This is a genomic window from Bacillus piscicola (assembly GCF_022458745.1).
Lineage (GTDB): Bacteria > Bacillota > Bacilli > Bacillales > Marinococcaceae > Alteribacillus_A > Alteribacillus_A piscicola.
Map to the genome: position 1 here is coordinate 1 of NZ_JAJJJF010000003.1, position 56,754 is coordinate 56,754.

The window sequence follows — 56,754 nt, forward strand, 5'->3', positions numbered from 1 at the left end:
AATCTTGCCGATTATCGGGTATTAGCCCCGGTTTCCCGGAGTTATCCCCGTCTCTAAGGCAGGTTGCCCACGTGTTACTCACCCGTCCGCCGCTCGTTCCACAGGCATCACCCCGAAGGGATCTGCCTGCTTCCCGCGCTCGACTTGCATGTATTAGGCACGCCGCCAGCGTTCGTCCTGAGCCAGGATCAAACTCTCCATGAAAGTTTGTGCTGCACTGTGTGCAAAATTCAGATCCGTCACTCACGTGACATACCGAATTCCTAACTCTAATTTGTTTCTATTAAAAGAAATTAACAGACGCTTGACTTTCATTCAATTTTCAAAGGACAACCCGTCGCTTGTTTTGGCGACTTTTACATTATATCGACTTCCGTCGAATAAGTCAATACTTTTTTAAAAATTATTTTCAAGTGTGTTTTTGCTTCGCTTGCCGCCGCGTTAACAGCGACAATGAATAATATATCACCAACAGAAATAAGAGTCAACACTTATTAATAAAATAATTTATATAGACAAGTATCTTCTATATATTATATACCATAATACTATTTGGATGGGGCAATACTTAACTAAACTTAACTCATTTAATATGTATGTCTAAACTCACGAGTGAAATGAGCATCAAACAGCGATCCCAGCGTGCGTCGGGTCAGATACGGAACTTCTGAATAAAAATGTGTACGTTCTGCGCGTGAGTTATTCGGCGCAAAATTAGTAAAGAAGCAAAAGTGAGAACGAGCGTAAATGAAGTTTCGAATTGATGTCACACTCGTGTCCCGTTTGTAAATGAGCCTGTCCGCCTATAGCGCTTGGAAGTGGTTGCAAATGATTTACAAAAATAGGCTAAAGTATAGATCTAGCGTTCATAACTATGTTGGGCGCATTCATTTAATATGGACAAGTATGATTTCAGCCGCTGCTATGCTATAATATTTTTCCAGGAGGTTATAGTATGGCAGCTAAAGCATCTAGTAAAATAAATCGTATCAGAACATTCGCTTTATCTCTTGTATTCATTGGTATCTTCATTATGTATATTGGCATCTTTTTTAAATCTTCACCTATTATAATGACCATATCCATGTTACTTGGTTTTATTTTTGTGATAGCAAGCAGTGTTGTTTATTTTTGGATCGGCATGGTTTCTACGAACACAGTACAGGTAGAATGCCCCACCTGCAAAAAAGTCACAAAAATTCTTGGCCGGGTAGACGTTTGTATGTACTGCAACGAACCACTCACTCTTGACCCGAAACTTGAAGGTAAAGAACTTGACCCCAAATACAATCGAAAAAACTTTAATCATTAAGATCAACGAAAAATAAAAAGACTGTCCTACCGCATCAGAACCGGGACAGTCTTTTTTTAAATTTCTCACCCAAAAACGTTAAGCCGTATTTTTAGTGTGGCATAGAACCATTGCACTCGGGACACGTACCGTATACTTCCATTCGGTGGCTGTTCACTTGAAAACCTGTAACATGCTTTGCTAAAGCTTCTACTTCATTTAACCCCGGGTAATGAAAATCCACGATTTTACCACATTCAGAACATATCACGTGATAATGATCTGTAGTTACACAATCAAATCGGCTCGATGCGTCTCCATAGGTAAGCTCTTTTACAATGCCAACCTCCTTGAACACACGAAGGTTATTATAAACCGTCGCAACGCTCATATTAGGGAATTTACCTTCTAAGGCCTTATATATTTCGTCTGCCGTCGGATGACTCATTGAATTATACAAGTATTCCAATATGGCATGACGTTGCGGAGTCATGCGAACCTTCGTGCTTTTCAAAGCATCAATTGCTTCCTGAAGTCGTTCGTTCGCCATCGTCATGCACCCCTCTCCTAGTAAAACAATTATTACATTGTAATTCTTACAATTAATTTTACTGGTAGTTACAAGGGTTGTCAACAAAAGTCACTGCCCTTATTTTGTCAGTTCGGAAAGGTATAGTGCTTCATGCATGTTTAAAACAAAAGCAGTGTAGCGGTTTGTTGTCTCAGCCCGTTTTCCTTTAACCTGTTCATAGGATATGCATGTTTCCTTCAAATCTTTCTTCAACTGGTCAATTTGCTCATCTTCAATTCCAAATAAAAATGTTGTATTTCCTCTTTTTAAAAACCCTCCGCTGCTTGATAATTCTGTCATTCGATATCCCTTGCTTTCCATCCGACTTTCTAATTCCGCTGTGTAAAAATTGTTTACGATACAGACCATTAACTTCATTTTTACTATCCTCCCACTTCCCTTTTACTATCTCTCACCCTTATTAGATACGAGAAAAATCTCAGAACAGCTGATTCATTATTTGATTCTCGCCTATTTTGTTATGATACACTCTTGTATATAATCACTGACTTCTCTTACGTGATTTGGTACTTTTACATTGCGCCACTCTTTTACAATCGTTCCATCCTTATCAATGATAAAAGTAGAGCGAACGATCCCCATGTATTCCTTACCAAAATTCTTCTTCAACTGCCATACACCATAAGCCTTGGCAACTTGTTTTTCTTCGTCAGCCAAAAGTAAAAAAGGAATGTCATGCTTCTCAATAAATTTCAGATGTTTTTCAATAGGATCGGGGCTGATACCTAATACTACTGTATTATTTTTCTCGAAGTTTTGGCTGTAGTCTCGAAAATCGCAAGCTTCTATTGTACACCCTGGCGTCATGTCTTTTGGGTAAAAATAAAGAACTACATTTTTTCCTTTATAATCCGACAGACTGATTTTCTCTCCATTGCTTGCCGGTAATGTGAAGTCTGGAGCTGTTTCTCCCTGATTTGCTGTCATAATAATCGTCCTCTCTATAAGACTTTAATCTATTGTTAGGGTACCTTTTTTCGTGAGTTTCAACAAACATCATGTTATTTAGCAACGGATGAAACGTACGTGATACAATAAACATTGGTGATTTTTTTGAAATGGAGGATGTCTTATGAAAACAACTCAATCTGAATACTTACATAAAGAAGCTTGCGAGCATATTGTAGGAGGTGTCAACAGCCCTTCACGCTCTTATAAAGGTGTGGGCGGCGGCATACCTGTATTTATGGAGAAAGGAGAAGGAGCCTACTTTTATGATGTAGATGGAAATCGTTATATCGATTATCTTGGTGCATACGGTCCTATCATCACAGGACACGCTCATCCTCATATCACTGCTGCGATTAAAAAGGCTGCAGAAAACGGGACTCTCTACGGAACACCAACAAAATTGGAAAACAAATTTGCGATGATGTTGAAAGATGCCGTTCCTTCACTAGAAAAAGTTCGATTTGTTAATTCAGGTACAGAAGCCGTTATGACAACCATTCGTGTAGCCAGAGCTTTTACCGGCCGCAACAAAATTATTAAATTTGCCGGCTGTTACCACGGCCATTCCGACCTCGTCCTCGTGGCGGCGGGCTCCGGTCCATCCACGCTAGGGTCACCTGATTCTGCCGGCGTTACCAAGAACATTGCGGAAGAGGTTATAACTGTTCCCTTTAATGATGCGGAGGCTTTTGAAAGGGCAATAGACAAATGGGGGGATGAGGTAGCTGCCGTACTAGTTGAGCCTATTGTCGGGAACTTTGGGATTGTTGAACCACAACCTGGATTCCTTGAAAAAGTGCATTCCCTTACTCACAATAAAGGCGCTTTGATCATTTATGATGAAGTAATAACCGCTTTTCGCTTCACGTATGGTAGTGCCCAACACTTGCTTGGGTTGACACCAGACATGACAGCAATGGGTAAAATCATCGGAGGCGGCCTTCCTATCGGGGCTTACGGAGGGCGTGCCGAAATCATGGAAAGTGTCGCCCCCCTCGGTCCAGCTTATTCAGCAGGAACGATGTCCGGAAATCCGGCATCTATTAGTGCCGGGATTGCTTGCTTAGAAGTTTTACAAGAAAAAGGCACTTATGAAAAACTAGATAATCTCGGTCAACAACTCGAAGATGGTTTACTAGAGTTAATTAATAATTATAGGATTCCCGCAACGGTGAATCGCTTAAAAGGTGCACTAACTTTGTTTTTTACGGAAAGAAAAGTTACAAACTATGAAGAAGCACAGGAGAGTGATGGTGAGTTATTTGCAACATTCTTCAAGAAAATGCTTCACAGAAAAATAAACCTTGCCCCTTCTAAATACGAAGCCTGGTTTATTACAACGGCCCACCAAGAGTCTGATATTGTTGACACTTTAACAGCCGCTGAACAATCGTTTAAAGAAATCCAAAAAGAGATATGATATAGGTGGGCGTTTAAGAAATAATGAATTGTCTTTAAATACCCTGTCGGCAATACCGATTGGAAAGAAAGGATTCGTCGCTTCCTATGAAATTAGGGGCTAGAATTTTAAAAACAGGATTAGCGATTGTGCTAGCAATGTATATCGCTTCTTGGACAGGTATTCAGCCGTCTTTTTATGCAGCCATTGCAGCGACATTTGCCATTCAGCCATCTATATTTAAATCTTTCCAGACTATCCTGGAACAAGCACAAGCCAATGTAATCGGAGCAGCGATCGCGATTTTGTTTGCAGTTACTTTTGGGCACGAGCCGTTTGTTATCGGCACAGCAGTCATGTTTGCGATTGCAGTTATTTTGAAATTAAAGCTTGAACAATCAGCCATTTCACTTGCTCTTGTCACGATCATCATTATTATGGGCAATCCACAGGACGGTTTCTTTCTATATGCTTTTGAAAGATTTTCACTAATTATGCTCGGAGTACTTGCTGCTTTCGTTGTCAACTTAGTTTTTCTTCCGCCAAAACATGAAACGAGATTATATTTCAAAACTGCCGGCTTGACGGAAGATGTCATTCGCTGGATACGCCTGCTCACAAGACATGAAGTGAATCAACAGTCCCTCAAACAAGAGATTCCGCTATTAAATGAAGCCCTAATTAAATTAGATAACTATTACCTTCTATATAAAGAGGAAAGAAATTATTTCCGACGAACGAAACTTGCAAAGGCTCGGAAGACCGTCTTATTTAAACAGATGATTCTAGTTCTGCGTAAAGCCTTTTTGATTTTAAAAACGTTGGATCGCTATGAAAATGAACTGCAGCTTATGCCAGACCAAATACAGAAACTAATACAACAGCAACTTCATCATTTAACTGATTACCACGATCGGATTTTACTTCGGTATATCGGCAAAGTAAATATCCAATTAACAGAGGATATGGCTGAAGAGGTCGATGAAGGGAGAGAGTCACTAACCGATTTATTTATGGATTTATACGACAACTATGAAATCAGTCGTGAGCAATGGTTACGTGTTCTTCCCATCATTTCCCACATCATTGAGTATAATGAACAGCTTGAGCACTTGGACTTGCTCGTGGAAAGCTTCTTTCGTTACCACAAAGATGATAATACCGTTGAGATTGAACCGGAAGCAAGAAACGAGTAGAGGCGTTCCCCCGTAATCGGGAACGCCTCTTTCTTTACATCCATTATACATATTGAACCTCAAACAGTTTCTTATAAGGTCCTTCCTTATTCATTAGTTCGTGATGGTTTCCTACTTCCGCGATCCTTCCATTTTCCACAACTACGATTCTATCCGCATGCGTGATGGTAGAAAGGCGATGAGCGACGATGAAAGTTGTTCTGTCCTCCGCTAATAGTTCCATCGCTTCCTGAATAAGATGCTCACTTTCTAAGTCGAGCGCTGACGTAGCTTCATCAAAAATCAGGATTGGAGGATTTTTAAGGAATACTCGCGCGATTGCAATCCGTTGCTTTTGTCCGCCGGATAGTTTTACCCCTCTCTCACCTACCGGAGTGTCGTACCCTTGGGGAAGTTCTTGTATAAAATGATCGGCATTGGCTGCTTTTGCCGCCTTCCTCACTTCCTCATCAGAAGCATATGGATTTCCCATTAATATGTTCATTTTAACGGAATCACTAAATAGTACATTGTCTTGCAGAACCATACCAATTTTATCCCGCAACGACCGCACTTGATATTCTTTAACATCCTTTCCGTCTAACTTTAAAACGCCAGAGGTCACATCGTAAAAGCGCGGAATAAGACTAACAAGTGTACTCTTCCCCCCGCCACTCATTCCTACAAGTGCAATCGTCTCTCCTGGCTTTACGGCTAAATCAATTCCTGCAAGAACTTCCGTACTATCTTCTTCATAAGAGAAACTAACGTTTTCAAAGTCAATGGCTCCTGATGTATGTTCGAGCTGTAACGCATTCTCTTTATCCTGAATGTCATATTTCTCATCAGCAAACTCAAAAACACGATCCATAGAGGCAATAGACTGCGTTAAAGTGGTCGAGGAATTGACCAACCTTCTAAGCGGGTTATACAAACGCTCCATGTAGGAAACAAATGCCACCATGGCCCCAATTTCCAGACCGGATGTTAATACAAAATAACCAGCTGTCAAGATAACGATCAACGGTGCAATATCTGTAATCGTATTAACAACGGCAAATGTTTTAGCATTCCACTTTGAATGGTCAATCGCTCTATCTAGAAAATGATGATTCCGTTTATCAAATTGCTGCTGTTCATAATCCTCCAAAGCAAAACTTCGGATCACGTTCATTCCTTGTACTCGTTCATGCAGATGACCTTGTACCTCAGCAAGTGCTTGAGACCGTACCGCAGTGAGGTGGCGAAGTCTGGAATAAAAATATTTAATAGAAAAGATGTATAAAGGAAACAGCGTTAACGCCACCACTGTGAGCCAGACATTCATACTTAACATGATACCAATAGCTATTAATATCGTTATCATGTCAAGCCATATATTCATTAAACCTGTAATGACAAAACTTTTTGTTTGTTCTACGTCATTTATTACCCGCGAGATGATTTCTCCCGCTTTCCGGTTCGAATAAAAACGCAGACTTAATTTCTGAATATGCGCAAACAAATTGTCACGAATATCGTACAGGATTTTGCTGGCGGTCCATTGAGCATAATACTGACGGTAATACTCTATTGGTGGTCGTAGAACGAGAAACAGAACAATAGCTCCTCCAACAATCCACAGCAAAGTATTTATTTTCTCTTGTTCTCCCATTCCCTCTGCCAAAATAATATCGTCAATGACATGAGCGAGAATTAAAGGGGTTAAAAGCGGAATACCGAACTTCAAAATACCGATACCAATCGTAAAAAATATTATCTTTTTATAAGGACTGACGAATTGGAGATACCTTTTAATACTTTCCATCTTTCACCTCTATCGTACAAAAAACAGTGTTACTCGGGCCAACAGAATGTTGGTCACAAAGGCGTTGCCACAGGACGTGGTGATCTTAGCCTTTGTTCCATCGTCTCGGTCCAGGATTTTCGGACTCGTGCTGTTCCCGTTGGCGTCGCCGCCTTCCGTTACGCATTTACAATTTTATACTAAACAAAAATTCTGTATGATCGTTCGTATTTATGATAATTAATCACTTATGAAATCGATTCAGTTATTAACGGAAAAACAAAAAACGTTCATACCACTTCTCAACAAAGTACGGAGAAAAAGGCCCTTTCCGTTGAAAAATCCAACTTTGAAGTTCTTGGACGGATTCTTTGATCTTATGATCAATTTCTCTCGGATAGTTCATTTCTTCCTTATGTTGCTCGTATTCATCTTCATCAAGCAGTTGATACGTCATATCGGGATATACTTTTATGTCAAGGTCATAATCAATATATTTTAAAGCTTCTTCATCCCAAACAAATGGTGTACCTAAATTGCAATAATAGTGAATGCCGTCTGCGCGAACCATGCCTATTACATTGAACCATTTATTTCTATTAAAATAACAGACAGCCGGCTCTCTTGTACGCCACGCACGGCCGTCCGATTCATGAACTAATATACGATCGTTTCCACAGATAATTTCCTTTGAAGTACCTTGTAAAATCAGGGTCTCCTCCCAGACACGGTGAAGGGTCCCATTATGTTTGTAACTATGAATTTCAATCTCTCTTCCATTCTCGGGGAAATCCATGCCCTTCTCCTTCCTATCTTCCTAATCTGTCTATTGATTTATTATACAGCTTGTATTCGGTAAAGAAAACTGACTCACCTTATTAAGTCAGTTTCTTAAAAGAAGGACACGTTATGTTTATTCTATGTAGGTCGTGGGAATCTGAACTGATAAATCAAGATTTAGAGGAGGACGATTTTATGCCAGGAAGAACTCCCGATCACGAATATGAAGAGCGGCATATTGACAAAAAGGAAGACAAATCTCATGTTGCCTCAACATTTATAAAATACTTGGCATATGTTATTATCTTTTTTGGATTTTTATGGTTTTTAGTGGAGTATGTATTTCCGAGGTTTTAAACATGCAGTATTCATCGAGCGTTAAAAAAGCTCTTTGAAAGGCGACCCCTTCCAAAGAGCTTTTTTTAATCCCGATTACTGCTGTGACTTTTTTTGTTGTGCTTTTTGGTTTTGTTTTCTTACTTCTTGCGCATCAGTTTCGCTGGCAAATTCCTCAGTTCCTTGTCCTTGCTCAGCTGCCTGGTTCTGCTGACGCACTTTCTTTACATTTGTTTTTGAAGCTTCGTTTTGTCCTTTAGCCATTATCATCACCTCCACATCCCTTAATCTCCCCTTGAAGAGAGAAAATATCCATGTGAAAGTAGAAAAAATTCGTTTACGTAAGCAGTGAAATACCGCCGTCTACCACAAGGGTCTGTCCTCGGATCATTGTTGCTTCTTCGGAGAGCAAGAACATAACAGCGTTCGCCAAGTCTTCTTTATCAACCATTCTCCCCGCCGGTGTCCTTTGTTTCGCCTCTTCTAAGAGCTGTTCACGATTAGGGAAATGAGTAAGTGCCGCTGTATCGACCGCTCCGCCCGAAACTGCATTTACGATAATGTTCCTATCCGCAAGCTCTACCGCTAAATATCTTGTCAGAGCCTCAACCGCCGCCTTGGAAACACCGACAGCCGTGTAGTTTGGTAAATATCGCTGTGAGCCGAGTGAACTAAGGCTGATTATTTTACCTTCATTATGTACCTCCATAAGTTTCACTGCTTCCTGTGCACAAAATAACAGAGCTTTACTGTTAATATCCATTGTCCAGTCCCAATGACTCTCTTCCAACTCCAAAGCCGGGCGTAATACTCCAGAAGCCGCGTTGTTAATTAAAACATCGAGACGGCCAAATTCTTCTCTTATAGCAGCAAACATTTCAGTTATTTTTTCTTTTTTTCCAACGTTTGCCTTTAAAACGAGCGCTTTTACTCCATATTCCTCAATAACGGATGCTGTCTCCAATGCAGCACTTTTGCTTCGAGCGTAGTTCACTGCAATATTGTACCCGTTTTTCGCTAACTTTATGGCAATCTCCCTGCCAATTCCCCTACTGCCACCTGTTACTAAAGCCACTTTGTTGTCCATTCGTTTTCCTCCTGTTCAAAATAAAGTTCGTGTAAATTTGCTTCGTTGCGGGTATATGTCTTTGAAATCTAAAAAAGGAGAGATCTCATTATGGAGAGAACTACTTATTACGTACAGCTGCACCCAACGTTGACGAGAATCTCTAGTGTGAAACCTGACGATAACACAATTCAGTATACGATCAAAGCAACGCCTGCTGAGAAATTAGAATTAGAAAAACGGCTGGATGCAGCTGAGCATGAGGATGTCACCCCTTCGCTTGTCTTAGAACGCGTGCATGATGAACCTAAAGAAGATCGTGCAAAATCAGAATTAAATGTGGAGACAAAAAAACTGTTCGAGAAAATATATGAACTCGGCACACCGGAAACAAAAAGATTTTTCCAGCAGCAAGGAATTATTTCCACCTAGTAAGCCGTCTCTCCCGAAGAGACGGCTTACTGTATAAAAAAGCTTCTCCTGCACACATTAACGGCATGAAGAGGAGGAGATTTTACTATGGAAAAAAAGAAGTATTATGTGAACTTACATCCAGTCAGCATGGATGATGTCAGCCCAGTACGAATTCCTGACAGCACAATTATTCAATATGAAATCGAAGTAACGCCTGATGAACTGTCAGAAATTCAAACACTTTTAAAAGAAGCTCGCGCTCATGACTTGGAAGCTCATAATTTGTTCACGTTCGAACACTTTGATGAGAATGAGACCATTGAAGATTTGAACGAATTCCAACACGGACTCGATAAAGTTTTTCAAAAGATTTATGAGTTCGGAACTCCTGTAACAAAAGAACAGCTCGAACAAATGAACAGAACATAGCACTTTTCCTTTACATGTTCATTTTTGCTTGTCCGCCGTCCACATTTATACAAGCCCCCGTTACCCAAGATGCCTTGTTAGACGCTAAAAATACGACAACATTCGCGACTTCCTCCACCTTGCCAAATCTACCGCCCGGGATCTCACGGCGGACAAATGCTTGAATTCGTTCCGGATCTTCTTCAAGACGTTTTTGCCAGTTACCTTCTGGATGTAATATTGCCCCGGGAGCAACTGAATTCACTCGTACCCCATCAGAAAAAGCTTCATTTGCGAGTGCCTTCGTAAAACTAATCATTGCAGCCTTCGCATTATTATATGTCGCTTTGCCTCCCGATTCGCGGCCGTAGATCGAAGAAATGTTCACAATACTCCCCGATTGTTGTTTCTTCATGAAAGGGAATGCCAATTTGCTAAAATGCACCGCGGAAAAATAATTAAGGTGCATCGCTTCTTCAAATTCTTGTAAGGACGTCTCAGATATCAACCCTCCATTACTGCCGCCAACGTTATTAATTAGTACATCAATCGATCCGGCTTTTTCTTGGTACGCTTGAAAAGCAGCTTCCCGATCAGCAGCATGTAAGAGATCCGCCTGTATCGTGTGTACTTGTTTTAATTCTTTTTTTGCTTCTTGGAGACTTTCTTTCGAACGAGCAATTACAGTGACTTCAGCTCCCTCTTCCAGAAAGGCGCTGGCAATGCCTTTTCCTATCCCGCGAGACCCTCCTGTGATTAGCACATTTTTATTTTGCAGCCCTAAATCCATACTTACCCCTCTCTCTGTATCTGTCTATGTAGAATTTTTTGATGAGAAACCGGAAAGGTGTGCCGCTCAGCTTCATGTAAATATAGCCATTCCCCTTTAGAGTGCAACTGTTCTTCTTCTAGAAGCCTCGCTTCATATACAGTAATATTCCATACTAAATGAGAAAATATATGTTCTACATGCTGCAGTGGTTTAATAATAGATGCTCTCAGGCCATAATCATGCTCTAAAAACGCTTCCAGCACTTCTTCACTTGTTTGACCGGCTGGTACTTCTAGATTTGGATATTCCCATAACCGCGCTAAAAGGCCAGTTTCTCCACGTTGATGAAACAGTGTTTGGCCATTGTTATTTTTCAAAATAACGGCAGCCATCTTTTTCACGGCCGGTGCTTTTTTTTTCGCCTTTACTGGCAAGTTCTCTTGCACCCCTTCTTCACGCGCCCGGCAATGCATTTGAACAGGACATAGCAGGCAGCCTGGAGACCTCGGTGTACAAATCAATGCTCCTAGTTCCATAACCGCCTGGTTAAACTCTGATGGCTGGACGCCCTCTAGAAATAAGGTTAATGTTTGCTCAAAGCTTTTACGTGTTTTCGGCTTGCTAATATCATCTGTGACAAGCAGAATACGCGAAAACACTCTCATCACATTACCGTCAACCGCCGGTTCGCGCTTTTCAAATGCAATACTCAAAACTGCACCTGCTGTATAGGGTCCCACCCCTTTTAAGGCAGCAAACTCCTTTTTAGAAGATGGAACCTTGCCACCATACCCAGCCGCTACTTCTTTCACCGCTGTGTGCAAATTACGCGCCCGCGAATAATATCCCAGTCCTTCCCAGGCTTTTAGTACTTTATCTTCATCAGCAGCAGCAAGTGCATGTAGAGTTGGAAACAGTTCCATAAAACGTTTATAATATGGTATCACTGTCTCTACTTTTGTTTGCTGCAACATGACCTCGGAGACCCACACGCGGTAGGGATCTTGGTTTTCCCTCCACGGCAGATCTCGTTTATTTTCGTTATACCATTGTATTAAGTTTTGTTGAAAGCCCGGAATATCAAGATGATTAACGTCTATATGCATCGTTACCAGCTCCGTCTGTCATAGTTATCAATGGAACGAGGATTGTTCCAAAATAATGAACAATTTCATACAACCCTTCTCCCCCCTTTTGATAGGCTATATAATCGGGTATAACTATATCAGTAGAAAGATAACCGGCAGGAAGGAGGACTTCATCATGGATACCGCCACCCATGTCGTAATGGGGATCGGTCTCGGAGGTTTAGCGATGCTGGATCCTGTCGTCTCTGAAAGCCCAGCGGCGATGCAGACCGTGATGGCTGCGGTAATAGTCGGCTCGCAAGCCCCAGATTTCGATACCATTCTAAAATTAAAAAACAATGCTGTCTATATACGATATCACCGCGGGCCTACTCATTCGATTCCGGCCGTCCTTATTTGGCCGCTTGTCGTAGCCTCTGGTATCTACTTTTTTTCTCCGAACATATCTTTTTTACACTTGTGGCTGTGGACTTTTTTGGCGGTATTTATACATGTGTTTGTGGATATCTTTAATGCGTACGGTACTCAAGCACTCTCTCCATTTACAAAGCGATGGATCGCATTTGGGGTAATTAATATATTTGATCCATTAATCTTTTTGGCTCATTTACTCGCCATCCTTGCATGGAGATACGGGGCTCCACCCGGGCAAACATTTCTTTTCTTGTACACCTGTTTGTTATTTTATTATATATGGAGATGCCGGGCACGTAATCGTGTCGTTAGAAATGCTGCTCGACTGCATCCGGGGGCAACCCACGTCTTTATATCACCAACCTATAATTGGGATAAATGGCACGTTGTCATTCGTACCCCAAAGCAGCTTCATGTAACGGAATCTCGAAATGAGAAAATCCGTTATTTTGAGAGTTATCCGTTTGAGCCGATCCCTGGAGATCGTATTATCCAGGCAGCTAAAAAAGATCGAAACTTAGCAGCTTTCCTTTCCTTCTCACCTACGTACCGCTGGCTCATTCACGAGCGCGATAGTGGGTACGAAGTGAAGTTCATCGATCTCCGTTACCGAAGCAAGGGGTATTATCCTTTTGTCGCAGTAGTGCGGCTAGATCAATCCCTCTCTATTACTACTTCATATACGGGCTGGATTTACAGTGACGAAACATTAGAAAAGAAGCTGAAGCAGGGAGAAAAACTATACAGAAAACAAACTTGATGTGTAGTTTTTCTCCAGTTATTTCCATTACTCTAACAGCGAAATTGGTATGGCTTCTTCTTCATTGGAACCCTCACGATACCCCCAAGCGAACACTCCGTTTATAAATTTAATAAAAAAGGTTCCCCCATCCCGCTTGATGTTATAGCGTTGGCCGGACATGAAATCATCAGGATCTAACATATACGCTTCTGCCATCACTCGTTTTCTTTCATACACAGCAAACTCACTAACCATTCCCATTTGCTCCGCCTTTTTTGCCTTTTCGTTCAAATGAGCGATCTCATTTCTTAATTCAAGCGCTGTCATTTGGCTATATCTTTTCTCCATTTTCATCTTGCTCCCTTTCACGTAAATAGTTTTCAATCAAGGATAGTGAGAACCCTTTTCGGTATAAAGTCTCTTTTACCTTTCTCTCTAACTGTGTACTGGTGTATTTTTTCTTCCATTTATTAAAAGCTTTTTCTCCTTGGGAAGCGACAGCCACTTTCTCTTCTTCCTCTGACACCTCTATTTCCGCTCTCGGCCAAGCTTCTTGTACGACATCATGAGAGTAACCTTTTCTGATTAATGTTTGTGTCAGACGGTTTTTAAACGCTATGTTTGATTCATTTTTTTTCTGTTTCCCCTTTTTTTGTAAAATAGCAACAGCTGCAGCTACTTGTTTGTCTAATGTAAACTGCGAAATGGCTTGGTCTATATAGGATGCTGGCACGCCTTTCTCCTCTAGTTCTTTTTGTATAACAACAGGCCCCTTATTTACTGCCGCTATTTTACTCCGTACAAAGGCATTGGCATACTCCTTGTCATCAAGGTAACCGTAAGATTTTGCCCGCTCCACAGCCGCTAAAACCGCCTCGTTGGTGTAATCTTTTTTGTGCAGATATTGTTTAATTTCATATTCTGTTTTCATTGTCTTCGTTATATATTGAATCGTGGCTTCCCAGGCTTTTCTTTCGTTATCTGCACGAAGAATGTGCTCGATATCACAGTCTGTCAATTCCATTCCTTTTTGCAGCTGCCATTCAACCAGAATACTTTCATCTACGCTAAAGGCGTATTCTTCTATATCTTTAACGTACGTATAGATATTATAGCGTCCGCTGCTTTTCTTCTGGGTAGTAATTTTAGATATGATCATTTTTTCACCTCATCAGGTTTACCCACCTATTCATAAAGGGTAATGAACAGGTGGGAGCTTTTTCAGGCAGCAAAGGAGTGGGTTAGGTGTGAACATAGCAATAACAGGGGGGACAGGCTTGGTTGGCTCTGCTCTCACAGGATATTTTACTGCAAAAGGACATCACCTTTTTATTTTAACAAGAAACACAGCGAACAAACAGGATAAGGAAAATATCACCTTTGTAGAATGGCTTCAGGATGAGAGCGTTCCTGAACAAAAGCTCACGAACATAGATGTTTTTATCAATCTGGCTGGTGCTTCTCTTAACAGCCGCTGGACAAAACGTCGCAAAAAACTGATCCTCGAAAGTCGAACCAACGCGACGCGAGAAGTGATTCGTATTATTGGTGAGCTATCTTATAAACCGAAAGTACTTATCAATGCATCTGCTGTCGGCTATTATGGTGTGTCTAAACGAGCTGTGTTCACTGAAAGCTCTCCGTCGGAGAATAAAGATTTTCTGCAATCGGTATGTGAAGCTTGGGAAACCGAGGCAGCTGCTGCTGAGTCAGCAGGTGTTCGAACTGTCTACGCACGTTTTGGTTTAATCCTTGATAACAAAGAGGGGGCTCTGCCGTCGATACTGCTCCCTTACAAACTGTTTGCCGGCGGCCGGATCGGTTCAGGCGAACAATGGTATTCTTGGGTTCACTTACGGGATGTGGTTGAATTGATTAATTTTGCAATCTTTTGTGACCAAGTAAAAGGAGCACTTAATGTAACAGCACCTTGTCCAGAAAAAATGAAGAACTTTGGAAAAACACTGGCAAAAACAATAAACCGGCCGCACTGGCTGCCGGTGCCGGCATATTTCGTTCATCGATTGTTCGGAGAAATGAGCACTCTGATCACGGAAGGTCAAAAAGTTATTCCAAGAAAGGCATTATCGTTAGGATACCACTTTTCCTACCCGGAGCTTGATGAAGCTTTCGCTGATTTACTGGAAAACACCGACGATACAGCATAATCAAACAATGCGAACGACTCTCTGATCACAGTTTTTTTCCAGAAAACGGTGCATAGCGTATTATACGTCAGCATTCTATAAGCGCGGCAAGCATCACCGGGGGCTATCCTAACTAAACCTAATTAATCACAAATAATCCTCATCAAGCGCATTTGAACTTTTTTACCGCACCCCCTATTATTAATAACATGACTGACAGAAAAAATTGTAACTACCGAATTTTTAAAAATGTGTGAGGAGGAATACACAATTAAGGTCCCTACTAATCAAAGCGAAGGTGATAAAAATATGAGTACGAAAGACAATAAGGCTGCAAGTGTGAAAACACCATCTCTGACATTCGAGAAGCCAACTGCAGAAGATGGAGCTGCAATGTGGGAACTTGTTAAAAATTCCACTTTGGATTTAAATTCATCGTATAAATATATTATGATGTGTGAATTCTTTGCAGAAACTTGCGTAGCTGCCAAAGAAGATGGAGAGCTTGTCGGCTTCGTAACAGGCTTTATCCTTCCTGAAAAACAAGATACAGTGTTCGTTTGGCAAGTAGGGGTTGACCCGTCACAGCGTGGCAAAGGCATGGGGTCCAAACTTCTGAATGCCTTAGTGGAACGAACTGCCAGTGCCGATGTGAGATATTTGGAAGCTACTGTCACACCTTCCAATGCAGCTTCTCAGGCTCTTTTTAAGAAGCTCGCCCGCACGTATGAAACCAATTGTGAGGTTTCCGAATGTTTCGCAGAAGACTTGTTTCCAGGAGAAGGTCACGAAGCTGAATTGACCTTCCGTATCGGACCTTTTAAAAAATAATTTTATTAGATAGTCATCATCCGTCTAACTATTACAAGGAGGCTTTTTTGATATATATGACTCAAAATAACCTGAACGTTTTTGAAGAGCATGAATCAGAGGTACGCAGTTATGTCCGCGGTTTTCCTACTGTATTTCATAAAGCAAAAGGCTATAAGATGTGGGATTTGGATAACAAAGAATATATTGACTTCTTTTCTGGCGCTGGGGCGCTTAACTACGGACATAACGATGAAAACATGAAAAAGAAACTCCTTGAATACATTCAAGAAGATGGGATCACTCACTCCCTTGATATGGCCTCCAAAGCCAAAGGAGAGTTTTTAGAGAAATTTCACGAGATTATTTTAAAACCTCGAAACCTTGATTATAAAGTGATGTTTCCTGGACCGACAGGGGCGAACTCCGTAGAAAGCGCCTTGAAGATTGCTCGTAAAGTTACAGGACGCACAAACGTGGTCAGCTTCACTAAAGGGTTCCATGGCATGACAATTGGTGCTCTCTCCGTGACTGGTAATGCATTCAAACGTGCCGGGGCCGGTGTTCCATTAAACAACGCAACCCCTATGCCCTACGATAATTTTATGGAAGACACTGACCAAAGCATTAAATATATTGAACGAATGCTTGATGACAGCGGCAGTGGGATGGATAAGCCGGCAGCCTTTATTCTCGAGACGGTACAGGGCGAAGGCGGTCTAAATGTGGCTCGTATGGAGTGGCTCCAGGAGATTGAGAAGATCTGCCGTAAGCACGACATTCTTTTAATCGTGGATGACATTCAGGCAGGTGTTGGTCGCACCGGTACATTCTTCAGTTTTGAACCAGCAGGCATCACTCCAGATATTGTATGCTTGTCCAAATCGATTGGCGGAAACGGCTCTCCACTTGCGTTAACGCTAATCCGTCCGGACTATGACCGTTTCGCACCTGGAGAGCATAACGGTACTTTCCGTGGTAACAACTTTGCATTCGTTGCTGCTGCCGAAGCATTAAATTATTGGAAAGATGATCGCTTAGAAAAAAATGTCCAGGATAAATCCAAACGCATCCAAGAGTTTTTAGATGACTTGATTGAAAAGCATCCGAATATGAAAGGCACCCATCGCGGCAGAGGATTTATGCAAGGTATTGCAAGTGAAGTTGAAGGTTTTTCTGACCGTGTCACAGACAGATGCTTCACCCACGGACTGATTATGGAAACGGCTGGACCAAGTGATGAGGTTTTCAAGCTTTTCCCACCGATAACCATTGATGATGAAGGGCTGGAGAAAGGACTAGCAATTATTGAAAAAGCAGTTACGGAAGTAGTGCGTGAAAAAGACCTCGTCACTACCTAGTTCCAGCGCTCACTATAAAGGTATACGGGTCCTGGAGTTTTAAACTTTTCTACCCTCCAGGACCTTTTACTTTGCACTAACTCAAATAAAAAATGCAGGAGGTTTCACAATGAAAGTAGTAAAACTCGAAGACGTAATTAACTCAGAACAAAATGTAGACAATGGGAACTGGGTCAGCCGCCGCTTGATTTTGAAAAAAGACAATATGGGGTATTCTGTCAACGACACCATTATCCGCGCAGGCACAGAAACACACATTTGGTACCAAAACCACTTGGAGACTGTGTATTGTATTGAAGGCGAAGGCGAAGTGGAAACACTTAGTGACAACAAAGTGTACCCAATCACAGCAGATACTCTGTACGCTTTAGATAAGCATGACGAGCATTTGTTGCGTGCTAAGACAGACATGCGAATGGTGTGCGTTTTTAATCCACCGCTCAGTGGCCGTGAAGTTCACGATGAGAACGGTGTTTACCCAGTGGATGATGAATAATATAATAGGGATACAGCCTTCAGTTTAAAGCTGAAGGCCTTTTTCATGATAAGGGGGAAACATGGAAGCATTATTATTAATACCTATTGTTCTTTTCTTTGTTGTCGGCCTTTTTTTATTAAATATCGTCACTAGCATTTGGGCATACCGTGATGCGGTTAAGAAAGGCAACAGTAAAGAATTCGCACTCATCGTTTTAATCGGCACTCTATTCTTCCCGATTCTCGGCTTGATTATTTATTTGTTCATCCGTAACAATTGACTGAAATATTTCCTAAACTTGCTAGACCTATAGGTTAACTGCTTTTGTTACAATAGATATAGATTGAGTGAAGAGGGGGATACTATTGTCTATTGCAACTGATATAGCTTCCATCCGTGTACTTTCTTCTATTTACCGTAACCAGGCTCTTGCAGAATCTTGTACAGAAACCGTACGGACTCTTTGCGAGAAAGTAGAGTACATAGACTGGGCAGGTATTTATTTTTACGATGGTGAGGAAAAAGTGTTGAGCGCACACGCATCTTCTCTTCCTGATAAAAAGGAAACGATGCAAAGCCAGCTGGCCTTTCCAATTAAAAACAAGGATCGAGAATTTGGCACCCTTGTGGTTAAGAGCCGCCAGTGGATTGTATTTGATGTGACAGATGTTTCTACACTTGAGAAAGTAGCAGCTGCATTAGGAGCTGCTGCATCTTGATGCAGTCAGAAGGGGTAAATCCCCTTCTGATTTTCAACATCTACACCATTTCTTCTCCGACTGACATCCAGTTTTCAAAAATTAGCTCGTCTAGACTTTTGAACGTGTATCCCTGTTTTCTACATTCCTCAATAACCTTTCCTAACACCTCTGCATTATCCTTCGATACGGAGTGCAAAAGCATGACAGCTCCCGGATGGATCCGTCCCATAATCGCCTCGTATGCTGCTTTTTCACCCATCTGCTTATCCGTATCCCAATCCATATAAGCAAAAGACCAAAACACATTAACGTAACCTAAATCCTGTGTTTTTGCGAGCGAATGTTCACTGAATTTCCCTTGAGGCGGACGTAAATAAAACATATCTTCCTCGCCGGTCAATTGTTTAAATTCATTCTTTACTTTTGCCAGCTCTTCTTCCAGTCTTTCATCAGAAATTTCCGGCAAACTAGGATGATGCCAGGAATGATTACCGACAATATGACCATCATGCACCATTCTCTTCACTAATTTTGGTGCTGACTTTAAATAATGACCTGTTACAAAAAAAGCTGCCGGCACTTCTTTTTCCTGTAACACATCTAATATTTTTTCTGTATAGCCATTTTCATACCCATTGTCAAACGTTAAATATAATTCTTTTTTGCTTGTGTTACCTATAAAAAGGCCACCGTATTTATCCAGCAAAACTTTGTATGTTCTTTCTGTATCAGCTGGCTCATTGTTTTGTGAAGGCTTAAAATTCCAGTCGTATACCTCCTCCGCTGATGCAGTCCCTGTAAAAAATAGAGAGCAGATTAAAAAAATAGTAAATAACAGCCGTCTCATAATCATCACATCCCTTTACACTCTTTAACTTCCGCCCTCGGCGAATTCAATGTTCTATAGGGTTAGAATGCGTTATAGATTACTTTTTATTCAATTAAAAAACACCTTCCCTAAATAAAATGTCCTCCTTGGAGAGAAAACACTTTAAAAAAGAGAAGGCGTTTATTGATTTTATTTAATTAGGTGATGATACTGGTTAATATAATGGATAGATAGCTTTTCCTTTGTCCAGCTAAGTTTGGACACACCTGTGTTTTCCAAGTAAAAAGGACGATGCAGCGTATGCCACTTTTCTCCGGCTAGTAAATACATCAGAAAAATCGTTAAAAAGCCGCCGTGTGAGACAAATGCTGCCTTTTCTCCTTCTTTAATTCCACGAAGCAGCTTATAAAATTGGTAACAGCGCTCCGTAATTTCCTTTTCACTTTCTGTTCCCTCAATTCCCGATTGGAGGATATTATTTTTTCTCGTTTCTGGATATTCCTCATATATTTGCTGTCTTGTTTTCCCCTGGAGCGGTCCAAGATTCACTTCTCGAATCATTGGTATTGTCTCGGCTTTAACCTTTTGATGTTTTTCCAACGCTTTAGCTGTTTCTTGTGCTCGTATTAAATCACTCGAATATAAACGGTCGAGCTCCACATTCATAAAATACCGACTCAACAGGTCTGCCTGTTTCTTCCCCTCTTCCGATAACAACACATCCTGACATCCTTGAATCGTCCCTGATATGTTTCCCAGTGACTGGGCATGACGTATTAAATAAATTTCCATATTCCCGGCTCCCCTCTTGTTCCCAATCGAAATCTGCTGATAGAATCCCATGACGGATCGAGCTTTCTATGTCTTTTCTTTATTTGCTTCACTACTGGACTCCTCGGAAAAAATGTCAATGCTCCTCCACTTTCCAAACCGATAATACAAAACAGCGATCAAACTGCTAATTACAAAGCTGAGACCAATCCCAATTGCTATCCCCTGCTGTCCAACTAGCTTAGAAAAGGCCCAAGCCAGTGGAAAACGGAGAACCCAGAAAGAAATGATATTTAAAGCCAGTACTTGCACCATTGCCCCGGAAGAACGAACAATACCATTCAATACAAAATTAATCCCTAAGAATGGATAAAAGAAGGTGACAGTACGAAGATAGGCAGCACCAAAGGCAATCGTCGCGGGGTCATCAACAAACATGCGCATTAATACCTCAGCTGAAAGAAAGGCAAGTAAGCTGATAGTTAAAGACACGGTTATTATCAAGATAAGTCCGCTTTTGGCGATCTCTTTAACCCGGTTCCACTTATTTGCCCCAATATTTTGCCCGGACATACTCGTAATGGCGGACCCAAGTGTGGTGGATGGCATCATTATCAAACTGTCCACGCGCTGTGCCGCCCCGTACCCGGCAATTACCGTTTCTCCAAATGACGTCACTACGGTCATTATAGCAAGCATTCCTCCCGAGATTGCCATCATCGAAAAACCCGACGGAAGCCCGAGCTTAAATATACGCAAAAATTCATCCCAAGGTGGAGGCGTGGGTATAGTAAAAGGCAGTCCTTTTTTCAAAATCGAATAAATGATTCCAAATAAAAAAGCACTTCCTTGCGCGAGTACAGTCGCATAAGCGGCTCCCTCTATCCCAAGTTCAAATACAGATATAAACAAGGGATCAAGCACTGTATTTAATACAACAGCAAGAGAAATAAAGCGGAGTGGAGTTTTGCTGTCACCAACTGCACGCAAGACAGTACCAATAAAATTATAGCCAAACAAAAAAACGATCCCTAAAAAATTAATCCGTAAATAACTCACTGCCATCGGCAAAAGACTATTCGGCGTACCCATCCACCCTAATATGTGCGGAGCTAGGAAAAAACCGGCTACTCCTAAAAAAACCGCTAGAATTCCAAGGACAAACACAAAAGCATTCAAGGACGTTTTTAAACCTTCCGAATCATTTGCCCCTTTTCTTTGTGACAGTACCGTCAACGTTGCACTGTTAATTCCGATAATGAATGATAGAATGGTGAACACAATCGTGGCCGAAATAGAGACAGCCCCTAAGGCTTCTGCGCCTAACAAATTACCGACCCATAAGCTGTCAATAATTTGGTAAGAACTTTGCAGTAGATTCCCTAAAAAAATAGGCGTAGCGAATAGAACCATCTTTTTCATAATATTGCCTTCGGTAAAATCTAAATGTTGCGCTTTGCTCGCCATGCTGTCTTCTCTCCTATTCTAAAAACCAGCCTTCCTCTGTCGACAGCTTATAATGTTTTGAACGCAAATGTTTCCGTAACTTCAATGCTATCTTTGACAGATTGAACCATCGAGCAGTTTCTGTGCGTCCAATCTAAATTTTTTTGCATTTGCGCTTCTGTAACTCCTTCTGCCTCTACTACAAAATGAATATGTATTTTTTGAATTTCCCGCGATCCTTCCTCATTTCTGGTCACTTCCGCTTTCATATGAATATTTTTAACCGGCTGACGACGTTTTTCCATTATTTTGCGAAGAGTCACACCACTGCAAACAGCCAATGATGATACCATTAATTGATAAGGTCGAAAGCCATGTTCATCTTCTCCTGAGATTTGTAGATCACCGAACCCCGTTTTTGTGGAGAATCCGTTTTCTTCCATAAAAAATTCCATACATATACTTCCTTTCTATTTTGAACGATCTTTCACTCCCATATAGATTATACAACCCACTATCAAAAATGATAACTGAAATGATTACGTAATGGATAGATCACATTGAAAATCCAGGCCTTGTAACTTCAGCCTGGATTCCACTTTATCTTATATTTTCCTCATATACTTCATTTATTACTTCATGATCAGGTTTTGATATTAGATTTTTCGGGATAACATTTAACACTTCTGAACCAAGATGCTTCTCTAATTCTTGAACATATTCTTTATCACCGACTAAATACAACCCCTGCATTTCTCTCTTTTTTACGGTTTTGTCTATTTCCGGGGCTAATTTTTTGTACCAGCGCTGGCGGTTCTCATCAAATCGGCGTTTAAATCCATCTATTTGTGTAGAACCTGAAGAGATCAAGCTCGCCGCAGCAGTACCCTCATATTGTTTCCAGTCTTCCGTTTCGATTTCCCAGTTAAAAATCTTTTTATCGCGAATTTCTCCAAGGGCTGTGTCAATTAATACGACATCACTTTTTTGCACAAGGGCAATACCGGCAGGAGGAAATTCAGACTGCATTTCGACAAGCTGATTTAAAACTGGGGCCGTTTCCCAATGAAATTGCGTTTCTACTGGGACTTGTAAGATTTTCTCAGAGTGAATATCCCCGTCGGCTGAAGCTATGAATACAAAGCTTTTTTGCATATCAGTCTGTACATCATAAATGCGTTGATTAGCTTTGTCCGCCAACTTTTTATACGCTTTTAATTCGTCCTTCGTACCATCTTGTTCAATGTATTCTCTTAGCTTTTTTAAGCCATTTTTAAGTCTTATTTTCCACTCCCCGTTTTGTTGGTCTCCATTACCTAAATCTGTATTTAAATAAATAGTTAACACACCTGTATCATCATGCACTTTTTCAAGGTTCTTCAATTCCTCATGCAATCCCATATATGAATCCTCCTTCTTTTTTGTGACAGCTCGACTTCTATCCCGTATATTTCCTCAATAACGCTCTCAATAAACATTCAAAAAAGAACCATCTGCATGAGACGGTTCTTTCCATTTTCCGTTTATCCCAAATCACAGAGGTAACCACAAACACAATGTCTGTCGCATTAACTAACATCAGCAAGAGGTGACAAGTATGACCTATGAACTCGTGTCGTTGTTCCTTTCGTACGTGGTTGTCTCTGATACATCATGCAAGGAAGTTCTATCCTTCAGTTCTTTTATTCCAGCTGTCGTGGTTTTTGTGGTATCTTTCATGGATTCTGCTGCCTCTCTCAAGTGACCAGCTCTTTCCTTTATAAACTGAATGTCTTCATTAGCTGTTTTAAGAAAAGAAGAAAGTTCATTTGATGTTTTTTTCGCTTGAAAAATGAGTTCTTCTCGATTTTCTGCCAAAAACTTACTCGCTTCATTGACCTTTACCGCAGTCTGTTTGACTCCACCAATGACTTTTTCTCGTGTTTTCCGGCTAAGCAAGAGTGTTAATAGTGATGCTCCTCCTATCGTTAAACTTACAACACGTGAAATATTATTAGTTTCGTTATCCCTGTCCATGTTTTACCACCTTCCTTTTCTGACTATTTTACATGTTTATCTTAGATTTTTCACATTACAACCCAACTATTATGTTTATATCATGAGTGAAGTGGATATATATATACTAGACACAGACAGTTTTCGACGTATTTTTACAACAATTCAAAACTTGTTAACATTTAATTACTCTTTTTGTTGAAAAGTAAGGTATACTATATATAAGCAATAAGAAATTTATTGTTGCAAAGGAGGATTGAAAATGAGAAGAACTAAGCGATCAACCCTAGAGGAATTAATTGCCGCAAATAAACAAGAATTGATGAGCGATCCATCTGCAATTAGCGAGATCGAAAAGAAACTGGAAGAAAGAAAAGCAAAAGAAGTTTACATTAAAAATTTAGAAAATAACAAAAAGATTGTCAATAAATAAAGAAACTTACAGAAGACGGAGCAAAAGGAATGCTCCGTATTTTATTTTATATTTCCTCTTTATTCAACGTACTCCCACTAATAAATCGCAGAGTCAGGTGGTACACCATATCTTTCAAAGCGTGGGTTTCATTTAATAATTGGTGAGAACCTCCATCAATCATGATCGTTTTTGCTTGTGGGAACAGGGCGCTGTATGTTTGTAAGTTATACTTCCAGTCGACTGTCTGATCTTTAATGCCTTGGACGATAAGGACTTGCTTGTTAGACGGCAACTTCGCTTTTAACTCCTTTTCCCATTTGAATAGGGCCTGTACCCATTCCAAGGAGATTGTTTTGCCTTGCAGTGGATCCTGTTGCAGCCTTTTGGCGAGTGGAGAACCGGTTTTGAAGGATCGCGGTATTTGCTTCATAAAAGGAGTAACCATAGGTACTAAGCACTTTGATAACAACCACTTGCTTGAACGGAGCAGTGGTGATAGTAAACAAATCTTTTCCAATCTCTCATCTTGGTTTGTCAATAAACAATCAGCTATTATTGCTGCTCCTGTACTGTGACCAATCATGTGTACTCTGTTCACATACCTCTCCGATAGCTTCTGCAAAACGAGTTGAACAGCTTTCTGATACTTCTCAAACCCATCCACTGAAAAACGTTTCCCTCCTGAATAACCATGGCCGGGTAAATCAAAAACAGCTACACGGTACCCGTTCGCCACTAAAAAGCGCAGCCATTCGGAATTCGTTCCGGTGTGGTCAAAAAAGCCATGAACAAATAAGACAGTTTTTTTTGCATCCTCAGGCGTAAAAACCTGCATAAAAATGTGATCCTTCCCAAACGGTAAAGTAAACCACTCATGATAAGCAATATCGGCAGGGAGATTGTATTTTTCTATGTAGCTGGTGATCATAAAAAACTTCCTCACATGTAAAGCTGCCTTTCATGATGATTCATATTGAAAGGCAGCTTTAGTTAATTATCGTTATTTACCAGGAAGCAACTACTGCATGCGTGGATCTGCGAGCAAACGATCCATTTCTTCCGCGTGTCCCGTCTCATCAGCAATAAGGTCTTCCAGTTTTACTTGTAGTTCAATTAAACCGAGTTCTTCCGCTTGCTTTGCTCTCTTTTTATAGCGTTCAATCGTCTCTAGTTCAGCCTGTCGGGAAATCTGAAGCATTTCTTTTACATTATTAGTCTGCTTTACTTCTGCTGGTGCGGTAGTTGGGGTACCACCAAGTATCTTAATTTTTTCAGAGAGGTAGAGCGCATGACCCAATTCGTCAGATGTCTCTGATTCAAAGAATGGCTTCATGACGGAGCGATACATGCCGTCTACTACCGCGGCATAATTGGTATACATAATCACGGAAGCATATTCATGTGCTAAGTCTTCATTTAATCCATCGATTAGTTCTTGTGTTTTTGCATCCATAGGGATACCTCCTTGGCATAAAGTTAGTGAATGTTATCAGTCTTTACTCCAACTCTCGTTGTGTCCAATTATCAATTTCCCTATTTCAAGCAAAAATAAACACTTACTTAAGCGATTTAAGCAAACAACCTTTGATACTCCCCATATCCCTTTTCCTCCAATTCATCCACAGGGATAAATTGCAAAGCGGCAGAATTTATACAATAACGAGTACCAAGCGGAGGCGGACCATCCGGAAAGACATGGCCCAAATGCGAATCAGCTGTTTTACTCCGTACTTCCGTACGTCTCATCCCAAACGTAGTATCCAGCTTTTCCACTATTTCCTTCACATCAAGAGGTTTTGTAAAGCTCGGCCAACCACAGTCCGATTCGAATTTATCGATGGAACTAAAAAGAGGAATACCTGATATGATGTCAACGTAAATCCCTGGATCCGTTAAATTCCAATACTCATTTTTAAAAGGAGGTTCCGTTCCATTATTTTGGGTAACTTCTAATTGAATTGGTGTCAGCTTCTTCTCTAAATCCTTTTTATATTCGCTCACTGCTTATCCCCCCAATGTTCTTGGATAAATGCTTCCCTTCCCGATCCTTTCCGATACAATAAATAATGAAACCGGTTTTTCTTGTGATAATCCTGATGATGCTCTTCTGCACGAAAAAATTTTTTTGCCGGTAAAACAGGCGTCACGACTGGAGCCTCGAAAGGACCTTCTTGATCAAGTTGCTCTTTCGACTTTTCAGCGGCCAGTTTTTGTTCCTCATCGTAGTAATAAATAGCTGTTTGATAGGATGAACCACGGTCATGAAATTGACCGCCGTTGTCCGTTGGATCAATCTGTTTCCAAAACACACGCAATAGGTCATCATACGTTGTTATTTCTGAATCATATTCAATTTGGACAGCTTCCACATGACCTGTATTATTCGAGCAAACCTCTTCATACGTCGGATGTTCTGTCTCGCCGCCGGTGTATCCTGAGGTCACTGACAACACACCAGGAAGCTGTTCAAAAGGACCCACCATACACCAAAAACAGCCACCGGCAAACGTGGCTTTTTTTATTTCTGCACTCATTGCCTCTCTCCTTTCGAATATCAATTGTCCTTTTATTGTAACACTTCGTCAGAGAAGCTGGGACAAATGCATATTACCATAGAATAATCCGAACGATTGTATACAATCAGTTCGGATTATTAGGATAAGGCAGTACTAAGCGAGTTGTTTTAAGGCTTCCTTGTTGAATGCAGGGATGTCATCAGGGTTCCTGCTCGTGACTAAATTGTGGCAAACTACTACTTCTTTGTCGTGAACCTTTGCTTTCGCGTACTCCAAATCTACCATAATCGATTTGTACCCTGTTATATTACGACCTTCAATCGCTTTTGCCGTTAGTAAGAGCTGTGGCCCGTGACATATGGCAAAGACGGGCTTGTCCGCATCCATAAAACTTTTTGCAAATGTTACAAAACGATCATCGGCACGCAGCTGATCCGGTGAAAATCCGCCCGGAATAAACAGAGCATCAAATTCATCCGGCTTTACATCCTCTATTCCTGCATCTGCAGTTACGCTGGCTTCCTCATTTTTCCCTGTAATCATTTTTCCTTTTTCTTTTTCTATGACTATTAATTCATGCCCCTCTTTTTCAAAAACTTCCTGGGGTTTCGTATACTCCACATCTTCAAACATATCTGTTAAAACAACTGCAATCTTTTTACTCATAAGCGTCACTCCTTTATACAAGTTCACGCTTATAATATACCCATTCAGTCGTTTCTATTAAACCCTTACCCTTTCCGGCCATAGTCTGCTTTGATTTCACCCCATCTCTTCGTATCCCATTTAAGGAGGGGGTTATCCCACTTATTATTCTTAAGCCAATCCTCCGCCCTTTCCACTAGATTCCAGATCTCTTCCGTTTCCTTTGTCCGTTTGAGTGAAGAGTTCGCTTTCTTGTCTCTCACCCATTTAATAGCAGTGGCAGAATCCGAATACACGGGCTTGTTACTATTTTTTTGTTTCAGGTAAGATAAAGCATGCACGATCGCTAAAAATTCTCCCATATTATTCGTTCCCATCTCAACGCCAGGATGCGAGAAAATGATCGATCCTGTTTTCGTATCTACCCCTTTATATTCTACGAAACCCGGGTTCCCTCGTGACCCCACATCTACAGAAATACTGTCCTCTATATAAGAGTCTTCCGGACCGATATGTTGAGTCGCCTTCTTACTTGTAAGCTTTCCTTGGAAAGCTTTTTTCGCATCTTCCTCTGATGTAAAAGATCGAAAAGAAGCGTTAGGAAATCCTTTCACCTGCTTTTCGCACTCAGACCAGCTATTATAAATACCAGGTTTTCTTCCTGTCCAAACGACATACCATTTCTTTTGTCGAGCCATATAAACCTCCAATTTCTATCATTTCCATCGCGTGCGTAAGTATACGACGTTGCTTCCTTTTTTTAAGCGATAAGGTTGGAAATATCGCTCGAAAACAACTGTTAGCCCCCAATAAAGCAAGAGAATGAAAGGGAGCGGATATACGTATGCATACAATGATACAATCAACCAGCCTTTACTCAGCCCATCAAGCACCATACCGTGAAATACGATAGAAGTCGTACCGCACATCATAATAGTAAACATAATATTCGCAAAGTGAAAGACAGCATAAGGTTGTCTGTTATTTACTTCTTGTTCCAGCATCCATTTCATCGCCAAGGCGACAACGATCGTGATTGACGTAACAAGAAACGGGAGGCCAATAATAAACAGAACTTCTTTTACGATCAACTTCCCTCTCCCTCTCTTCTATGTATGTTAGCTTCTATTATAATACGATTACCAAAAAATAAAAGAGAGCGTCTTTTTAAAGAGCTCTCTTTTTCTAAATTTATTTATTGTCATCTTCTAAACTTGGATCTACTTGATCATCACTTGCATCGTCGGCTTCATCTGTCATTCCATCTTGGTTCATGCCTTCCTGGTCTCCGCTGCCGGTACCGCTTTCTGTGTTCTCATCAAGCCCGGCGTCCCCGTTATTACCCCCCTCTGTCCCATTGTCCATATCCGTATCTCCTTCTTCTGGAGCTGGGGTCGGACCTTCTTCATCTAGTCCTGGATTACCATCAATTGTCGGACCTTCATCCACCTCTGGATTTTCTTCCATATCTGGATTCGGCTCCTCATTTCCGCAAGCTGTTAAAATTCCCGTTGCCAAAAATCCACACAAAGCACTGTAGAGTAATTTTTTGTTCATAATAGGCCTCCTTCTATCGAAACAGTATAGATGCTGTATACCTTGTGATTTCCATTATCAAGTTTTTTTAAACAAACAGCGTTGAATTTATGTTATTTTACACAGTTTTTGTTAATCACTCAAAAAAAATCCGCCCCATAATAAGGACGGATGTTTTTTTGTTAGAGGATAGAAGCTGCTAATAAACCAAATAAAAATAACGGAATATTGTAGTGGAGAAAGGTAGGGACGCATGTATCCCATATATGGTGATGACGCCCATCTGCTTTCAAACCGGACGTCGGTCCGAGTGTACTATCGGATGCCGGTGAACCTGCATCCCCCATTGCGCCGGCAGTTCCAATTAAGGCAATGGTTGCCAGCGGAGAAAAGCCGACACTCATACAAAAAGGAACAAAAAGTGCTGATAGAATAGGGACTGTGCCAAATGACGTTCCTATGCCGAGAGTTACAATAAGCCCGCAAAGTAACATTATTGCTGCCGTCCACACATTTGCCCCGCCGGATACTTGAATGCCTTTTTCTACCATACTATCTACCGCACCTGTTTCCTGTAAAACGGTGGCGAATCCAGAAGCAATCAACATGACAAATGCGATCATTCCCATTAACTTCACGCCGTCGTTCACCATCTCGTCACCGTGTCGGAACGGAACAACCCGGAGTAATAACATAAGAATAATACCAGTAAGTGCACCAAAAATGAGCGAATCCATGGCAATCTGTGTGATAAGTGCAGCTAAAATCGCTACAATCGTAAGACCGTGTTTTCGTGTAAAACGAGCATTCATACCGGCGAATGCTTCATCCGTGTCATCTGTGTCGATGTTTGGCAGCTCTCGCGGCTTGCGGTAAGTGATAAACACCGCTATCAAAAGACCAACAACCATTCCAATGCCTGGAAGTGCCATCGCTTTCCAAACGTCATAGACCGGCACTTCGAGGCCACTCAACGTCATTTCCTTAGCGATGGTGCTGTGATAAATAAAACCAAAGCCGATTGGAAGGGTGACATAAGGTGTTTTTAACCCAAATGTTAAGGCGCACGCTACCGCTCTTCTATCAATCTTCAGCTGATCAAATAATTTCAACAGCGGTGGTATCAAAATAGGAATGAAAGCAATGTGAACTGGAATGACATTTTGTGATAAACAGGCAACAGCTGCAATCGTCATAATTAAAAGACCACGTTTACCCTTTATGACTCTCAGTAAAAATGAAACTAATACCCCTGTAATACCTGAATACCCTATCATGACAGCAAAAACACCAAGAAGAATGTAGCTTAATGCCGTTTCAGCCTGACCTCCCATCCCAGAGATTAAGAGTTCGAGCGCTTCACTCCAGCCAAGCCCGGAAATAAGACCGGCAGTTATTCCTGCAGCCAGTACTGCGAGTACAACATTGACCCGTAATAAACTAAGGATGATCATAATAATTACAGAACTTATAATAGCAACCATTTTATTTCTCCTTTATTCATTCATCTCTCTACCATAATAAAGTATAAGGGCACTGTAAGCCGGTTGCAATTACAAATCGTGCTTTTACGACACAATATAGCGAAAACTCGCTTCATCCTCTCTCCTATGGCATAATTTGATTAAAAGGCTTATCAGCCGAACAGGAGGATAAAGAGATGCGTTTTATCGATAATGAAGGGATCACAGACCCTCGTATAAATCTTGCTTTAGAGGAATTTGCTCTCCAGCACATGGACCTTAATAAAGACGACACCTACCTTTTGTTCTATATAAATGAACCCTCGATTATAATCGGTAAGAATCAGAACACGGTGGAAGAAATAAACGTCGACTACGTCGAAAAAAATAACATCCATGTCGTACGTCGTCTTTCAGGCGGTGGTGCTGTCTACCACGATATGGGCAACCTCAATTTCAGTTTTCTAACGAAGGATGATGGCGACAGTTTCCATAACTTTGCCAAGTTCACGCAACCAGTGATAAAAGCCCTGAACAGCATGGGTGTTCCTGCGAGGTTGTCTGGAAGAAATGATATCGAAGTAGATGGTAAAAAAATTTCAGGTAATGCTCAATTTTCCTCCAAAGGCCGGATGTTCAGCCACGGTACATTAATGCTTGACTCAGAAATTGAGCATGTCGTCTCTGCTTTAAATGTAAAAGATGAGAAAATACGTTCAAAGGGCATTAAATCGATTAGAAGCCGTGTTGGCAACATTAACGACTACTTAGATGAAAAACTGACCATTGATGATTTTAAAAATGTCCTTTTACGCTACATTTTCGCAGAGACTGATGAGATTTCCACATACATGCTGACTGACGCTGATTGGAAAAACGTCAAGGAAATCGCCGAAGAACGTTATAATAATTGGGAATGGAATTACGGCAAATCACCTTCGTTTGACATTAACCGTTCGCATAAATTTACAGCCGGCCTTATCGATATCCGTTTTAACGTGAAAAAAGGGTATATTCAAGATTGTAAAATATATGGAGACTTTTTCGGCACAAAAGAAGTGGAAGACATTGAACAAGCATTAACGGGTACAAAATATGAAGCGGACGCGTTACGGAAAACGTTGCGTGCCTTTCCATTAAAAGACTATTTTGGCGCCGTGCAAGAAGAGGAGCTTTTAGAGTTGATTTATTAAAAGCGAGATGCTGTTTTTTCCGCTCTTTATTGCTGTTTTATTACATTCTTTTACATTCCAATTAAAAACACCGGTGCGAACATCTATTTGCAGTTATTAAGACTTGCAAATAAATAGGAGACACCAAACTTTATATCCAGAAAAGCGGCAGAGGATCGCAATATTTATAGGGATGAATAACTTTCGTCTTACGTCTATTATCTTTATCTCTTCCTCACTAAAACATCTCTATATATTTAGACCCTTACTGCTTTCACCTGCACCTTTTAAAATAGCGGTTAGGATAAAATCGTGACAGAAAGGTGTGCGAGATATGATCCCACATGCAGAGATTGGAATTGATCTAGGGACGGCAAACATTTTAGTTTATACAAAAGACAAAGGTATCGTGTTGAATGAACCCTCCGTTGTTGCGCTTAATACAACAACCGAGGAAGTTCTTGCTGTCGGCACAGAAGCCAAACTTATGGTTGGCAAAACCCCCGGTGAAATTGTCGCCATGCGACCGTTAAAACAAGGCGTGATTGCCGATTATCATGTCACTTCAGCTATGTTACGGCAGATTATGAGAAAAATCAGCAAACAGGAAGGTTTTTCCATTCGTAAGCCTAAAGTGATTGTCTGTACCCCTTGTGGCTCAACAGCCGTAGAACGACGTGCTATTCGTGATGCGGTCATGAGCTGCGGAGCGAAAACAGTCCATCTGATCGAGGAACCGATCGCAGCCGCCATCGGTGCCGGTCTCCCCGTCGCAGAACCCCGAGCAAACGTAGTAGTTGACATTGGTGGCGGAACTACGGAAGTGGGCATCATTTCTTATGGAGGGGTTGTCTCCTCACAGTCTATCCGCCGCGGCGGAGACAATTTAGATGAAAACATTACCCATTACGTACGAAAGATGTACAACCTTCTAATTGGGGAGCGTACAGCAGAACATATTAAAATGGAGATTGGCAATGCTCTTCCCGAACATCGTGAGGAAACAATCGAAATACGCGGCCGGGATTTAGTGACAGGACTGCCGAAATCCTTAATGCTGCGCTCGAGCGAAATTCACGGAGCAATTACGGAATCGCTAGATCACATTCTGGAAACAATCCGCAACACGCTAGAAACTTGCCCTCCAGAATTAAGTGGGGATATTGTCGATCAAGGAATTATTCTCACCGGTGGAGGCGCCTTGCTTCATGGCATGCAGGAATGGTTGAGTGAAAAAATAGTTGTTCCCGTCCATCTTGCCTCTAATCCGCTTGAAGCGGTGGCTGCCGGTACTGGAAAATCCTTAGAAATCATCGATAAATTACAAAAAGCCTCGGTATAAGATACAATAGCTGTGCCTTTCTCTAACATAAGTGCACAGCTCCTCTCTTTCATCGTAAAGCTAAACCTCTGCAAAATCCTTGTTGTATACTCCATTCAATCCCTTTACCGCTGTAAACATTAGTTCCCAGTCTATGAAAAGATTCTGTTACAATAATAAGCATAAAGTAAAATACGTAGTAGTACAAAAAAGCAGGTGAGACTTTGTTCGAAATAAAAACATACCCTGAATTCTCCTGGTCCTTGTCCAGGCACAAAACCCTTACGCACTGCGCAAGGCAGTATGCCCATCAGTATTATACGGCTCATAATGGCTGGCTGAGGCAAGCATCGGAAACCAGCAAGCATGCTTACCGTTTGAAAAATATAACCAACTTAGAGATGTATTTCGGTTCTGCTGTGCACGCATTAATTGATAATATCATAGAGAATTATTTAGACACTGGCTACATTCCCAGCGAAAACGAATTGACTGAAAAAATTAGAGCAGATTTAAATCAAGGTTTCATTGAGGCTATAAAATATGGTGACAAATGGTTTCAGAAACCTAACAAGTCCACGATGCTTCATGAATTATATTACGGAAACACAAAGAAACTTCCTGCTGATAAAATTGCTAAAATAAAAGAACGGCTGCAGGTCACAATGCCGCACTTTCTTAAGAGCAAGACTCTTAATGAATTTGCCTACAACGATAAAGTGGAATTTTTGGAGGCGGAGAAATTCCGTATTCTACACATCGGTAATGTAAAAGTTTATGTTGTGCTAGACTTACTATATCGTGACTTAAACCGAGACAAATGGGTTATTGTAGACTGGAAAACGGGAAAACAAACAGCAGAAGATCCTTACCAGCTGGCTCTATATGCCCTCTACCTTTTACAATCGTACCCCATCCCTTCGTACACGGACATCGTCATCCGCAATGAATACTTGGTGGAGGGAACGTCTATCGAGCACCAGCTCGATCCTGTAGCTCTTGAAAAGGTCCAAGAACTCATCGGTTCAAGTGTTGAATGGATGAATGAGTATGTAGAAGACGTTCCGAGCAATCAACCACTTCCTCTTGAATCGTTCCCTAAACGGGAAGATCAACGCGCTTGTCATTTTTGTAATTTTTATGAGTTATGCTTTCCTTCTTAGGTAATATTTCTGTGAAAATAGGGAAGACTACAACGTATAAACAACATCTCTTAAACTATTGTTTTTTCGAAGTGAGGGGGGAGCTGGTGAAGAAAGAATCGGCTTGGAGATTAGTAAGATTATTTTTGGTTGTGCTACTTATCGGGGTCACAGTCTGGTTGACCATTGGCCTCTTTAAGCTGACTTACCCTTTCTGGATCGCTGCTTTTTTTGTGTGGATTTTAAAGCCCTTGTCGTCGTTGCTTAAGAATAAATTGAATTTTCCGTCCGGCTTAGCTGCTCTGACTTCTTTATTGATCAGCCTTTCTATTCTCGGCGGCGTTATTACGGGGTTAACTTTTTTGGTAATAAACGGCATTCACCGCTTTGCCGAAAAAGCCCCCTCATGGATGGAGAATTTCTTTTTAAACGTACAACGATTTCTTAACGAATCAATCCTGCCTTTTTGGCGCAAAGTAAGCGGGGTAGCTGCGGACATCAGCGCCAATGAAGCGCTTTCTTTAGAAGACGGAATGGCACAGATTGGCAGCCAGGTTGGTACTACGCTCAGCCAGTTCGCTCAGAAAATAGCAGACGGTCTTACTCAGGTAGTGCTGGGAGTACCTACGTTCCTCGTCGCCTTTCTGTTTATTTTACTCGCTATCTATTTTCTAGGGAAGGATTGGGACCACCTTTCACGTATTGTCCATAAGCACCTTCCGCTCCCAATCCACGAAAAATTAAAAGCGTTTCACCGCGCCATGTGGATGCGAGTATTTGGCTATTTTCGAGCACAATTTGTCCTGATGAGTGTTACTGGGATTATCGTCCTTATCGGTTTAGCGATTCTTCGTGTGAAAGGTGCCTTAACACTAGCAGTAATCGTTGGTATCGCCGAATTTCTCCCTTATCTAGGTACAGGAACAATATTGCTTCCCTGGGCTTTGTATATGCTCATCACTGGAAGCGTCGGTTTCGCCATTAGCCTGGTCGTTCTTTATGGGGTAACGATGATTGTCAGGCAGACGATCGAACCCAAAGTGCTGTCCTCCAGCATGAACCTAAACCCAATTGCCGTGCTCGTTTCTCTTTTCGCCGGCTTAAAATTTTTTGGAGCAGTCGGTTTGTTTTTAGGTCCAGCACTGCTTGTTTTTGTCGTCATTCTCATCGATATTGGGGTTTTTCAAGACATAAAGCAATTTGTAAAATATGGATTTCATGACGAATAGTCTGGCTGCGGCCAGGCTTTTTTTGTTGTTTTCTGTATAGATAACGCCGTTTTCACTGTCAAAAATTACATTATACCCGTAATTCCCTCTGTTCTTTATCATGAAAAGTCCATATCCCAATCGCGAGAAACTTACTAGAGCGGCCTTCACTTTCCACTCACTAACTCCCCAATAATCCGACTTTTTTCTCATAATATACGGAGCTTGTTATAGGAACATTTCACCGATTACAGTTGTGTTTCAATTCATTTAAAAGCCCGATTTTTTATTGCTTTCTTCTTCCGCCCCTTGTTACGATGTGAATCGTCACCGAGACAAATTACTTTTTAAAAAATGGAGGTCTGTATGGTGAAATTCCAACCCAATCTACTAAAAAAAATCGGCATTCCTATGTTTGCAGCTGGTTTCGTTTTGTTCATGAGCCCAGACGGCACCAATGCCAATGAAGCTGAAGATACAGAAATATCGTTCGGGGATACAGGAGAGCAAGTCGAGGAGCTGCAGGAGTTACTTCATGATAAGGGGCTCTTGGAAGAGGATAAAATCAGCGGTGATTATAAAGAGTCTACTAAAAAGGCAATTGAAGATTTTCAAGAAGAGCATCATCTAAACATAGATGGTATTGCCGGTCCGAACACAATTGGCGCGCTTGAAGTTTTGGAAAAAGGGGATGAAGGCGCACCAGTTCAATCCTTGCAAGAAAAACTGAACGTTCTAGGATACTACGGCAAACAGCCTGACGGTATATTCGGACCTATCACATATGATGCAGTGATTAACTTTCAACGTTCTGCAAGCATTGCTGTAGATGGCCTTGCCGGACCACAAACGTTCGGTGCCTTAGTAGAGGCTATCAACACTCCTGGAGCAAAATCCACAACTGCTAAGGAGCCAGCAGCACCTAAGCAGGAGACGAAAGCTGCAGCAAGTGCTCCGAAAACAGCTCCTGAAAAAGCAGAACGCCCGGATAGCAGCCAAGCCCAGGGACGTTCTCTACAAGTCAATGCTACCGCCTATACTGCTGATTGCAACGGCTGTTCCGGCATTACCGCAACCGGTGTTAACCTAAACGCTAATCGACATGCAAAAGTCATTGCCGTCGATCCAAACGTTATTCCTCTCGGTTCCAAAGTACATGTAGAAGGTTATGGAACTTATACAGCTGCGGATACAGGCGGCGCCATTAACGGGAACCGCATTGACATTCATATGCCTAGTAAAAGCCAGGCCTTAAACTTCGGACGTCGCAGTCTGCAAGTAACAATCTTAAATTAAACGTTCATCAAAGAAGAGACAGTGATACTCCCAAGTAAACGGGGGCTGTCTCTTTTTTTACCTTTTACATATCGCTTATGGTAAAATAGCACAATATGTTACAACTATGAATGAGGAGACAAACGGTATGAACATCAAAACTATCCTCCAGTCTCTTAAACCTAAACAGGTAGTGAAAAGCCTTCAGCAAAGACGTCTTCCGCTATTTCCTACAGAAGAGGCGGATCCTGAAGTTGCTTCCAGCCGCATGGAGCGAAAAAGGCAAGTAAAGGAATCCAAACTCGACAGATACATGTACCGGGCGTCTATCGTTGCTTTTTCTGTTATTTGTCTTATGCTGAGTCTTATCCCCATCGTCTATTTCTTACCTTGGGAGAAGGCTGCTGAATGGCTTGTTTATCTGCTTTTAGTTGCGCTGTTTCTCTCGTTCACTCTATCTGCTGTAACCGTAAAAAAACAGTCGCGATACATTAAGCTTCCTCACATGTGGGGGATTATGCTATTTTCCATTTTTTTATTCAGTTTTTATTTATTTATCATGGTCTATTTTCGTTTCTTTTTAACAGCTTAGGCATAAAAACGGACGGAGCCTGTTGGTCCCCGTCCCCCTCTGTTTATCTATCCCTTGATGCCTGCTTTAACATCGTGACGGCCATCACGATACTTGCAAAAACAAGACCAAATGTTAAACCAAATGTCGCAATTAACTCTACAGCCACTGTCGATCCCTCCCCATTTTAGGCTCGTTTTCCAGTGCTCATTTCTAGATGTAATATACATATATACTTCCCATTATCAGTCTATTCTAAACATATATTATTATTCGGAGGCTAACGGATTGTGAAATGCATAAAGGTGTGATACGTTTTTTAGTAGAAGCACTGAACTGTAATAAACGAGGAGGGATGAAGGTTTGGAACGCTCTAAGATAGAAGAAGAGTTAACCATGTTAAAAGCAGATTATGTACGACTGCAAGGTGACGTGGAGAAACTTGAAACAGTCGGCGGTGACGCTTCGCCTGCCTTAAAACAACTTGAAACAATTGAAGAAGAGATAAAAAACTTAAAAGCAAAGCTTCGGGAACACCACTAAAAAGAAACGCTTTTACATGTTAGGATGTGGCAGCTTGCATGTCAACAAACTATTAATTGCTGTTTATTTATGTTTCCTTACGGTTGCATGGGGTTTATCATGGCCGTTTATGAAAATTGGTATACAGTATATGGCTCCATTTACTTTTTCAGGGTTACGTTTTTTAGTAGGCGGATTTGTGCTATTATTGCTTTTATTTTTCAAAAAAAATCTTAAAAAATCTCTTAAAAATGCGGCGTGGAGGCCGATTATACTGCTTGGTTTCCTGCAGACGTTCGCAGTTTTCAGCTTTATTACATACGCCATGCTCTTCGTGGATGCCGGCAAGACATCCATTATATTATACACGATGCCAATTTGGTCAAGTGTCCTTGGCGCTGTCTTCTTGAAAGAAACCATTACCCGACAAAATATGATCGGAATGTTGTTCGGTTCAGTTGGTCTCGCTCTCATTATCGGAACAGATCTATACAAAGACATTTCCTGGGAAAACATAATCGGTATTTTCTTAATTCTTTTGGCATCCATTAGCTGGGCCTCTGCCAATGTAGTGTTTCGCTTAAAGTTTACAGGTACGAACCATCTTCCTGTTACTACCTTTCAGATGCTGTTCGGAGCTGCCGGCCTTCTCATTCTGGCACTCTTTTTTGAATCAAGCCAACCAATTACCTGGACGTCAGCCAGCATTTTTTCTGTGCTTTTTACGGGCATCGTGGCAGGTGCTATTTGCTTTTCTATTTGGTATTATTTACTCCGCGTTATTACTACCGTGACTGCAACCATTTCCACTATGCTTGTACCCGTTTGTGGAGTTCTGTTTGGCCACTTTCTACTTAATGAGACATTGACTGTCTTTATGCTGCTCGGCGGAGTATGTATCCTTGCCGGAATTTTTGTCAGTCAAGTGCAATGGAAAAAAACTAAAAAGAATGTGCAGCACACGGAAGCAAAAGCCACCCTCGACTAGACCCATTTACAATGCGTTGCGGTTCGTAAATGAAATTAATGGCCGCTCATCAAGTGATCGGCCGTTAAGAAAAAACGGCCGGTACGAGAAACGATAATTTCCGCTGGATATTAGTAAGGCTTACAGGTGTCTGCACATATACTTCCCCATCAGTATCAGCTTTTTTTGGCTTAGCGGTTTCCAGATAAACATGCTTGCTTTGGTAATGCTGAATATCACTTTGGGCCACAGGGTCCCAATTGAAGGGGTTTTTAGCATTTAAGTATTCTTTTAAAAGGGCTGCCCCGCCTTCTGAAACAATATACACATCGAAGAGACCGTCATCTAACAAAATCTCCGGGAACGGTAACAGATTGGTGCCGATATATTTCCCATTAACGACAAGAATCATCACAGCTTCCCCTTCAATAAGAGTGCCATCCATTTTTATTTTAAAATGAAAAGCTTCCGGTCTTTGAAAAGTCTGCAAGGCGCTAATAAAATAACTCATTTTACCGATAATATTTTTCCAGTCTTCATTAATATTCTCTGAGGTTTCCGCAATCAAGCCAATACCAAAAAAATTACTGAACCAACGTTCATTCATTTGTCCCATATCTATTTCCTGAATGCCGCCTTCTAATAAGGAAACAGCTGCTTTTTTGAGAGACTGAGGGATCTGCAGGCCTCTCGAAAAGTCGTTACACGTGCCTCCTGGGAGGATGCCAATGACGGGTGGAGAGGATAAAGGGGCTAAGCCATTTATACATTCGTGAACCAACCCGTCACCACCTAATATAAAAAGCACGTCATACCCTTCACCCTGCTCACGACAAAGTTCCTCTGCCTCCCCCTTGAAAGCCGTCCTTCTTATTGTCAGCTCACCCACTTGAGAAGCCACCACACCGGCCGTGAGCTCGATACATTTCTGAATAAAAGACTCACTTCCTGCTCCATTTACAAGCAACAGAGCTTTATTAAACATAGGACATCACCTCAGCTTAGCCCCCATTTCCATTTTCCTTTCGCTGTGAATCAAGTTTTTCTTGGATCTTCTTTCTTTCTTTCCCTGTTGGTGACAAGCTGATTATTGTATCACCCGCTTCTGCTTTTAAGGACGTATTCGCGGTGACAAGGTTCAGCTTACCAGTCTGTTTCAAAACCGCCAATACAACCGTTCCCTCTTCCCTTTCCGCTAAATATTGCTCAATCGTGTACTGCTTCGTAAGTTTTGTCCTTCGAAAAACATGGCCCGCTTGGATCTTCCTATTTAATTGCTCAAAAGTCGCTCCTTCTCCAAACAACACACGTGCTTCTGCCCGCTTTATTAAATCATTCGGGTGATCTTTCTCATCAACATGCCAGCTTAATTGAAAAATATCATTACGCCCGAAGTCAGGTATAAAAGTTGTGCAGACTAGTGAGTTATACGAATCGCTGTCTGTAGCAACAATCAGCTTATCATAAGGTGTCATATCTAAATGATATTCGGTTTGTTCCGACAAAATTTCCCCACGATAATAAGGTACCCCGGCACCTTTCGCATTAAACAAGTGCTCAAAGGAAGAGTCGGTTATAAGTACGGGTATCCCCATATCCTGAAGTACCTTGGCGAACGCTGTGCTAAACGAGCTGCCGCCGACAATAAGCACACCCGGCTTCCCGGCTATCGACAGCTCTAAACGTTTGGCCATTGGCCCAAGGGTGAACCCATGGGCACACACTGTGGCAAAGACGAGTGCGAATGTTAGCGGCATAACAATTGCAGCGTCCAAATACCCCGCCTCCGTTAATACATTTTCAAAATAACCGGCGACAGTTAAAGCGACAATTCCGCGTGGTGCAATCCAACCGATCAAGACTTTTTCACGTATCGAGAGCTCCGTGTTCATTGTTGACAACCATATCGAAAGCGGACGCACGATAAATAACATAAGAATGACGTAAAAGATTATGTTAAAATCAAAAACTTGCAATAGGGTAGAACGATCTAAGGATGCGGTTAGCATAATAAATATCCCCGATAACAACAAGAGAGAGACGTTCTCTTTGAAATGCCGCATATCGGAAAGCGATGCATTGTGCACATTCGCAAGCGTCATCCCCATTGCCGTCACAGCAAGCAGCCCGGTTTCATGCATCACTTCATCAGCTACTGCAAAACAGGCTATGACTACTGTGAATACTAGCGGAGACTTTAAAAATTCCGGAACAAATCCACGCTCAAACATTTCTCCAATCCCTTTGCCGCATATCCATCCAATCACAACCGCAAACAACGATGCTAAAAAGAATAAAAGCAGTGCTTCCACGGTGACACTCTCAACCGTAAAAAATTGGATGATTTCAAAAGCAAAAACAGCCAGAAGAGCGCCAAGTGGATCGACAACAATACCTTCCCACTTTAAAATGGTGGCCGGCCGTTGTTTTAACTTTGCTTGACGCAAAAGCGGCAAAATAACGGTTGGACCGGTTACGATAAATAATCCACCAATAATAAAAGACACGACCAACGGTAGACCCGCGACAAAAAAGGCAGTTAATGAACCTAATATCCAAGCAATGAATGCTCCCAGCGTAATAATGCGGAACACTGATTTACCTAATCCTTTTATTTCCCTAAAATCTAAATTCAAACTTCCCTCGAACAAAATAATCGCTACCGCCATTGAGATAACCGGACTAAACATTGTACCAAAGTCTTCTTCCGGATTCATTACCCCAAAAACAGGGCCGATTAAGAGCCCTGCTACTGACATAACCACGATGGCAGGCAGGCGCAGTCGCCATGCGAACCATTGCGAGCCAATCCCCAAAATTCCGATAAGCATTAAATGTGACAAAGTAGAAGCAAACATAGATAGTCCCTTTCTCTTACTCGCTGTTTTTCCTCTTCCGACTTAAAACGATACACTATATGACTCATCCCTATCAATTAGTTCGCTTTTTAACAGAAAAGCAATGCCTCATTTACCTGCAGGCATTGCTTTTCTCCTCACAGCTCTTGAAAGTTACTCATCTAACGTTCGGAGGAATCTTTTTCTAATTCCCTTACGATTCCCTTCCTGAATTCGTGAATGACAAATACAGAAAACAAAAGTAGAGAAGCGACTAATAAATAATCAGGAAGTTCAACTATGTAGGCTCCAAATCCAGTTAATACTTGCATCACCAGGATAATGAACCAAATACTGGTTAAAACCTTCAAAACATTCTCCAAGTTTATCACCTTACATCCTTTGATATTCCTAGCAAAAAGACTTTAATCAGCTTGCTTCATTATAACGTATTTGATTCGTGTAATCAGCTTTTTAGAATGAAAAATTGCGGTTTTGGTAAAGGTAGATGGGGAGGAGGTTGGTAAAAAATGAAAGAAGCATATATGATTTTGGTTGTTGCCAGTTTCGTTATCCTTAGCGGATGTCAACAACAGAATAAAGAAAGCCCGGATATGAGCTTTGCTTCCGACCAAGAAGTTGCAGTAGAAGACGCGCAGGATGTCTTCGCTGGCAACGATTCCGAAGATATGAAAACCGCCGCGGCAAAAATGTATGATACCGACGGCAACGTCATTGGCAATGTATCTTTTTACCAAAAGAGTCAAAGCGCACTTGTAAAAGCTTTATTCAACAAAGGAATTCCAAAAGGTTTCCATGGATTTCATATTCACGAAACTGGTCTTTGTGATCCATTTGATAAAAAAGGAGCCTTTTTATCTGCAGGTGGTCATCACAATCCAGATTATTCTCAACACGGGACGCATGCTGGGGATATGCCGCCACTATACGGTCTTCATGATGGCTCTGCTTATTTAATTACAGAGTTGGACCGTTTTGACGTAAGACAGCTGGCGCGTGAAAATCGTGCTGTTGTCGTGCACTCTGGTGCTGATAACTTTGGAAACATCCCGAAACGTTATCAATTATCAAAAAAGGGAGAAAGCGGACCTGATAAGGAAACACTGCGAGCCGGAGATGTAGGCTCTCGGATATCCTGCGGCGTCATTAAATTCAACAATTAACACTGCAGCTTTTGACATATAAGAAGCTGCTCTTTCTGCAAATACAGTTAAAGAGAAGCTTCTTTTTTTATGATTTCTTTTTTGACAAAAACCACCCGCCAAGAGCAATGAGTACAAGTACAATGTAAAAGGTGAGTTTCCAAACGGGTGACTCTGGAAATTCTTCTGGTAAAATACCTAGTGCAGGATGAGCCAGTGTGTAGACTGCAAGCTTTATCCCGACCCAGCCCACAATAAGAAATGCAGCAGCTTCCAACCCAGGTCGGCCATTTAATAATTTCACAAAAGCTGTTGCAGCAAAGCGCATTAACACAACACCGATTAAGCCACCCGTCAAAATGACGATAAACTGTCCCCCATCCATCCCGCCGATATTAGGAAGAGGGCTTTTAGGCAACGTAACCGCTAAAGCGACCGCCGCCAGAATAGAGTCTACCGCAAAGGCAATGTCTGCTATCTCGACCTTTAACACAGTTCCCCAAAAGCTTGCACTCTTCGCTTTTTTCTTTTGCACCTTTTCTTCCGGGGTTTCTCCTTTTTTTAACCAAATTTTACGGACCAGGTGGTTTGCTGACATGAACAACAAGTACAACGCACCGATTGCTTGCACTTGCCAGACATCCACTAAAAAGGAAATGATAAATAAGGCAGCGAAACGAAAAACGAACGCTCCAGCAAGACCATAAAATAATGCTTTTTTTCGTTTTTGCGCGGGCAGGGTTTTCACCATAATAGCAAGCACGAGTGCATTGTCTGCTGCTAAAATCCCCTCGAGGAGGATGAGCACTAATAAAACCCACCCATATTCCAGTAGAAGATGCAAGTCCATGTCGTTCTCCTTTGCTAACTTATTAGTACCTGCCTATATACCCGTCACCTTACCAGAGAAAACAGTTCTGATTTCTAGTTGTTCATTTCTTCTATCATAAGCGACAGTTCCATCCAGCGGTCCATGGCTTGTTCTAGTGCATATTCTATATGTTGTAAATGGTTGACCCATTCCTGAGCCGTTTCAAAATCACTTCCGGACTGCTCAATTTCCGCTTCCACGCTCATTTTTTCTTGCTCAAGTTCAGCAATCCGTTTCTCCAAACCATCCCATTCCTGCTGTTCACGGTACGAAAGTTTTTTGCGGGAGGGTGTTGTGTGTGTTTCATTTTCTGCTGGTTTTTTTGGCAATTTTGTTTCTCTGTCTGTTTTTATTGTGTCCAAGTATTCCGAGTAATTACCTTGAAAAATTTTGATGGATTGGTTATCGGAGAAAACCAGCAGTTTATCAACTACTCGGTCAAGAAAGTAGCGATCGTGCGAGACCGTCACCACTGCTCCAGGAAATTGTTCCAAATATGTTTCCAGTACACTTAACGTTTCCGTATCCAAGTCATTTGTCGGTTCATCTAAAAATAAGACGTTCGGTTCTTTCATCAGTACCCCAAGTAAATACAGTCGCCTTCTTTCCCCGCCCGAAAGCCGATAGATGTATGTCCATTGCTGCGAACGTTCGAATAAAAACCGTTCTAACATTTGTTCGGCGGTAATTACTTGTCCATCCTTCGTTGTTACCACTTCCGCAATGTCACGAATGTATTCAATAATCCGTTTACTTTCATCGAGATCTTCATTTTCCTGTGAATAATAACCAATCTTCACTGTAGATCCAAATGTGATCATTCCCTTATCAGGCTCCATCTTCCCAGCGAGCATATTTAACAGTGTTGTTTTCCCGCTTCCATTCTTCCCGACAATACCCAACCGTTCCGAAGGGCTGATTAAATAATCAAAGGAAGAGATAATTGGTTTATCATTAAACGTTTTTGTTACATTTTCCGCCTCAATTACTTTTTTCCCTAAACGGTGTGAACCAATCGCAAAATCGACATCTTTTTTCAAAGAAGGGCCTTTTTGATTTTGGAGCTGGTCAATACGTTGTTTTCGTGCTTTTTGCTTAGTTCCTCTTGCCTTTGGACCACGGCGTAGCCATTCCAGCTCCGTACGCAAGATATTACGTCTTTTCGATTCCGCTTGTTCCTGAACGGTTTCCCGCTCTGCTTTTTTCTCTAAAAAAAGTTCATAATTCCCCTCATAAATGTGGAGATTCCCTGATTCTAATTCAAATATGCGATTTGTTACCCGATTTAAGAAATAGCGGTCATGTGTTACTAAAACTAATGCCCCTTTATAGGTGGACAAATAGCTTTCCAACCATTCAATTGATTGACTGTCAAGATGGTTGGTAGGCTCATCCAAAATCAAGACATCACCAGCTTGAATGAGTGCTTTTGCTATCGCTATCCGTTTCTTTTGTCCTCCTGAAAGCTCCCTTACTTTTTTAGAGAACTCGTGGATACCGAGACGCGTTAAGATTTGTTTAGCGGCAGCATTTGCTTCCCATGCTTGTTCTGCATCCATCTTTTCTTGAGCAAGAAGCAGTTTCTCCTGCAATTCAGTACTGCCTGGGTTTTGCTCCAGCTCTTGAAGGGCTCTCTCATAAGCACACATCGTCCTCATGATTTGTGAATCACCGTAATAAATTTGGTCCAGAACACTTAATTCTTCCTCTAAACGTGGTTCTTGAGGAAGGTATTCTATCTTGAGATTGTTAGGATGAAACAACTCCCCTTTTTCTACTGTCTCCATATTGGCCAAAACCTTTAGAAACGTAGATTTCCCCGTACCATTGATACCTATCAGGCCAATTCGATCCTGTTCCGAAATGACAAATGAAATGTTAGTAAAAAGTTCCTTCTCTCCGTAGGTTTTATACAGATTTTCCGCGCGAAGCAAACTCATTTTTCTCCCCCTTTTACCGAATACCGCCAGCCTTTTACAGGTTGATGAAAAAACCGCCCTCGAAAAAGGACGGTTTGTTGTTCATTTTTATCGCTTTCTTCTCGCTCCCCCGTCACGTTTTGACCGAGTAAAGCGTTTTGTGCCGCGGTGATCACCTCTGCCGCCCCCGCTCCGCTGCCGGTTTCCGGGTTTCTTTTTCGGTCTTAAGGATGCTTCTTCCGTTAACTTAACCGAAACTTGGTCGGGTTCTTTAATATTCATCTTTAAGGCAGCGGCAATTAAGGTGACAGGATCATGACCGTTTAACAGTGTTTTAGCTGCACTTTCAAGTTCTTCGTAATTCTCATGTTTCACCGTTTCGAGCAGATTGTCAACTGCCTGCTGGTGTCGAACATGCAAGGCCTCAGCAAAAGTTGGGATATCCTGTTTGGTGATTTTTTTCTTAATCGTGCTCTCAATGAACTTTAAATGACTCGTTTCCTTCGGTGTTACAAAGCTATAGGCTATTCCTTCTTTTCCTGCCCGGCCCGTTCTGCCAATTCTATGCACATAGCTTTCCGGATCTTGTGGCAGATCGAAGTTGTATACATGAGTCACGCCGCTGACATCCAAGCCTCTTGCCGCTACATCCGTTGCAACAAGAATATCAATGGTGCTCTTTTTAAACTTACGTAATACTTTATCACGCTGTTCCTGCTTAAGATCACCGTGAATACCTTCTGCAGCGTAACCTCTTTGGGTTAGTGCTTCTGAAAGTTCGTCAACTCTTCGTTTCGTGCGCCCGAACACAATGGCAAGCTCTGGTGGTGTAATATCAAGCAGCAAGCATAGCGTCTCGAATTTTTGTTTTTCAGGCACTTCAATATATCTTTGTTCGATATTGGCAACTGTAAGACCCTTGCTTTTCACTTTAATTGATTCTGGATTTTTCATAAAGCGTTCGGTGACAGACTGAAGACGTTTTGGCATCGTTGCAGAAAACAGCAAGGTTTGTCTATCTTCTGGCACTTCCGCCAAGATGGTTTCGATATCTTCAATGAAACCCATGCTTAACATTTCATCCGCTTCATCTAAAACGACCATGTTCATATGTTGCGGGCGAATCGTCCTTCTTCTCATATGGTCCATAAATCTCCCTGGAGTCGCCACGATGATTTGTGGACGTCGCTTCAATGCTTTAATTTGCCGGCTTATTTCCTGGCCGCCATAAACAGCAAGGGCCTGAACTCCTTTAAAGCGCGCGAGTCTGTTTAACTCTTCCGCAACCTGTATCGCTAGCTCACGAGTTGGAGCAAGCACGAGGCCTTGTGGATGACTCTCTTCTGTATCCACTTTCTCAATTAAAGGTATGCCAAAAGCAGCCGTCTTCCCTGTCCCTGTTTGAGCTTGTCCGATTATGTCTCGGCCATCTTTTACTTTAGGAATGACTTCCGCTTGTATAGGTGTGGCTTCCTCAAACCCCATGTCATTCACCGCGCGTAAAATCTTATCATCCATTTGCAATTCGTTAAATAATGTCACAGTCTTGTATCCCCTTTTATCTCATATTGAATTATTATTTATTATTGTGCACAATTCCCTGTATTTCATAAAGAAAACAATAAAAAACTGCATCCCGATTTCTTGAGGGAATGCAGCCTAAAATCGATTTAGCTTTACATTCTTTCCAGTGGCAGCAAGGTTGTCTTCTTATCCTACCATAATGTGAAAAGAATTGCTACTTTCTGTCTTTACTTCTTGTTTAGTTTCGCCAAAGCTTCTGCCAGTGCAGGATTTTTCATCTCATCACTGCCTTGAGATTTCAAATATTTATTTACGTCTTTTTTCGATGCCTTGTTTTGCTTTTCCCGTTTTCTTCTTTCATTAAATGCCTTTACTTTCTCTTTATAGCCACAACGGCAGACAAAAATCTGACCGTCACCTTCTCCACGCATTTCCATTCGCTTTTTACACTGCGGACATCTAGCATTGGTTGCTTTAGCAATATTTTTTTTGTAGCCGCAATCTCGATCTTGGCACACTTTCATTTTGCCATTCTTCCCTTTAACTTCGAGAAGTAATTTTCCGCACTCCGGACAAGGGGTACCGGTGACATTATCATGTTTAAACGATTGTTCGCTTTCTTTAATGCTCTCGACTGCTGCTTTTGCGTATTGTTTCGTTCGTTCAATAAAAACATTTTTTGAAGATTTCCCACGTTCAATATCCAGTAGCTCCTGCTCCCACTCGGCTGTCAATGCGGGGGATTTCAATTCGTCGGGTGCGAGTTCAAGAAGCTGTCTACCCTTAGAAGTGGTATGAAGGTGTTTTCCTCTTTTTTCAATTAGAAAGCTGTTAAGTAATTTTTCAATAATATCGGCCCTCGTCGCTACCGTGCCAATACCGCCCGATGTCTTAATCGTTTTTACTAAATGTTTCTCCCGTTCCGCCATGTAACGGGAAGGGTCTTCCATTACTGATAACAAAGTCGCTTCAGTAAAGTGAGCCGGGGGCTTTGTCTCTCCCGTTTCTGTCCCTGTTTGGATAACACGCTTGTTCTCTTGTTCCTTAAGTAACGGAAAGACTTCGGTGCTGCTTGCTTCTTGACCGGTCACCGCTCTCCAGCCTTCCTTATCTAACTGCTTCCCTTTTGCATAAAACACTTCTTCGCCAACAACGGCATGAATCTCCGTGTGTTCATATTCTGCAGGGGGATAAAAAGCTGCCAGAAAACGCTCCGTAACAAGCCGATATATCTTCCATTCTTTATCCGTCATATTTCCGGTAACGGGAGCTACTTCTGTCGGGATAAGTGCATGGTGATCGGTCACCAGCTTGTCATTTACCATCCCTTTTCGGATCGACCACTTATTTTGTTTTATCTTTAGCACATGCTTCGCATAAGGCTGCACGTCGCAAGCATTCAAACGTTCATTCATCGTGCCGGTTAAATCAGATGAAAGATAACGGGAGTCTGTGCGTGGGTACGTCAATACTTTATGAATTTCGTATAAGCGCTGTAATGTGTTCAAAGTCTCTTTCGCCGAAAAACCGTAGCGATTATTTGCCTCTCGTTGTAGTTCTGTTAAGTCATATAAAAGAGGTGGTGTTTCCGTTTTTTTCTGCACCTTAACCGCTGTAATAACCGCTTCCCGGCCTTTAATTCTTTCCATGAGTTGCTTTGTTTTATTCTCGTCGAATAACCGTTCCTCGCCACTTTTTGGGTTGCGCCACCAAAGCGTTAAACCATTGTCAAGTTTCACAAATATCTTATTAAAGGGCCTTGGTTTAAATTGAGCAATTTCTTCTTCTCTTTCTCTTACCATTGCAAGCGTCGGCGTCTGCACCCGTCCGCAGGAAAGCGAGGCGTTGTGTTTCGTTGTGAGAGCTCTCGTGGCGTTCATCCCAACATACCAATCCGCTTCCGATCGAGCTTGGGCTGCCTCGTATAAAGAAAAGAATGCTTTTCCATCCCTCAGGTTTTGAAACCCTTTTTTAATCGCCTGGTCGGTAACAGAAGAGATCCACAGCCGCTTTACCGCTTTTTTATTTCCTGCTTTTTCTAGAATCCAACGTGCTACCAGTTCCCCTTCTCTTCCAGCGTCCGTAGCGATGATTATTTCCTTCACATCCTGCCGTCGCAACTGATCTCTCACCGTGCGAAATTGTTTACCGGACTTTTTTATGACAGACAACTTTAAAGGGGCTGGAAGCATAGGCAAATCTTCTAAACGCCACGTTTTGTATCGTTCCTCATATGCTTCTGGTTCAGCAAGTGTCACCAGATGACCAAACGCCCATGTCACCACATATTTTTGACCTTCCATGTATCCGTTTGCTTGTTTGTTGCAGCCAAGCACTTTTGCAATATCTTTACCGACAGATGGTTTTTCTGCCAGGATTAATGATTTACTCATGATATAAAAATCCTCTCTCTCTCATTGTTCAACACTCTTTATCTTAGCACATTCCGCATAGCGGGTAACGTTTCGTTCCTGACATTCCCGGTTATTTACTTGGTATATATTCGAGGGTTCGAAGAGGAGGAACTTTAATGGATGCATACAAATTGTTGATAATAACGGCTGTCGGTTTTTTTGTATTTGCTTTGGACAAAGATCAAAAGAAGTTTCCAGCACCAATTATTTTAATTGCTGTTGGGATGGTTCTCGCTGTTTTTTCTTATTTTTCATCCATTGAATTAACGAAAGATTTTATTTTTGATTGGATTTTACCCGCTTTATTATTTACATCAGCGTATCAGTTTCCTTTGGATCAATTTCGAAGAAAATTGTCTCTGATCATAACACTGGGAACACTGGGGATTTTTCTTACTGCGATTCTTTTAGGTTTTACGTTATACTTTTCCGGCCACACTCTTGTCGGGATCTCACTTGCCGGAGCCATGTTACTATCATCTTTGTTAATCCCGACTGATCCTGTTACCGTTGTCTCTATTCTTAATAAAAGTAGCGATAAACACCACCTTGCCGAAGTGGTTGAGGGAGAGTCACTCCTGAATGATGGGACAAGTATCGTTGTTTTCAGTTTATTCAGTGGTTATTATTTCGGAAGTCAGTCTCTTCAGTTGGGAATGTTTGCTCTTGACTTTATTTATACAGCGGCTGGCGGTACCGTCATCGGTCTCCTCTTTGGCTGGTCCGTTTCAAAGGGGCTTCAGGTCTTAAACTCTCACGTCTATCAAGTCTGGCTGACAATCCTGCTTGCTTACGGGAGTTTCTATGTCGGGGAAATTATCGGTGTTTCAGGCGTAATCGCTTCAGTAGTTAGCGGTCTTTTACTGTCAAAAGAGCTATCCAATCATAAAAAAGAAAAAGAACTGCGGCGTGATTTAAAGAATTTTTGGGGAACGATCGAACCGTTTCTTCTCTCGGTTATCTTTATAATGATCGGCATTGAAAGCACCAAATTCATCGAGGCCGATGGCTTTCTCTTTGTTTTGGCTGGTTTTGTCCTGTCGGTACTGATCAGAGGTCTCGTCTTATTAGGGATTTTCAAGACGGTCAAGAGCTGGAGGATATCCTACACAAATAAAGACCTCCTCTTAATGACATGGGGCGGAATAAAGGGGACCATGTCACTGGCGTTATTATTAAGCATTACCGAACAAGCAAGCGGTCAAGACAGCGCCCTTCTATCCTGGGCATTTATGATGATCATGCTTTCGTTGATTGTGCAAAGCATAACCTTCTATCCCTTAAAAGAAAAACTGAAGTGACAGCTTTTTCTAAATAATTAGCTTGCATCATGAAACAAATCGTCATAAAATGAAATATTATAATCGTTAGGATCCTGCTATGAAAAGGAGTCGGCTTATTATGGATGATTTTTACCCATCTAAAGACTTGCTCAAAAAAGTCCTCAATGTTTTCCCCTCCGGTGTCATTGTAATCGATCCAGATGCAGATGACTGTCCGATCGTCTATGTAAACAAAGGCTTCTTACAATTAACTGGTTATGAGAAAGAGGAAATAATCGGGAAAAACAGTCGAATTTTGCACGGTATAGATACACCTGCCGCTGCTATTGCCGATATCCAAAACGCCATCACAAACAGGAAGGCAATCTCCCTTGAAATTATTAATTACCGTAAAAATGGCGAAAAATTCTGGAGTGAACTGCTTCTTGAGCCTGTTTATGTAGAGTCAGAAAAGAAGTATTACTTTCTTGGGATTCAGACGGATATCACTGAACAGAAATACTCGGCAGAGAAAATAAACGCATATGATGATGACATCCATTCATTATCAACACCAATTATACCGATTGTTGATTATGTCTTCGCCCTTCCTATTATTGGAAACGTAAACGAAGAACGGCTTCAGCACATTTTTGATGACGTGACAGAAGCGATTTATTCTGCAAATGTTGAAACATTAATCCTGGATTTATCAGGACTTCACAATCTTAGTGATGATATCATCAAAGGATTGTTCACACTTCATGAACTTCTGGAATTATTAGGCTCAGAGCTTATCATAACCGGCATTTCACCAGAATTAGCTGAGAAAACCGAGGAAATTGAACTTGATCTAAATGATTTCCAAACGTATGAGACCATTAAGGATGCTATCGTCTTCAAACAACAAACTCCTTAAAGAAATGTAAGCGTTTAACTTTCCATATCTTTCTTATTGATTTTCCGCTTTAGGTACTTGCATTATTTTTAGGCACATGATATGATGAAGTTGCTATTTTGTCACCTATGATCATTACTTGATCATAGCGTTTAGCAAGATAAGTAATTATTACGTGCCACGAGCACACAGGAGGATCACATGGAACAAGGAACAGTTAAATGGTTTAACGCAGAAAAAGGTTTTGGTTTTATTGAGCGCGAAGGTGCAGACGATGTATTTGTTCACTTCTCCGCTATCCAGGAAGAAGGATTCAAATCATTGGAAGAAGGTCAGCAAGTTAGCTTCGAAATCGTCGAAGGTGACCGTGGACCACAAGCTGCTAACGTAACTAAACAGTAATTGACATCAACTAATAAAACCCAAAGAACTCTCCAAAATGGAGAGTTCTTTTTAGTATTTGATTCAATTTCACAAGGCTTATTTAGATTAGATATACAAAAAAAATTATATATTATAAATATCTATGGTTATCAGAAGACGGCGACTCCCTCAGTTTTTTCACCCCGCCTTGAAACGTTGAATAATTTCCAGAAAAGCTTCCCCGTATGCTTCTGATTTCTGGCTCCCTATCCCCTTAACTTGCAGTAATTCCCGTTCATCGACAGGCTGGTGTGTGCATAGTTCTAATAACGTCTGATCCGAAAACACCATATACGGAGCAATCCCATTCTCCTTAGCTAGCTTCATCCTTAATTCCCTTAATTCTTCAAATAACGGATGTTCTTTCGAAACCGTTTTGGCCGTTATCGTTTCTTTCTTGTGCACCTTGGTTTCATTACGCAATACTTCCGCCGCACGTTGAGTTAGGTGTAAAACCGGATATCCCCCATCCGATAATCTCAGGTAATCGTGAGCTATCAAAAAATCTATAAATTCACTTACCTCCGATTGCGACTTTTTCTTCATAAGCCCGTATGTCGGTAATGTGTGTAATGTTAATTGTTTAATTTTCTGGTTAGCAGAGCCTGTCAACACTTGCGCAACTATTGTTTTTCCGTATCGTTCCCTCATTCTCTTTACGCAGGATAACACCATCTGCGCTTCAGTCGTTACATCAGTAAGTGCCCTCTTGTCTGTACAATGAAGACACATCCCGCACGGCGTCTTTTGTTCATCTCCAAAATATTCCAATATGTAGTTTTGCAAGCAATCTTCTGTATGGCAATAATTGACCATCTGCCGTAATTTTTGATATTCCATGTCTTTTCGTTGTTCATCCAGGTGAGACTGCTCGATTAAAAACTGGTGTGTATGAATATCCCGAGGTGAAAATAATAAAGTGCAATCACTTTCAGCACCATCCCTGCCAGCTCGACCCGCTTCCTGATAATAGGACTCAATATTCCTTGGCATCTGTGCATGCAACACGTAGCGTACATTCGATTTATTAATACCCATTCCAAAGGCTGTAGTAGCTACCATTACAGGCACTTCATCATAGACAAAACGCTCCTGGCCAGCAGCCCTTTCCTCCGCCCCCATGCCACCGTGATATTTTTCTGCTTGTATTCCTTCTTTTTCAAGCTTAAGTTGCAGCCGCTCCACTTCTTTTCTTGTTGTCGCATAAACAATACCGGAGTGACCGGAGTGTTTTTTAATATAATCAATGATATACGCATCTCGTTCTTGTCCTTTTATGACCGAAAAGGTAAGATTGTCCCTTTTAAAGCCTGTGTGTACCCTATTGTTATTCGAAACCGAAAGAGCATTACAAATATCCATCGCTACTTGCGGCGTAGCTGTTGCCGTCAGCGCAAGAACAGACGCGTCTCTGCCTGCAAAGTCGAGAAACCGCGGGATATTTCGGTAACTTGGACGAAAATCATGCCCCCATTGGGAAAAGCAATGTGCTTCATCGATCGCCACAAGTGAAATGGATATTTGCTTCATTTCGTAAAGGAACTGTTGATTTTCCAGTCTCTCTGGCGCTAAATAAAGAAGCCGGTACTCACCTCTTTGAAGAGTGTATATTCGCTCTTTCACTTCCTCATTCGAGAGAGAGCTGTTAATGTATGTTGCCGAAATACCCGCCGCTCTTACCTCATCCACCTGGTCCTTCATTAATGAAATCAGAGGCGAAATAACAACCGTTAATCCTTCAAGGAGAAGAGAAGGGATTTGATAACAAAGCGACTTTCCTCCTCCTGTCGGCATAACACCCAATACACGCTCTCCGTGCAATACCTTTTCAATAATTTGTTCCTGACCCGGACGAAAATGATCATAGCCGAAGTATTCATGTAGGTAACCCCTAGCCTTTTCTAACATTGCTGCCTCCTGCTCACACTTATCTTCTTGTCCTTCATTATACTTGTCTTTGACCAAAGCAAAAAGAGAAAAAATGAAATTGATGAAACGCTGGGAGTGAGGGAATCTCAGATTGTCTAACCAAGCGAGTATATGATACGAAACGGGCTACATCGAGGAGGTTCCAGTTATCATCCGTCTCTTGTTATCATCCGTCTCATGTTTCCATCAAAATATTATTGATCTACTTTACAAATTCGATAAATAAGTGTATTATACTTTTTGTCGGTAGTTACCTTCTTCCATTTGCGGCTGTGGCGGAACTGGCAGACGCGCACGGTTCAGGTCCGTGTGGGCTTTATTGCCCTTGGAGGTTCGAATCCTCTCAGCCGCACCATTACTTATGATTAAAAAATATAGCACACAGGGATTGTTCGAATAGAGCAATCCCTTTTTGTGTCTGTACGCTCTCCTAAAAAATACAACCCTCCTGAGTACACAAAGTAAGATCAGCTGCAATTGTTTCAATCTCTTCTCTCACCTCTCCTAAAATAAGTACCTTCGTTTAACTTTTTTTGCATAACCATGTGCCCATCAAGTATAGTAATTTAAAAGCACACAATCCGTCCAAAAAGGAGTAATGACAAAGATGGATCATACATTTGACTTATCAAGGGATTACGCGCAAAGCCTTGATCAACAAGATCAACTAAAGGAATTTCGGGAAGAATTTTTTATGGCTCGTGAGACAATTTATATGGATGGCAACTCGCTTGGCCTGCTCTCGAAACGTGCTGAGAAATCTTTGCTTGATCTTTTGGATTCATGGAAGCGGTACGGTATTGATGGATGGACAAAGGGCGATCACCCATGGTTTTATTTTTCCGAAAAGCTGGCTTCAATGAGTGCGCTGCTTGTTGGGGCTCAAAAAGAGGAAGTTATTATTACCGGATCCACAACATCCAATTTGCATCAGCTCGTTGCAACTTTTTACAAACCTGAAGGAAAAAGAACGAAAATTGTAGCAGATGAATTAAATTTTCCAACTGACATTTATGCGTTGAAAAGTCAGTTGGAGTTACATGGTCTTTCACCGGATGAACATCTTTTGCAAGTTAAAAGCAGGGATGGAAACACTCTCTTAGAAGCAGATATCGTGGAAACAATGACAGATGAAGTGGCACTTATCGTCCTGCCAAGCGTCTTATACCGAAGCGGCCAGATTCTTGATATGAAGTATCTAACGAAAGAGGCTCACAATCGAGGAATTAAAATCGCGTTTGACCTCTGTCATTCGATCGGCTCCATCCCTCATAAGCTTAGTGATTGGGATGTCGACTATGCGTTTTGGTGTACGTACAAACATCTTAACGGCGGACCTGGCTCCGTAGCAGGGCTCTTTGTCAATAACAAGCATTTTGGTGTAGCGCCCGGTCTTGCAGGCTGGTTCGGATCACAGAAAGAAAAACAATTCGATATGGAACATACCATGACTCCGTCTTCCGATGCCGGTGCGTATCAAATGGGAACGCCTCATATTCTTAGCGCAGCCCCATTACTCGGCTCACTTACGATGTTCAAAGAAGCTGGAATAGAAAACATCCGCGAAAAGTCGTTGCGTATGACAGACTACATGATGAAGCTCATTGATTCAGAATTAAGTGATTACCACTTTGTGATAGCAAATCCCCGTGAAGCTGCGAAAAGAGGGGGACACATTTATCTCGAGCATGAGGAAGCAGCCCGTATTTGTAAAGCATTAAAAGAAAATCAAGTCATTCCTGATTTCCGCACTCCAAAAGGAATTCGTCTCGCTCCAATTGCCCTTTATAATACATTTGAAGAAGCATGGAAGACCGTTCAAATGTTAAAAACGATCATGAAAGAGGAGCAGTACAAAAAATTTTCGAATAAACGGGATGTGGTTGCATAACACTCAGGGGGAGACACAAGGCCTTCTATTGCCACTAGACTTCTCCCGCACTAACAAACGCTCCCGTAGCATTTTCCCTAACTAAAAAGGAGGAAATAGCTGTGTCAAAACCGATATCCGAACTGCTTAAAATGTTAGAAGGTGAAAAAGGCATTCACACCGATTTCAGGGAAAACATGACCTACGGGGAATACCTGAATCTTGACTCCATACTCTCCAGCCAGAAACGTCTCTCGAATCACCATGATGAGATGCTTTTTATTATCATCCACCAAGTAAGTGAATTGTGGATGAAGCTTATTCTGCACGAGTTGACTGCATCCATTAAAGCAATTAACGAAGGCAGCCTGCAGCCGGCATTCAAAATGCTTGCCAGAGTGAGCAATATTCAGACACAGATTATTCATGCGTGGGACGTATTATCTACGTTAACCCCTGCTGAATATTTAGAGTTTCGTGATAAACTTGGGCAAGCATCCGGCTTCCAATCGTACCAATACCGATTAATTGAATTCGCCCTCGGTTATAAATCTCAACACATTTTAAAAATCTATGAACAGGATAAAAAAATCCATGATACGCTTGTAGCGGCTTTCCATGCCCCCAGCATTTATGACGTTTCGATCAAAGCACTTGCACGGGCAGGCTTTGCCGTCAATCCGGAGTTGCTTGATCGTGACTTCTCTGAGACCTACAGTGGTGATCCGACTGTGGCTGAAGCGTGGAAAAAAGTTTATTTACATGTAGATAAACATTGGGAGCTGTACCAGCTTGCTGAAAAGTTGGTTGATATTGAAGATTGGCTTCAGCAGTGGCGATTCCGTCATATGAAAACAGTTGAGCGCATCATCGGTTTCAAAGTGGGTACAGGAGGCTCTTCCGGAGTGGATTATTTAAGAAAAGTATTAGATCATCGTTTCTTTCCCGAATTATGGGATTTACGCACAGAGCTGTAATCATCCGCCTCTTCTAACAGAATACCTGTTAGAAGTGATTAGATATAAATATTATGAATAGTGGGAATGGGGGAAGTAGGGTGAATGAAAAAAACGAACAATGGTCATCTAAACTAGGTTTTATTTTGTCATCTGCAGGAGCTGCCGTCGGGCTTGGAGCAA

Annotated in this window: 63 protein-coding genes, 1 tRNA gene and 1 rRNA gene (1 of these 65 only partly in view); 30 read left to right on the forward strand and 35 right to left on the reverse strand. The window is 41.5% G+C overall.

Annotation, left to right across the window (positions count from 1 at the left end; translation table 11 throughout):
• Positions 1-204, reverse strand: a 16S ribosomal RNA gene (locus tag LOR49_RS07500); the annotation flags it as partial.
• Positions 205-955: 751 nt separating this feature from the next.
• Between LOR49_RS07500 and LOR49_RS07505 the strand changes: the two genes are divergently transcribed.
• Positions 956-1,312, forward strand: coding sequence for a YgzB family protein (locus tag LOR49_RS07505; RefSeq protein WP_240375759.1), 357 nt, complete (start codon positions 956-958; stop codon positions 1,310-1,312).
• Positions 1,313-1,403: 91 nt separating this feature from the next.
• On the opposite strand, the gene perR is transcribed toward LOR49_RS07505, so the two are convergent.
• The 3 genes from perR to bcp all read right to left on the reverse strand — a co-directional run bounded on the left by perR (position 1,404) and on the right by bcp (position 2,810).
• Positions 1,404-1,841, reverse strand: coding sequence for a peroxide-responsive transcriptional repressor PerR (perR, locus tag LOR49_RS07510; RefSeq protein WP_240375760.1), 438 nt, complete (start codon positions 1,839-1,841; stop codon positions 1,404-1,406).
• Positions 1,842-1,940: 99 nt separating this feature from the next.
• Positions 1,941-2,240, reverse strand: a complete 300-nt coding sequence (locus LOR49_RS07515) for a cyclic-di-AMP receptor (protein WP_240375762.1) — start codon at positions 2,238-2,240, stop codon at positions 1,941-1,943.
• Positions 2,241-2,333: 93 nt separating this feature from the next.
• Positions 2,334-2,810 (reverse strand): thioredoxin-dependent thiol peroxidase, encoded by a 477-nt coding sequence (gene bcp / locus LOR49_RS07520; RefSeq protein WP_240375764.1) that lies wholly within the window; start codon positions 2,808-2,810, stop codon positions 2,334-2,336.
• Positions 2,811-2,955: 145 nt separating this feature from the next.
• On the opposite strand from bcp, the gene LOR49_RS07525 reads away from it, so the two are divergent.
• On the forward strand, positions 2,956-4,254 hold the full coding sequence (locus LOR49_RS07525) for a glutamate-1-semialdehyde 2,1-aminomutase (protein WP_240375765.1): 1,299 nt from the start codon (positions 2,956-2,958) through the stop codon (positions 4,252-4,254).
• An 86-nt stretch (positions 4,255-4,340) separates the two neighbouring features.
• Complete coding sequence (locus LOR49_RS07530) at positions 4,341-5,429, forward strand: FUSC family protein (protein WP_240375767.1); 1,089 nt, start codon at positions 4,341-4,343, stop codon at positions 5,427-5,429.
• Positions 5,430-5,472: 43 nt separating this feature from the next.
• Here the strand turns inward: LOR49_RS07530 and LOR49_RS07535 are convergent, their stop codons facing one another.
• Complete coding sequence (locus LOR49_RS07535; protein ID WP_240375769.1) at positions 5,473-7,215, reverse strand: ABC transporter ATP-binding protein; 1,743 nt, start codon at positions 7,213-7,215, stop codon at positions 5,473-5,475.
• Between the two features lie 247 nt (positions 7,216-7,462).
• On the reverse strand, positions 7,463-7,990 hold the full coding sequence (gene ntdP / locus LOR49_RS07540; protein WP_240375771.1) for a nucleoside tri-diphosphate phosphatase: 528 nt from the start codon (positions 7,988-7,990) through the stop codon (positions 7,463-7,465).
• 179 nt (positions 7,991-8,169) lie between these two features.
• On the opposite strand from ntdP, the gene LOR49_RS07545 reads away from it, so the two are divergent.
• Positions 8,170-8,331: a hypothetical protein gene (locus LOR49_RS07545; RefSeq protein ID WP_240375773.1), complete on the forward strand. Its 162-nt coding sequence runs from the start codon at positions 8,170-8,172 to the stop codon at positions 8,329-8,331.
• 75 nt (positions 8,332-8,406) lie between these two features.
• Here the strand turns inward: LOR49_RS07545 and LOR49_RS07550 are convergent, their stop codons facing one another.
• Complete coding sequence (locus tag LOR49_RS07550) at positions 8,407-8,574, reverse strand: gamma-type small acid-soluble spore protein (protein WP_240375775.1); 168 nt, start codon at positions 8,572-8,574, stop codon at positions 8,407-8,409.
• A 73-nt stretch (positions 8,575-8,647) separates the two neighbouring features.
• Positions 8,648-9,397, reverse strand: a complete 750-nt coding sequence (gene fabL / locus LOR49_RS07555; RefSeq protein WP_240375777.1) for an enoyl-[acyl-carrier-protein] reductase FabL — start codon at positions 9,395-9,397, stop codon at positions 8,648-8,650.
• A 90-nt stretch (positions 9,398-9,487) separates the two neighbouring features.
• Between fabL and LOR49_RS07560 the strand changes: the two genes are divergently transcribed.
• Together LOR49_RS07560 and LOR49_RS07565 are read left to right on the forward strand one after the other, a co-directional pair.
• The gene (locus LOR49_RS07560) at positions 9,488-9,808 is read left to right on the forward strand and encodes a hypothetical protein (RefSeq protein ID WP_240375779.1); all 321 of its coding nucleotides are present in this window, start codon (positions 9,488-9,490) and stop codon (positions 9,806-9,808) included.
• An 87-nt stretch (positions 9,809-9,895) separates the two neighbouring features.
• Positions 9,896-10,219, forward strand: coding sequence for a hypothetical protein (locus tag LOR49_RS07565; RefSeq protein WP_240375780.1), 324 nt, complete (start codon positions 9,896-9,898; stop codon positions 10,217-10,219).
• 10 nt (positions 10,220-10,229) lie between these two features.
• Here the strand turns inward: LOR49_RS07565 and LOR49_RS07570 are convergent, their stop codons facing one another.
• Both LOR49_RS07570 and mutY read right to left on the reverse strand, forming a co-directional pair.
• Positions 10,230-10,988, reverse strand: coding sequence for an SDR family NAD(P)-dependent oxidoreductase (locus tag LOR49_RS07570; RefSeq protein WP_240375781.1), 759 nt, complete (start codon positions 10,986-10,988; stop codon positions 10,230-10,232).
• Positions 10,989-10,990: 2 nt separating this feature from the next.
• On the reverse strand, positions 10,991-12,076 hold the full coding sequence (mutY, locus tag LOR49_RS07575) for an A/G-specific adenine glycosylase (protein ID WP_240375782.1): 1,086 nt from the start codon (positions 12,074-12,076) through the stop codon (positions 10,991-10,993).
• Positions 12,077-12,233: 157 nt separating this feature from the next.
• Between mutY and LOR49_RS07580 the strand changes: the two genes are divergently transcribed.
• Positions 12,234-13,232 carry a metal-dependent hydrolase gene (locus LOR49_RS07580; protein ID WP_240375783.1) on the forward strand — a complete coding sequence of 333 codons (999 nt, stop codon included), beginning with the start codon at positions 12,234-12,236 and terminating at the stop codon, positions 13,230-13,232.
• 27 nt (positions 13,233-13,259) lie between these two features.
• Here the strand turns inward: LOR49_RS07580 and LOR49_RS07585 are convergent, their stop codons facing one another.
• Complete coding sequence (locus tag LOR49_RS07585) at positions 13,260-13,562, reverse strand: YfhH family protein (RefSeq protein WP_420830416.1); 303 nt, start codon at positions 13,560-13,562, stop codon at positions 13,260-13,262.
• The gene (locus LOR49_RS07590; protein ID WP_240375785.1) at positions 13,546-14,373 is read right to left on the reverse strand and encodes a RecX family transcriptional regulator; all 828 of its coding nucleotides are present in this window, start codon (positions 14,371-14,373) and stop codon (positions 13,546-13,548) included. Before LOR49_RS07590 ends, LOR49_RS07585 begins: the two co-directional genes overlap by 17 nt.
• Positions 14,374-14,461: 88 nt before the next feature.
• Here LOR49_RS07590 and LOR49_RS07595 point away from each other — a divergent pair, with 88 nt between their 5' ends.
• The 6 genes from LOR49_RS07595 to LOR49_RS07620 all read left to right on the forward strand — a co-directional run bounded on the left by LOR49_RS07595 (position 14,462) and on the right by LOR49_RS07620 (position 18,729).
• The gene (locus LOR49_RS07595; RefSeq protein ID WP_240375786.1) at positions 14,462-15,382 is read left to right on the forward strand and encodes a TIGR01777 family oxidoreductase; all 921 of its coding nucleotides are present in this window, start codon (positions 14,462-14,464) and stop codon (positions 15,380-15,382) included.
• Between the two features lie 288 nt (positions 15,383-15,670).
• Positions 15,671-16,192: a diaminobutyrate acetyltransferase gene (gene ectA / locus LOR49_RS07600; RefSeq protein WP_240375787.1), complete on the forward strand. Its 522-nt coding sequence runs from the start codon at positions 15,671-15,673 to the stop codon at positions 16,190-16,192.
• Positions 16,193-16,248: 56 nt separating this feature from the next.
• Entirely contained in the window at positions 16,249-17,532 is a 1,284-nt protein-coding gene (ectB, locus tag LOR49_RS07605) for a diaminobutyrate--2-oxoglutarate transaminase (RefSeq protein ID WP_240375789.1), read from the forward strand.
• A 109-nt stretch (positions 17,533-17,641) separates the two neighbouring features.
• On the forward strand, positions 17,642-18,028 hold the full coding sequence (locus LOR49_RS07610; protein WP_240375790.1) for an ectoine synthase: 387 nt from the start codon (positions 17,642-17,644) through the stop codon (positions 18,026-18,028).
• A gap of 61 nt (positions 18,029-18,089) precedes the next feature.
• Entirely contained in the window at positions 18,090-18,290 is a 201-nt protein-coding gene (locus LOR49_RS07615; RefSeq protein ID WP_240375791.1) for a PLDc N-terminal domain-containing protein, read from the forward strand.
• Between the two features lie 85 nt (positions 18,291-18,375).
• Positions 18,376-18,729, forward strand: a complete 354-nt coding sequence (locus tag LOR49_RS07620) for a GAF domain-containing protein (protein WP_240375793.1) — start codon at positions 18,376-18,378, stop codon at positions 18,727-18,729.
• Between the two features lie 40 nt (positions 18,730-18,769).
• Here LOR49_RS07620 and pdaA read toward each other — a convergent pair whose 3' ends face one another.
• From pdaA to LOR49_RS07650, 6 genes are all read right to left on the reverse strand, one after another.
• Positions 18,770-19,558, reverse strand: coding sequence for a delta-lactam-biosynthetic de-N-acetylase (gene pdaA / locus LOR49_RS07625; protein ID WP_240375795.1), 789 nt, complete (start codon positions 19,556-19,558; stop codon positions 18,770-18,772).
• Positions 19,559-19,729: 171 nt separating this feature from the next.
• Positions 19,730-20,332, reverse strand: a complete 603-nt coding sequence (locus LOR49_RS07630; RefSeq protein ID WP_240375797.1) for a histidine phosphatase family protein — start codon at positions 20,330-20,332, stop codon at positions 19,730-19,732.
• Positions 20,333-20,398: 66 nt separating this feature from the next.
• Positions 20,399-21,778, reverse strand: a complete 1,380-nt coding sequence (locus tag LOR49_RS07635) for an MATE family efflux transporter (protein ID WP_240375799.1) — start codon at positions 21,776-21,778, stop codon at positions 20,399-20,401.
• 47 nt (positions 21,779-21,825) lie between these two features.
• The gene (locus LOR49_RS07640; protein WP_240375800.1) at positions 21,826-22,212 is read right to left on the reverse strand and encodes an OsmC family protein; all 387 of its coding nucleotides are present in this window, start codon (positions 22,210-22,212) and stop codon (positions 21,826-21,828) included.
• Positions 22,213-22,357: 145 nt separating this feature from the next.
• Positions 22,358-23,158 carry a VLRF1 family aeRF1-type release factor gene (locus LOR49_RS07645; RefSeq protein ID WP_240375802.1) on the reverse strand — a complete coding sequence of 267 codons (801 nt, stop codon included), beginning with the start codon at positions 23,156-23,158 and terminating at the stop codon, positions 22,358-22,360.
• 201 nt (positions 23,159-23,359) lie between these two features.
• Positions 23,360-23,773, reverse strand: a complete 414-nt coding sequence (locus LOR49_RS07650) for a hypothetical protein (protein WP_240375804.1) — start codon at positions 23,771-23,773, stop codon at positions 23,360-23,362.
• 241 nt (positions 23,774-24,014) lie between these two features.
• Here LOR49_RS07650 and LOR49_RS07655 point away from each other — a divergent pair, with 241 nt between their 5' ends.
• Complete coding sequence (locus LOR49_RS07655) at positions 24,015-24,185, forward strand: FbpB family small basic protein (RefSeq protein ID WP_240375806.1); 171 nt, start codon at positions 24,015-24,017, stop codon at positions 24,183-24,185.
• A gap of 46 nt (positions 24,186-24,231) precedes the next feature.
• Here the strand turns inward: LOR49_RS07655 and LOR49_RS07660 are convergent, their stop codons facing one another.
• From LOR49_RS07660 to LOR49_RS07700, 9 genes are all read right to left on the reverse strand, one after another.
• Entirely contained in the window at positions 24,232-25,095 is an 864-nt protein-coding gene (locus tag LOR49_RS07660) for an alpha/beta hydrolase (RefSeq protein ID WP_240375807.1), read from the reverse strand.
• 90 nt (positions 25,096-25,185) lie between these two features.
• The gene (locus LOR49_RS07665; RefSeq protein ID WP_240375808.1) at positions 25,186-25,620 is read right to left on the reverse strand and encodes a ferritin-like domain-containing protein; all 435 of its coding nucleotides are present in this window, start codon (positions 25,618-25,620) and stop codon (positions 25,186-25,188) included.
• Positions 25,621-25,736: 116 nt separating this feature from the next.
• Positions 25,737-26,168: a peptide-methionine (R)-S-oxide reductase MsrB gene (gene msrB, locus LOR49_RS07670; RefSeq protein WP_240375809.1), complete on the reverse strand. Its 432-nt coding sequence runs from the start codon at positions 26,166-26,168 to the stop codon at positions 25,737-25,739.
• The gene (gene msrA / locus LOR49_RS07675; RefSeq protein WP_240375810.1) at positions 26,165-26,701 is read right to left on the reverse strand and encodes a peptide-methionine (S)-S-oxide reductase MsrA; all 537 of its coding nucleotides are present in this window, start codon (positions 26,699-26,701) and stop codon (positions 26,165-26,167) included. Before msrA ends, msrB begins: the two co-directional genes overlap by 4 nt.
• A 135-nt stretch (positions 26,702-26,836) precedes the next feature.
• Positions 26,837-27,349, reverse strand: a complete 513-nt coding sequence (locus LOR49_RS07680; protein ID WP_240375811.1) for a type 1 glutamine amidotransferase domain-containing protein — start codon at positions 27,347-27,349, stop codon at positions 26,837-26,839.
• A 65-nt stretch (positions 27,350-27,414) separates the two neighbouring features.
• Positions 27,415-28,026, reverse strand: a complete 612-nt coding sequence (gene rnhA / locus LOR49_RS07685) for a ribonuclease H (protein ID WP_240375812.1) — start codon at positions 28,024-28,026, stop codon at positions 27,415-27,417.
• An 18-nt stretch (positions 28,027-28,044) separates the two neighbouring features.
• Positions 28,045-28,419 (reverse strand): hypothetical protein, encoded by a 375-nt coding sequence (locus LOR49_RS07690; protein WP_240375813.1) that lies wholly within the window; start codon positions 28,417-28,419, stop codon positions 28,045-28,047.
• 100 nt (positions 28,420-28,519) lie between these two features.
• The gene (locus LOR49_RS07695; RefSeq protein ID WP_240375815.1) at positions 28,520-28,885 is read right to left on the reverse strand and encodes a hypothetical protein; all 366 of its coding nucleotides are present in this window, start codon (positions 28,883-28,885) and stop codon (positions 28,520-28,522) included.
• A 161-nt stretch (positions 28,886-29,046) separates the two neighbouring features.
• Positions 29,047-30,348: a Na+/H+ antiporter family protein gene (locus LOR49_RS07700; protein ID WP_240375816.1), complete on the reverse strand. Its 1,302-nt coding sequence runs from the start codon at positions 30,346-30,348 to the stop codon at positions 29,047-29,049.
• Positions 30,349-30,524: 176 nt separating this feature from the next.
• On the opposite strand from LOR49_RS07700, the gene LOR49_RS07705 reads away from it, so the two are divergent.
• The 8 genes from LOR49_RS07705 to LOR49_RS07740 all read left to right on the forward strand — a co-directional run bounded on the left by LOR49_RS07705 (position 30,525) and on the right by LOR49_RS07740 (position 38,526).
• The gene (locus LOR49_RS07705) at positions 30,525-31,520 is read left to right on the forward strand and encodes a lipoate--protein ligase (protein WP_240375817.1); all 996 of its coding nucleotides are present in this window, start codon (positions 30,525-30,527) and stop codon (positions 31,518-31,520) included.
• A gap of 313 nt (positions 31,521-31,833) precedes the next feature.
• Entirely contained in the window at positions 31,834-32,841 is a 1,008-nt protein-coding gene (gene mreBH / locus LOR49_RS07710; protein WP_240375818.1) for a rod-share determining protein MreBH, read from the forward strand.
• A gap of 203 nt (positions 32,842-33,044) precedes the next feature.
• Positions 33,045-33,983: a PD-(D/E)XK nuclease family protein gene (locus LOR49_RS07715; protein WP_240375819.1), complete on the forward strand. Its 939-nt coding sequence runs from the start codon at positions 33,045-33,047 to the stop codon at positions 33,981-33,983.
• An 86-nt stretch (positions 33,984-34,069) separates the two neighbouring features.
• Entirely contained in the window at positions 34,070-35,191 is a 1,122-nt protein-coding gene (ytvI, locus tag LOR49_RS07720) for a sporulation integral membrane protein YtvI (protein WP_240375820.1), read from the forward strand.
• Positions 35,192-35,536: 345 nt separating this feature from the next.
• Positions 35,537-36,466, forward strand: a complete 930-nt coding sequence (locus LOR49_RS07725; protein WP_240375822.1) for a peptidoglycan-binding protein — start codon at positions 35,537-35,539, stop codon at positions 36,464-36,466.
• A 127-nt stretch (positions 36,467-36,593) separates the two neighbouring features.
• Positions 36,594-37,037 (forward strand): hypothetical protein, encoded by a 444-nt coding sequence (locus LOR49_RS07730; protein ID WP_240375825.1) that lies wholly within the window; start codon positions 36,594-36,596, stop codon positions 37,035-37,037.
• Between the two features lie 342 nt (positions 37,038-37,379).
• Positions 37,380-37,559, forward strand: coding sequence for an SE1832 family protein (locus tag LOR49_RS07735; protein ID WP_240375826.1), 180 nt, complete (start codon positions 37,380-37,382; stop codon positions 37,557-37,559).
• A 34-nt stretch (positions 37,560-37,593) separates the two neighbouring features.
• Positions 37,594-38,526, forward strand: a complete 933-nt coding sequence (locus tag LOR49_RS07740; RefSeq protein WP_240375827.1) for a DMT family transporter — start codon at positions 37,594-37,596, stop codon at positions 38,524-38,526.
• A 64-nt stretch (positions 38,527-38,590) separates the two neighbouring features.
• Here the strand turns inward: LOR49_RS07740 and LOR49_RS07745 are convergent, their stop codons facing one another.
• The 3 genes from LOR49_RS07745 to LOR49_RS07755 form a co-directional block, all read right to left on the reverse strand.
• The gene (locus LOR49_RS07745; protein WP_240375829.1) at positions 38,591-39,490 is read right to left on the reverse strand and encodes a diacylglycerol/lipid kinase family protein; all 900 of its coding nucleotides are present in this window, start codon (positions 39,488-39,490) and stop codon (positions 38,591-38,593) included.
• Between the two features lie 16 nt (positions 39,491-39,506).
• Positions 39,507-41,363, reverse strand: a complete 1,857-nt coding sequence (locus tag LOR49_RS07750) for a cation:proton antiporter (protein ID WP_240375831.1) — start codon at positions 41,361-41,363, stop codon at positions 39,507-39,509.
• A gap of 161 nt (positions 41,364-41,524) precedes the next feature.
• Entirely contained in the window at positions 41,525-41,725 is a 201-nt protein-coding gene (locus LOR49_RS07755; RefSeq protein ID WP_240375833.1) for a hypothetical protein, read from the reverse strand.
• A 147-nt stretch (positions 41,726-41,872) separates the two neighbouring features.
• Here LOR49_RS07755 and LOR49_RS07760 point away from each other — a divergent pair, with 147 nt between their 5' ends.
• On the forward strand, positions 41,873-42,526 hold the full coding sequence (locus tag LOR49_RS07760) for a superoxide dismutase family protein (protein ID WP_240375835.1): 654 nt from the start codon (positions 41,873-41,875) through the stop codon (positions 42,524-42,526).
• 67 nt (positions 42,527-42,593) lie between these two features.
• Here LOR49_RS07760 and LOR49_RS07765 read toward each other — a convergent pair whose 3' ends face one another.
• From LOR49_RS07765 to LOR49_RS07780, 4 genes are all read right to left on the reverse strand, one after another.
• Positions 42,594-43,355: a TerC family protein gene (locus tag LOR49_RS07765; RefSeq protein WP_240375837.1), complete on the reverse strand. Its 762-nt coding sequence runs from the start codon at positions 43,353-43,355 to the stop codon at positions 42,594-42,596.
• A 74-nt stretch (positions 43,356-43,429) separates the two neighbouring features.
• Positions 43,430-45,316 (reverse strand): ABC-F family ATP-binding cassette domain-containing protein, encoded by a 1,887-nt coding sequence (locus LOR49_RS07770; RefSeq protein WP_240375838.1) that lies wholly within the window; start codon positions 45,314-45,316, stop codon positions 43,430-43,432.
• Between the two features lie 87 nt (positions 45,317-45,403).
• Positions 45,404-46,837 carry a degradosome RNA helicase CshA gene (gene cshA / locus LOR49_RS07775; protein WP_240375839.1) on the reverse strand — a complete coding sequence of 478 codons (1,434 nt, stop codon included), beginning with the start codon at positions 46,835-46,837 and terminating at the stop codon, positions 45,404-45,406.
• A gap of 209 nt (positions 46,838-47,046) precedes the next feature.
• Entirely contained in the window at positions 47,047-49,212 is a 2,166-nt protein-coding gene (locus LOR49_RS07780; protein ID WP_240375840.1) for a DNA topoisomerase III, read from the reverse strand.
• A gap of 137 nt (positions 49,213-49,349) precedes the next feature.
• On the opposite strand from LOR49_RS07780, the gene LOR49_RS07785 reads away from it, so the two are divergent.
• The 3 genes from LOR49_RS07785 (at position 49,350) to LOR49_RS07795 (ending at position 51,795) form a co-directional block, all read left to right on the forward strand.
• The gene (locus tag LOR49_RS07785; RefSeq protein ID WP_240375841.1) at positions 49,350-50,534 is read left to right on the forward strand and encodes a cation:proton antiporter; all 1,185 of its coding nucleotides are present in this window, start codon (positions 49,350-49,352) and stop codon (positions 50,532-50,534) included.
• 100 nt (positions 50,535-50,634) lie between these two features.
• A complete protein-coding gene (gene ytvA, locus LOR49_RS07790) occupies positions 50,635-51,414 on the forward strand; it encodes a YtvA family blue-light photoreceptor (RefSeq protein ID WP_240375842.1) in 780 nt (259 codons plus the stop codon).
• Positions 51,415-51,594: 180 nt separating this feature from the next.
• Positions 51,595-51,795 (forward strand): cold-shock protein, encoded by a 201-nt coding sequence (locus LOR49_RS07795; RefSeq protein ID WP_240375843.1) that lies wholly within the window; start codon positions 51,595-51,597, stop codon positions 51,793-51,795.
• A gap of 159 nt (positions 51,796-51,954) precedes the next feature.
• Here LOR49_RS07795 and recQ read toward each other — a convergent pair whose 3' ends face one another.
• Positions 51,955-53,724: a DNA helicase RecQ gene (gene recQ, locus LOR49_RS07800; RefSeq protein ID WP_240375844.1), complete on the reverse strand. Its 1,770-nt coding sequence runs from the start codon at positions 53,722-53,724 to the stop codon at positions 51,955-51,957.
• A 287-nt stretch (positions 53,725-54,011) separates the two neighbouring features.
• On the opposite strand from recQ, the gene LOR49_RS07805 reads away from it, so the two are divergent.
• The 4 genes from LOR49_RS07805 to LOR49_RS07820 form a co-directional block, all read left to right on the forward strand.
• Positions 54,012-54,100: transfer RNA gene (locus LOR49_RS07805), tRNA-Leu, on the forward strand.
• A gap of 252 nt (positions 54,101-54,352) precedes the next feature.
• Positions 54,353-55,636 carry a kynureninase gene (kynU, locus tag LOR49_RS07810; RefSeq protein ID WP_240375845.1) on the forward strand — a complete coding sequence of 428 codons (1,284 nt, stop codon included), beginning with the start codon at positions 54,353-54,355 and terminating at the stop codon, positions 55,634-55,636.
• Positions 55,637-55,767: 131 nt separating this feature from the next.
• Complete coding sequence (gene kynA, locus LOR49_RS07815; RefSeq protein ID WP_275899579.1) at positions 55,768-56,592, forward strand: tryptophan 2,3-dioxygenase; 825 nt, start codon at positions 55,768-55,770, stop codon at positions 56,590-56,592.
• Between the two features lie 80 nt (positions 56,593-56,672).
• Positions 56,673-56,754, forward strand: partial view of a sodium-dependent transporter gene (locus tag LOR49_RS07820; protein WP_240375847.1) — the beginning only. 1,262 nt of this gene lie beyond the right edge of the window; only the first 82 of its 1,344 coding nucleotides appear in the window; its start codon is at positions 56,673-56,675; its stop codon lies beyond the right edge, outside the window.

Bases quoted from the DNA above. Each gene is read 5' to 3' on its own strand.
- LOR49_RS07505 (WP_240375759.1), top strand. From the start codon at position 956: ATGGCAGCTAAAGCATCTAGTAAAATAAATCGTATCAGAACATTCGCT.
- LOR49_RS07665 (WP_240375808.1), bottom strand. From the start codon at position 25,620: ATGGATGCAAAAACACAAGAACTAATCGATGGATTAAATGAAGACTTA.
- LOR49_RS07565 (WP_240375780.1), top strand. From the start codon at position 9,896: ATGGAAAAAAAGAAGTATTATGTGAACTTACATCCAGTCAGCATGGAT.
- LOR49_RS07585 (WP_420830416.1), bottom strand. From the start codon at position 13,562: ATGGAGAAAAGATATAGCCAAATGACAGCGCTTGAATTAAGAAATGAG.
- LOR49_RS07570 (WP_240375781.1), bottom strand. From the start codon at position 10,988: ATGGATTTAGGGCTGCAAAATAAAAATGTGCTAATCACAGGAGGGTCT.
- LOR49_RS07705 (WP_240375817.1), top strand. From the start codon at position 30,525: ATGCGTTTTATCGATAATGAAGGGATCACAGACCCTCGTATAAATCTT.
- ytvA (WP_240375842.1), top strand. From the start codon at position 50,635: ATGGATGATTTTTACCCATCTAAAGACTTGCTCAAAAAAGTCCTCAAT.
- LOR49_RS07700 (WP_240375816.1), bottom strand. From the start codon at position 30,348: ATGGTTGCTATTATAAGTTCTGTAATTATTATGATCATCCTTAGTTTA.
- LOR49_RS07590 (WP_240375785.1), bottom strand. From the start codon at position 14,373: ATGATCATATCTAAAATTACTACCCAGAAGAAAAGCAGCGGACGCTAT.
- LOR49_RS07650 (WP_240375804.1), bottom strand. From the start codon at position 23,773: ATGGACAGGGATAACGAAACTAATAATATTTCACGTGTTGTAAGTTTA.
- LOR49_RS07770 (WP_240375838.1), bottom strand. From the start codon at position 45,316: ATGAGTTTGCTTCGCGCGGAAAATCTGTATAAAACCTACGGAGAGAAG.
- LOR49_RS07610 (WP_240375790.1), top strand. From the start codon at position 17,642: ATGAAAGTAGTAAAACTCGAAGACGTAATTAACTCAGAACAAAATGTA.
- LOR49_RS07680 (WP_240375811.1), bottom strand. From the start codon at position 27,349: ATGAGTAAAAAGATTGCAGTTGTTTTAACAGATATGTTTGAAGATGTG.
- LOR49_RS07525 (WP_240375765.1), top strand. From the start codon at position 2,956: ATGAAAACAACTCAATCTGAATACTTACATAAAGAAGCTTGCGAGCAT.
- LOR49_RS07730 (WP_240375825.1), top strand. From the start codon at position 36,594: ATGAACATCAAAACTATCCTCCAGTCTCTTAAACCTAAACAGGTAGTG.
- LOR49_RS07550 (WP_240375775.1), bottom strand. From the start codon at position 8,574: ATGGCTAAAGGACAAAACGAAGCTTCAAAAACAAATGTAAAGAAAGTG.
- msrA (WP_240375810.1), bottom strand. From the start codon at position 26,701: ATGAGTGCAGAAATAAAAAAAGCCACGTTTGCCGGTGGCTGTTTTTGG.
- LOR49_RS07795 (WP_240375843.1), top strand. From the start codon at position 51,595: ATGGAACAAGGAACAGTTAAATGGTTTAACGCAGAAAAAGGTTTTGGT.
- LOR49_RS07515 (WP_240375762.1), bottom strand. From the start codon at position 2,240: ATGAAGTTAATGGTCTGTATCGTAAACAATTTTTACACAGCGGAATTA.
- kynA (WP_275899579.1), top strand. From the start codon at position 55,768: ATGTTAGAAGGTGAAAAAGGCATTCACACCGATTTCAGGGAAAACATG.
- kynU (WP_240375845.1), top strand. From the start codon at position 54,353: ATGGATCATACATTTGACTTATCAAGGGATTACGCGCAAAGCCTTGAT.
- ectB (WP_240375789.1), top strand. From the start codon at position 16,249: ATGACTCAAAATAACCTGAACGTTTTTGAAGAGCATGAATCAGAGGTA.
- ntdP (WP_240375771.1), bottom strand. From the start codon at position 7,990: ATGGATTTCCCCGAGAATGGAAGAGAGATTGAAATTCATAGTTACAAA.
- LOR49_RS07760 (WP_240375835.1), top strand. From the start codon at position 41,873: ATGAAAGAAGCATATATGATTTTGGTTGTTGCCAGTTTCGTTATCCTT.
- LOR49_RS07645 (WP_240375802.1), bottom strand. From the start codon at position 23,158: ATGGGATTGCATGAGGAATTGAAGAACCTTGAAAAAGTGCATGATGAT.
- LOR49_RS07530 (WP_240375767.1), top strand. From the start codon at position 4,341: ATGAAATTAGGGGCTAGAATTTTAAAAACAGGATTAGCGATTGTGCTA.
- recQ (WP_240375844.1), bottom strand. From the start codon at position 53,724: ATGTTAGAAAAGGCTAGGGGTTACCTACATGAATACTTCGGCTATGAT.
- LOR49_RS07535 (WP_240375769.1), bottom strand. From the start codon at position 7,215: ATGGAAAGTATTAAAAGGTATCTCCAATTCGTCAGTCCTTATAAAAAG.
- LOR49_RS07695 (WP_240375815.1), bottom strand. From the start codon at position 28,885: ATGAACAAAAAATTACTCTACAGTGCTTTGTGTGGATTTTTGGCAACG.
- fabL (WP_240375777.1), bottom strand. From the start codon at position 9,397: ATGGACAACAAAGTGGCTTTAGTAACAGGTGGCAGTAGGGGAATTGGC.
- LOR49_RS07635 (WP_240375799.1), bottom strand. From the start codon at position 21,778: ATGGCGAGCAAAGCGCAACATTTAGATTTTACCGAAGGCAATATTATG.
- pdaA (WP_240375795.1), bottom strand. From the start codon at position 19,558: ATGAGACGGCTGTTATTTACTATTTTTTTAATCTGCTCTCTATTTTTT.
- LOR49_RS07660 (WP_240375807.1), bottom strand. From the start codon at position 25,095: ATGATCACCAGCTACATAGAAAAATACAATCTCCCTGCCGATATTGCT.
- LOR49_RS07765 (WP_240375837.1), bottom strand. From the start codon at position 43,355: ATGGACTTGCATCTTCTACTGGAATATGGGTGGGTTTTATTAGTGCTC.
- mreBH (WP_240375818.1), top strand. From the start codon at position 31,834: ATGATCCCACATGCAGAGATTGGAATTGATCTAGGGACGGCAAACATT.
- perR (WP_240375760.1), bottom strand. From the start codon at position 1,841: ATGGCGAACGAACGACTTCAGGAAGCAATTGATGCTTTGAAAAGCACG.
- LOR49_RS07655 (WP_240375806.1), top strand. From the start codon at position 24,015: ATGAGAAGAACTAAGCGATCAACCCTAGAGGAATTAATTGCCGCAAAT.
- LOR49_RS07630 (WP_240375797.1), bottom strand. From the start codon at position 20,332: ATGGAAATTTATTTAATACGTCATGCCCAGTCACTGGGAAACATATCA.
- LOR49_RS07640 (WP_240375800.1), bottom strand. From the start codon at position 22,212: ATGGAATTTTTTATGGAAGAAAACGGATTCTCCACAAAAACGGGGTTC.
- LOR49_RS07615 (WP_240375791.1), top strand. From the start codon at position 18,090: ATGGAAGCATTATTATTAATACCTATTGTTCTTTTCTTTGTTGTCGGC.
- LOR49_RS07780 (WP_240375840.1), bottom strand. From the start codon at position 49,212: ATGAGTAAATCATTAATCCTGGCAGAAAAACCATCTGTCGGTAAAGAT.
- LOR49_RS07580 (WP_240375783.1), top strand. From the start codon at position 12,234: ATGGATACCGCCACCCATGTCGTAATGGGGATCGGTCTCGGAGGTTTA.
- LOR49_RS07745 (WP_240375829.1), bottom strand. From the start codon at position 39,490: ATGTTTAATAAAGCTCTGTTGCTTGTAAATGGAGCAGGAAGTGAGTCT.
- LOR49_RS07725 (WP_240375822.1), top strand. From the start codon at position 35,537: ATGGTGAAATTCCAACCCAATCTACTAAAAAAAATCGGCATTCCTATG.
- bcp (WP_240375764.1), bottom strand. From the start codon at position 2,810: ATGACAGCAAATCAGGGAGAAACAGCTCCAGACTTCACATTACCGGCA.
- LOR49_RS07750 (WP_240375831.1), bottom strand. From the start codon at position 41,363: ATGTTTGCTTCTACTTTGTCACATTTAATGCTTATCGGAATTTTGGGG.
- mutY (WP_240375782.1), bottom strand. From the start codon at position 12,076: ATGCATATAGACGTTAATCATCTTGATATTCCGGGCTTTCAACAAAAC.
- LOR49_RS07560 (WP_240375779.1), top strand. From the start codon at position 9,488: ATGGAGAGAACTACTTATTACGTACAGCTGCACCCAACGTTGACGAGA.
- rnhA (WP_240375812.1), bottom strand. From the start codon at position 28,026: ATGGCTCGACAAAAGAAATGGTATGTCGTTTGGACAGGAAGAAAACCT.
- ectA (WP_240375787.1), top strand. From the start codon at position 15,671: ATGAGTACGAAAGACAATAAGGCTGCAAGTGTGAAAACACCATCTCTG.
- LOR49_RS07785 (WP_240375841.1), top strand. From the start codon at position 49,350: ATGGATGCATACAAATTGTTGATAATAACGGCTGTCGGTTTTTTTGTA.
- LOR49_RS07545 (WP_240375773.1), top strand. From the start codon at position 8,170: ATGCCAGGAAGAACTCCCGATCACGAATATGAAGAGCGGCATATTGAC.